General features: G+C 70.9%; 57 protein-coding genes, 2 tRNA genes and 1 riboswitch (2 of these 60 only partly in view). Of the genes, 35 read left to right on the plus strand and 24 right to left on the minus strand.

Translation table 11 applies throughout. The features are described 5' to 3' along the window. The 3 genes in view from AC3IX6_RS23870 to AC3IX6_RS23880 are tightly spaced (at most 16 nt apart) and all read left to right on the plus strand, a layout consistent with a single transcriptional unit that may run on beyond the window. Positions 1–401, plus strand: the 3' portion of a protein-coding gene (locus tag AC3IX6_RS23870; RefSeq protein WP_489364437.1) for a hypothetical protein. 25 nt of this gene lie to the left of the window's left edge; the window shows 401 of its 426 coding nt (coding positions 26–426); its start codon lies beyond the left edge, outside the window; the stop codon is at positions 399–401. Between the two features lie 16 nt (positions 402–417). After that, positions 418–2,703, plus strand: coding sequence for a hypothetical protein (locus AC3IX6_RS23875; RefSeq protein WP_489364439.1), 2,286 nt, complete (start codon positions 418–420; stop codon positions 2,701–2,703). A 1-nt stretch (position 2,704) separates the two neighbouring features. Next, positions 2,705–3,253, plus strand: a complete 549-nt coding sequence (locus AC3IX6_RS23880) for a hypothetical protein (protein ID WP_489364441.1) — start codon at positions 2,705–2,707, stop codon at positions 3,251–3,253. 151 nt (positions 3,254–3,404) lie between these two features. On the opposite strand, the gene AC3IX6_RS23885 is transcribed toward AC3IX6_RS23880, so the two are convergent. Beyond that, positions 3,405–3,479 (minus strand) — tRNA-Cys (locus AC3IX6_RS23885). 203 nt (positions 3,480–3,682) lie between these two features. Between AC3IX6_RS23885 and AC3IX6_RS23890 the strand changes: the two genes are divergently transcribed. The 6 genes from AC3IX6_RS23890 (at position 3,683) to AC3IX6_RS23915 (ending at position 9,938) form a co-directional block, all read left to right on the plus strand. Next, complete coding sequence (locus tag AC3IX6_RS23890; RefSeq protein ID WP_489364443.1) at positions 3,683–5,140, plus strand: MFS transporter; 1,458 nt, start codon at positions 3,683–3,685, stop codon at positions 5,138–5,140. Between the two features lie 269 nt (positions 5,141–5,409). Then, on the plus strand, positions 5,410–5,610 hold the full coding sequence (locus AC3IX6_RS23895) for a hypothetical protein (protein WP_489364445.1): 201 nt from the start codon (positions 5,410–5,412) through the stop codon (positions 5,608–5,610). 11 nt (positions 5,611–5,621) lie between these two features. Beyond that, positions 5,622–6,014 carry a type II toxin-antitoxin system death-on-curing family toxin gene (locus AC3IX6_RS23900; RefSeq protein ID WP_489371542.1) on the plus strand — a complete coding sequence of 131 codons (393 nt, stop codon included), beginning with the start codon at positions 5,622–5,624 and terminating at the stop codon, positions 6,012–6,014. Positions 6,015–6,151: 137 nt separating this feature from the next. After that, positions 6,152–7,990 carry a DEAD/DEAH box helicase gene (locus AC3IX6_RS23905; protein WP_489371543.1) on the plus strand — a complete coding sequence of 613 codons (1,839 nt, stop codon included), beginning with the start codon at positions 6,152–6,154 and terminating at the stop codon, positions 7,988–7,990. Positions 7,991–8,395: 405 nt separating this feature from the next. Further along, positions 8,396–9,037 carry an IclR family transcriptional regulator gene (locus tag AC3IX6_RS23910; RefSeq protein ID WP_054222485.1) on the plus strand — a complete coding sequence of 214 codons (642 nt, stop codon included), beginning with the start codon at positions 8,396–8,398 and terminating at the stop codon, positions 9,035–9,037. A 103-nt stretch (positions 9,038–9,140) separates the two neighbouring features. Then, a complete protein-coding gene (locus AC3IX6_RS23915) occupies positions 9,141–9,938 on the plus strand; it encodes a YlbL family protein (protein ID WP_489364447.1) in 798 nt (265 codons plus the stop codon). Here AC3IX6_RS23915 and AC3IX6_RS23920 read toward each other — a convergent pair. The 8 genes from AC3IX6_RS23920 to AC3IX6_RS23955 all read right to left on the minus strand — a co-directional run bounded on the left by AC3IX6_RS23920 (position 9,868) and on the right by AC3IX6_RS23955 (position 16,438). Then, positions 9,868–11,169: an MFS transporter gene (locus AC3IX6_RS23920; RefSeq protein WP_489364449.1), complete on the minus strand. Its 1,302-nt coding sequence runs from the start codon at positions 11,167–11,169 to the stop codon at positions 9,868–9,870. The two genes, AC3IX6_RS23915 and AC3IX6_RS23920, sit on opposite strands and share 71 nt — an antisense overlap. Then, positions 11,166–11,420 (minus strand): hypothetical protein, encoded by a 255-nt coding sequence (locus AC3IX6_RS23925; RefSeq protein ID WP_489364451.1) that lies wholly within the window; start codon positions 11,418–11,420, stop codon positions 11,166–11,168. Before AC3IX6_RS23925 ends, AC3IX6_RS23920 begins: the two co-directional genes overlap by 4 nt. 42 nt (positions 11,421–11,462) lie before the next feature. Next, positions 11,463–12,068, minus strand: a complete 606-nt coding sequence (locus AC3IX6_RS23930) for an ArsR/SmtB family transcription factor (protein ID WP_489364453.1) — start codon at positions 12,066–12,068, stop codon at positions 11,463–11,465. Positions 12,069–12,153: 85 nt separating this feature from the next. Continuing rightward, positions 12,154–13,140, minus strand: a complete 987-nt coding sequence (locus AC3IX6_RS23935) for a glycine betaine ABC transporter substrate-binding protein (protein ID WP_489364455.1) — start codon at positions 13,138–13,140, stop codon at positions 12,154–12,156. Continuing rightward, positions 13,141–14,007 (minus strand): ABC transporter permease, encoded by an 867-nt coding sequence (locus AC3IX6_RS23940; protein WP_489364457.1) that lies wholly within the window; start codon positions 14,005–14,007, stop codon positions 13,141–13,143. It abuts the gene before it with no gap. Continuing rightward, complete coding sequence (locus AC3IX6_RS23945) at positions 14,004–15,296, minus strand: betaine/proline/choline family ABC transporter ATP-binding protein (RefSeq protein ID WP_489364459.1); 1,293 nt, start codon at positions 15,294–15,296, stop codon at positions 14,004–14,006. Before AC3IX6_RS23945 ends, AC3IX6_RS23940 begins: the two co-directional genes overlap by 4 nt. Then, positions 15,289–15,936, minus strand: a complete 648-nt coding sequence (locus AC3IX6_RS23950) for an ABC transporter permease (RefSeq protein WP_274552927.1) — start codon at positions 15,934–15,936, stop codon at positions 15,289–15,291. Before AC3IX6_RS23950 ends, AC3IX6_RS23945 begins: the two co-directional genes overlap by 8 nt. Positions 15,937–15,967: 31 nt before the next feature. Beyond that, the gene (locus AC3IX6_RS23955; RefSeq protein WP_112448141.1) at positions 15,968–16,438 is read right to left on the minus strand and encodes an Lrp/AsnC family transcriptional regulator; all 471 of its coding nucleotides are present in this window, start codon (positions 16,436–16,438) and stop codon (positions 15,968–15,970) included. A 133-nt stretch (positions 16,439–16,571) separates the two neighbouring features. On the opposite strand from AC3IX6_RS23955, the gene hppD reads away from it, so the two are divergent. Next, positions 16,572–17,723, plus strand: a complete 1,152-nt coding sequence (hppD, locus tag AC3IX6_RS23960; protein WP_489364461.1) for a 4-hydroxyphenylpyruvate dioxygenase — start codon at positions 16,572–16,574, stop codon at positions 17,721–17,723. A gap of 229 nt (positions 17,724–17,952) precedes the next feature. Here the strand turns inward: hppD and AC3IX6_RS23965 are convergent, their stop codons facing one another. Next, complete coding sequence (locus AC3IX6_RS23965) at positions 17,953–19,446, minus strand: tetratricopeptide repeat protein (protein WP_489364463.1); 1,494 nt, start codon at positions 19,444–19,446, stop codon at positions 17,953–17,955. A gap of 96 nt (positions 19,447–19,542) precedes the next feature. Between AC3IX6_RS23965 and AC3IX6_RS23970 the strand changes: the two genes are divergently transcribed. Next, the gene (locus tag AC3IX6_RS23970) at positions 19,543–20,961 is read left to right on the plus strand and encodes an FAD-binding oxidoreductase (protein WP_489364465.1); all 1,419 of its coding nucleotides are present in this window, start codon (positions 19,543–19,545) and stop codon (positions 20,959–20,961) included. A 64-nt stretch (positions 20,962–21,025) separates the two neighbouring features. Here the strand turns inward: AC3IX6_RS23970 and AC3IX6_RS23975 are convergent, their stop codons facing one another. Further along, positions 21,026–21,505 carry an SsgA family sporulation/cell division regulator gene (locus tag AC3IX6_RS23975; RefSeq protein ID WP_489364467.1) on the minus strand — a complete coding sequence of 160 codons (480 nt, stop codon included), beginning with the start codon at positions 21,503–21,505 and terminating at the stop codon, positions 21,026–21,028. A 296-nt stretch (positions 21,506–21,801) separates the two neighbouring features. On the opposite strand from AC3IX6_RS23975, the gene AC3IX6_RS23980 reads away from it, so the two are divergent. After that, a complete protein-coding gene (locus tag AC3IX6_RS23980) occupies positions 21,802–23,382 on the plus strand; it encodes an RDD family protein (protein ID WP_489364469.1) in 1,581 nt (526 codons plus the stop codon). A 78-nt stretch (positions 23,383–23,460) separates the two neighbouring features. After that, complete coding sequence (locus tag AC3IX6_RS23985) at positions 23,461–24,234, plus strand: RDD family protein (RefSeq protein WP_489364470.1); 774 nt, start codon at positions 23,461–23,463, stop codon at positions 24,232–24,234. Between the two features lie 79 nt (positions 24,235–24,313). Here AC3IX6_RS23985 and AC3IX6_RS23990 read toward each other — a convergent pair whose 3' ends face one another. Further along, positions 24,314–24,616, minus strand: coding sequence for a hypothetical protein (locus AC3IX6_RS23990; RefSeq protein ID WP_489364472.1), 303 nt, complete (start codon positions 24,614–24,616; stop codon positions 24,314–24,316). 517 nt (positions 24,617–25,133) lie between these two features. On the opposite strand from AC3IX6_RS23990, the gene AC3IX6_RS23995 reads away from it, so the two are divergent. Together AC3IX6_RS23995 and AC3IX6_RS24000 are read left to right on the plus strand one after the other, a co-directional pair. Further along, on the plus strand, positions 25,134–27,539 hold the full coding sequence (locus tag AC3IX6_RS23995) for an immune inhibitor A domain-containing protein (protein ID WP_489364474.1): 2,406 nt from the start codon (positions 25,134–25,136) through the stop codon (positions 27,537–27,539). A 111-nt stretch (positions 27,540–27,650) separates the two neighbouring features. Continuing rightward, positions 27,651–28,019: a hypothetical protein gene (locus AC3IX6_RS24000; RefSeq protein WP_489364476.1), complete on the plus strand. Its 369-nt coding sequence runs from the start codon at positions 27,651–27,653 to the stop codon at positions 28,017–28,019. Positions 28,020–28,143: 124 nt separating this feature from the next. Here the strand turns inward: AC3IX6_RS24000 and AC3IX6_RS24005 are convergent, their stop codons facing one another. Together AC3IX6_RS24005 and AC3IX6_RS24010 are read right to left on the minus strand one after the other, a co-directional pair. Beyond that, positions 28,144–28,743: an isochorismatase family protein gene (locus AC3IX6_RS24005; RefSeq protein WP_489364478.1), complete on the minus strand. Its 600-nt coding sequence runs from the start codon at positions 28,741–28,743 to the stop codon at positions 28,144–28,146. A 262-nt stretch (positions 28,744–29,005) separates the two neighbouring features. Beyond that, positions 29,006–30,334, minus strand: a complete 1,329-nt coding sequence (locus tag AC3IX6_RS24010) for a nicotinate phosphoribosyltransferase (protein ID WP_489364480.1) — start codon at positions 30,332–30,334, stop codon at positions 29,006–29,008. A gap of 81 nt (positions 30,335–30,415) precedes the next feature. Here AC3IX6_RS24010 and clpS point away from each other — a divergent pair, with 81 nt between their 5' ends. The 7 genes from clpS to AC3IX6_RS24045 all read left to right on the plus strand — a co-directional run bounded on the left by clpS (position 30,416) and on the right by AC3IX6_RS24045 (position 35,178). Then, positions 30,416–30,730, plus strand: coding sequence for an ATP-dependent Clp protease adapter ClpS (clpS, locus tag AC3IX6_RS24015; protein ID WP_243337276.1), 315 nt, complete (start codon positions 30,416–30,418; stop codon positions 30,728–30,730). Continuing rightward, positions 30,730–31,344: a DUF2017 domain-containing protein gene (locus tag AC3IX6_RS24020; RefSeq protein ID WP_489364482.1), complete on the plus strand. Its 615-nt coding sequence runs from the start codon at positions 30,730–30,732 to the stop codon at positions 31,342–31,344. Before clpS ends, AC3IX6_RS24020 begins: the two co-directional genes overlap by 1 nt. A 368-nt stretch (positions 31,345–31,712) precedes the next feature. Further along, positions 31,713–33,134 (plus strand): amino acid permease, encoded by a 1,422-nt coding sequence (locus AC3IX6_RS24025; protein ID WP_489364484.1) that lies wholly within the window; start codon positions 31,713–31,715, stop codon positions 33,132–33,134. 85 nt (positions 33,135–33,219) lie between these two features. Next, positions 33,220–33,642 carry a M67 family metallopeptidase gene (locus tag AC3IX6_RS24030; protein ID WP_489364486.1) on the plus strand — a complete coding sequence of 141 codons (423 nt, stop codon included), beginning with the start codon at positions 33,220–33,222 and terminating at the stop codon, positions 33,640–33,642. A 99-nt stretch (positions 33,643–33,741) separates the two neighbouring features. After that, positions 33,742–33,849 carry a putative leader peptide gene (locus AC3IX6_RS24035; protein WP_323182362.1) on the plus strand — a complete coding sequence of 36 codons (108 nt, stop codon included), beginning with the start codon at positions 33,742–33,744 and terminating at the stop codon, positions 33,847–33,849. Between the two features lie 91 nt (positions 33,850–33,940). Continuing rightward, complete coding sequence (locus AC3IX6_RS24040) at positions 33,941–34,228, plus strand: MoaD/ThiS family protein (RefSeq protein WP_254383264.1); 288 nt, start codon at positions 33,941–33,943, stop codon at positions 34,226–34,228. Next, positions 34,228–35,178: a PLP-dependent cysteine synthase family protein gene (locus tag AC3IX6_RS24045; RefSeq protein ID WP_327306517.1), complete on the plus strand. Its 951-nt coding sequence runs from the start codon at positions 34,228–34,230 to the stop codon at positions 35,176–35,178. The genes AC3IX6_RS24040 and AC3IX6_RS24045 overlap by 1 nt, the downstream gene beginning before the upstream one ends. Positions 35,179–35,651: 473 nt before the next feature. Here AC3IX6_RS24045 and AC3IX6_RS24050 read toward each other — a convergent pair whose 3' ends face one another. Together AC3IX6_RS24050 and AC3IX6_RS24055 are read right to left on the minus strand one after the other, a co-directional pair. Next, positions 35,652–35,951: a DUF488 domain-containing protein gene (locus tag AC3IX6_RS24050; protein ID WP_489364489.1), complete on the minus strand. Its 300-nt coding sequence runs from the start codon at positions 35,949–35,951 to the stop codon at positions 35,652–35,654. Positions 35,952–35,995: 44 nt separating this feature from the next. After that, positions 35,996–36,424 carry a hypothetical protein gene (locus AC3IX6_RS24055; protein WP_489364490.1) on the minus strand — a complete coding sequence of 143 codons (429 nt, stop codon included), beginning with the start codon at positions 36,422–36,424 and terminating at the stop codon, positions 35,996–35,998. Between the two features lie 250 nt (positions 36,425–36,674). Here AC3IX6_RS24055 and AC3IX6_RS24060 point away from each other — a divergent pair, with 250 nt between their 5' ends. Then, entirely contained in the window at positions 36,675–37,427 is a 753-nt protein-coding gene (locus AC3IX6_RS24060; RefSeq protein WP_389434812.1) for an MBL fold metallo-hydrolase, read from the plus strand. 79 nt (positions 37,428–37,506) lie between these two features. On the opposite strand, the gene AC3IX6_RS24065 is transcribed toward AC3IX6_RS24060, so the two are convergent. Together AC3IX6_RS24065 and AC3IX6_RS24070 are read right to left on the minus strand one after the other, a co-directional pair. Then, complete coding sequence (locus tag AC3IX6_RS24065; protein WP_489364492.1) at positions 37,507–38,778, minus strand: PTS transporter subunit EIIC; 1,272 nt, start codon at positions 38,776–38,778, stop codon at positions 37,507–37,509. A gap of 352 nt (positions 38,779–39,130) precedes the next feature. Next, the gene (locus tag AC3IX6_RS24070; protein WP_489364494.1) at positions 39,131–40,432 is read right to left on the minus strand and encodes a PTS transporter subunit EIIC; all 1,302 of its coding nucleotides are present in this window, start codon (positions 40,430–40,432) and stop codon (positions 39,131–39,133) included. A gap of 165 nt (positions 40,433–40,597) precedes the next feature. Here AC3IX6_RS24070 and AC3IX6_RS24075 point away from each other — a divergent pair, with 165 nt between their 5' ends. From AC3IX6_RS24075 to rdgB, 4 genes are all read left to right on the plus strand, one after another. Beyond that, the gene (locus AC3IX6_RS24075) at positions 40,598–40,951 is read left to right on the plus strand and encodes a PTS sugar transporter subunit IIB (RefSeq protein WP_489364496.1); all 354 of its coding nucleotides are present in this window, start codon (positions 40,598–40,600) and stop codon (positions 40,949–40,951) included. A 144-nt stretch (positions 40,952–41,095) separates the two neighbouring features. Further along, on the plus strand, positions 41,096–41,827 hold the full coding sequence (gene rph / locus AC3IX6_RS24080) for a ribonuclease PH (protein WP_489364498.1): 732 nt from the start codon (positions 41,096–41,098) through the stop codon (positions 41,825–41,827). A gap of 99 nt (positions 41,828–41,926) precedes the next feature. Continuing rightward, positions 41,927–42,337: a hypothetical protein gene (locus AC3IX6_RS24085; RefSeq protein WP_489364500.1), complete on the plus strand. Its 411-nt coding sequence runs from the start codon at positions 41,927–41,929 to the stop codon at positions 42,335–42,337. Between the two features lie 52 nt (positions 42,338–42,389). Then, on the plus strand, positions 42,390–42,998 hold the full coding sequence (gene rdgB, locus AC3IX6_RS24090) for an RdgB/HAM1 family non-canonical purine NTP pyrophosphatase (protein ID WP_489371544.1): 609 nt from the start codon (positions 42,390–42,392) through the stop codon (positions 42,996–42,998). A 52-nt stretch (positions 42,999–43,050) separates the two neighbouring features. Here the strand turns inward: rdgB and AC3IX6_RS24095 are convergent. From AC3IX6_RS24095 to bcp, 4 genes are all read right to left on the minus strand, one after another. After that, a tRNA-Leu gene (locus tag AC3IX6_RS24095) sits at positions 43,051–43,137 on the minus strand. A gap of 49 nt (positions 43,138–43,186) precedes the next feature. Further along, positions 43,187–43,693, minus strand: coding sequence for an HNH endonuclease signature motif containing protein (locus tag AC3IX6_RS24100; RefSeq protein WP_489364502.1), 507 nt, complete (start codon positions 43,691–43,693; stop codon positions 43,187–43,189). Beyond that, positions 43,690–44,337 carry an HNH endonuclease signature motif containing protein gene (locus tag AC3IX6_RS24105; protein ID WP_489364504.1) on the minus strand — a complete coding sequence of 216 codons (648 nt, stop codon included), beginning with the start codon at positions 44,335–44,337 and terminating at the stop codon, positions 43,690–43,692. The genes AC3IX6_RS24100 and AC3IX6_RS24105 overlap by 4 nt, the downstream gene beginning before the upstream one ends. 146 nt (positions 44,338–44,483) lie before the next feature. Continuing rightward, positions 44,484–44,951, minus strand: coding sequence for a thioredoxin-dependent thiol peroxidase (gene bcp / locus AC3IX6_RS24110; protein ID WP_422522673.1), 468 nt, complete (start codon positions 44,949–44,951; stop codon positions 44,484–44,486). Between the two features lie 115 nt (positions 44,952–45,066). Here bcp and AC3IX6_RS24115 point away from each other — a divergent pair, with 115 nt between their 5' ends. From AC3IX6_RS24115 to AC3IX6_RS24125, 3 genes are all read left to right on the plus strand, one after another. Continuing rightward, the gene (locus AC3IX6_RS24115; protein ID WP_489364506.1) at positions 45,067–45,384 is read left to right on the plus strand and encodes a DUF3618 domain-containing protein; all 318 of its coding nucleotides are present in this window, start codon (positions 45,067–45,069) and stop codon (positions 45,382–45,384) included. 46 nt (positions 45,385–45,430) lie between these two features. Next, positions 45,431–45,775 carry a GroES family chaperonin gene (locus tag AC3IX6_RS24120; RefSeq protein ID WP_243337241.1) on the plus strand — a complete coding sequence of 115 codons (345 nt, stop codon included), beginning with the start codon at positions 45,431–45,433 and terminating at the stop codon, positions 45,773–45,775. Positions 45,776–45,832: 57 nt separating this feature from the next. Next, positions 45,833–45,926: riboswitch (guanidine-III (ykkC-III) riboswitch) on the plus strand. Between the two features lie 31 nt (positions 45,927–45,957). Further along, complete coding sequence (locus AC3IX6_RS24125) at positions 45,958–46,278, plus strand: DMT family transporter (protein ID WP_243337238.1); 321 nt, start codon at positions 45,958–45,960, stop codon at positions 46,276–46,278. A gap of 18 nt (positions 46,279–46,296) precedes the next feature. Here the strand turns inward: AC3IX6_RS24125 and AC3IX6_RS24130 are convergent, their stop codons facing one another. Continuing rightward, complete coding sequence (locus AC3IX6_RS24130) at positions 46,297–48,735, minus strand: transglycosylase domain-containing protein (RefSeq protein ID WP_489364509.1); 2,439 nt, start codon at positions 48,733–48,735, stop codon at positions 46,297–46,299. A 186-nt stretch (positions 48,736–48,921) separates the two neighbouring features. On the opposite strand from AC3IX6_RS24130, the gene AC3IX6_RS24135 reads away from it, so the two are divergent. From AC3IX6_RS24135 to AC3IX6_RS24155, 5 genes are all read left to right on the plus strand, one after another. After that, complete coding sequence (locus AC3IX6_RS24135; protein WP_489364511.1) at positions 48,922–49,749, plus strand: ABC transporter permease; 828 nt, start codon at positions 48,922–48,924, stop codon at positions 49,747–49,749. Further along, on the plus strand, positions 49,742–50,644 hold the full coding sequence (locus AC3IX6_RS24140) for an ABC transporter permease (protein ID WP_489364513.1): 903 nt from the start codon (positions 49,742–49,744) through the stop codon (positions 50,642–50,644). Before AC3IX6_RS24135 ends, AC3IX6_RS24140 begins: the two co-directional genes overlap by 8 nt. Positions 50,645–50,646: 2 nt before the next feature. After that, positions 50,647–51,630, plus strand: a complete 984-nt coding sequence (locus AC3IX6_RS24145) for an ABC transporter ATP-binding protein (RefSeq protein WP_489364515.1) — start codon at positions 50,647–50,649, stop codon at positions 51,628–51,630. A 126-nt stretch (positions 51,631–51,756) separates the two neighbouring features. Then, positions 51,757–52,479: a DUF1707 SHOCT-like domain-containing protein gene (locus AC3IX6_RS24150; protein ID WP_489364517.1), complete on the plus strand. Its 723-nt coding sequence runs from the start codon at positions 51,757–51,759 to the stop codon at positions 52,477–52,479. Positions 52,480–52,626: 147 nt separating this feature from the next. Then, positions 52,627–54,042, plus strand: coding sequence for a DUF445 domain-containing protein (locus tag AC3IX6_RS24155; RefSeq protein ID WP_489364519.1), 1,416 nt, complete (start codon positions 52,627–52,629; stop codon positions 54,040–54,042). Positions 54,043–54,103: 61 nt separating this feature from the next. Here AC3IX6_RS24155 and AC3IX6_RS24160 read toward each other — a convergent pair whose 3' ends face one another. Next, positions 54,104–54,790, minus strand: the 3' portion of a protein-coding gene (locus tag AC3IX6_RS24160; RefSeq protein WP_489364521.1) for a class I SAM-dependent methyltransferase. The gene runs 87 nt beyond the window's last position; only the last 687 of its 774 coding nucleotides appear in the window; its start codon lies beyond the right edge, outside the window — the gene reads right to left on this strand; its stop codon occupies positions 54,104–54,106.

Raw genomic sequence — 54,790 nt, forward strand, 5'->3', positions numbered from 1 at the left:
CGGCCCGGAGCAATGCCGCCGCCGGCGTCTCCACGCGGCTCAACAGCGTCCCGGCCTCGCCCGGACCGGGCGGCGGCGGTGCCGATCTGGAGCTCGACCAGGACCGCATCGGTGAGGTCGGCTCCGAGGCGTACAAGCTCCACACCCGGCTCTCCGCCGACGGCAAGCACGCCGCCGCCTCCACCGCCGAGGCGGCCGGCGCGCTCACGCGCGAGGGGTTCGCGAGCGGCGCGGCCCTGCTCAAGGTCAACACCCGCTGGGAGAGCCAGCTCAAGACCCTCGTCGCCGCCTGCGCGAACATCTCCAACGGCCTGAACTACTCGCTCTCCTCGCACGGCAAGGAAGAGCAGCAGCTGCACGCCGATTTCACGGCTTCCAAGATCGACGAGCTCCTCAAGTGACGAAGGTGTCGGACACGTGCTGACGTACGAGAACGTCATGAACGCGCCCCTGGGCCCCCTCCAGAGCGCGATCACCGACTGGGCCGCGATGGTCAAGAAGCTGGACGAGCTGGCGCAGTCGGCCCGTGACGGGATGAAGGCCACGTCGGACAGGGCCCGGTGGAGCGGCGTCACGGCGGGCGTCGCCCGGACCCTCGTCGACAAGACGGCCAAGGAGTTCGACGACGCGGCCCGCGAGGCCAAGGGCATCCACCTCCTGCTCACCGACGGCCACGCCACCCTCAAGGCGGTCCAGGAGCAGATCAAGAAGCTGGTCGCGGACGCCCCGGCCGCCGGTTTTCGCATAGACGAGAGCGGGCGGGTGTCCGCCATCCCGCTCGCCGATGCGCAGGATCGTTACGCCGCCCAGCACGATCCGGACTACCAGGCGTCCCTCCGCACGAACCAGGGCCTGTGGCAGGACCGGGTGAACCGGGCCGTCGAGGACGCGCAGGACGCGGACGACTCCCTCGTCCGCGCGCTCCAGGCCAATGTCACGGACGACAACAACTTCACGGCGCCGAAGTACGCCACCCTGGACGCCGAACAAGTGGACCGGGCGGCCGCGCTGATGAAGAAGGTCACGGGTGACGGCGGCACGGCCCGCAACCCCGGGGCGCTGCGCGAGCTGGAGGACCTGCTCGACGACAACCGCGAGGACCCCGAGTTCGCGACGGGCTTCTACCGGACGGTCGGCGCCGAGGGCACGCTGGAGATGTACGCCACCATGTCGCTGGACGCCACGAGCCTCGGCGTCGCGGGCAGGGACCGTGCGCTGATGGTCGCGAACATCCAGAGCGACATGGGCGCGATGCTCGGCCTGGCCACGCACAAGGACGTGCCGAACCACCTCGACGCCGCGTGGACGAACCAGCTGATGCGGGCCGGCCGCAAGGAGATGCAGGTCACCGGCGGCGTGACGACGATCTACGGCTATCAGGCGCTCGGTGCGCTGATCCGCGAGGGGACGTACGACAAGGAGTTCCTGACCTCGGTCGGCCGCGACATGGTCGCCGTGGACCGCAAGGATCCGAAGGCCTGGGAGTACCACACCCCGTACGGCCTCGACTCGGTCCTCAACCAGGGCGAGGGCGGCGGCCGGGGCTTCTACCCGCTGACGGGCCTGATGGAGGCGCTCGGCAACAACCCGGACGCGGCGACGGCCTTCTTCGACGAGCCGGTCCGCGAGGACTCCAACGGCGACGGCATCGTGACGAAGGACGACAAGCCGGTCACGGGCCAGCACGGCAAGGAACAGGGCATGGTCGACTACATGCTCGACAAGAAGCCGTACGAGGACGGCTTCGACATGGCGAAGACCGGTGACGTGCACCCGGCGCAGGAGGCCCTGGGCGGCGCCCTGGAAGCGGCGGTCTCGGGCCGCGCGGCGGGCGACGAGGACGCGAAGCCCGTACCGCACACCGGCCCGATGACGGATGTCATGGAGCGGGTCGTCTCGAAGATCAGCGACAACCCGGAGCTCGTGGCCAAGCCGACTGCCGACGATCCGACCCCGCTGGGTGGCCTGTCCGGCAACTTCGGACGCATGGCCGCCGAGTACATGCCCGACCTGCAGGCGACCGCCGCGAACGGTACGCAGGAGATCAAGTCCTTCGGCGAGCAGGCCGATTTCAAGAAGTCCGAGATGGCGCGATTCTTGGGGGTGGTGGCTCAGGATCCCGAAGCGTACGGCGTGATCACCACGGCTCAGCAAACCCACACCACGGCCTTGGTCAGCGACGTCATCGCGCACCGCGCCGACCATTCGGAACTGGATCTGGCGATCGCCAATTCCGTCAATCCCGGTGGTCAGATCGCGGGCATGCTGTCCGAGGCCAGGGCGCAGGGGACCTATGGAGCTGCCGCGCACGCGAACGAGGAATACGTGAAGGGCGTCGAGGACAGCGCGAAGTGGGTCAACCGGGGTATCACCATGGCCGGCGGCAAGTACCTGGAGCTGGTCCCGCTGGCCGGGGACGTCGTCGAATGGCTTCAGGAGGACATCACCGAGGCGGTCGTCGACAGCGCGAAGGAAGACGTGGCGGAGAAGACGGGCAAGACCGAGAAGGGCGTCATGGCCAACTACGCGGATGCGGAGGCGGCGGCAAGCCGGGCGGCGGAAAACGCCGTTGCCAATGCGGCCAGGGGGTCGGGCATGAGCGAGACGGACATCAAGGACCTTCAGTTGGGGGCGGGACGTGAGACCGGCACGGCCCACTCGACCGGCCGGAACCTCATGGCCTCCGGCAAGGCGGGTTCCTGAGATGACACGTCGGTCCGCCTCGTGCTTCGCCGGTGGCGCGATCGCCGCCCTGTTCCTGCTGTCCGCGTGCACGGAAGGGAGCGAACCGGGGGCAGCGCCCCTCCCCGACCGGGTCTGCTGGGGAGCGGGTGCCTTCGCGGGCAAGGACGTGGCCCGGACGGCGGGCAAGGGAACCAAGGTCCGGGACGACTCTCCTGCCGTGTTCGCCCTGCCCGAGAACGACAAGGGCACGTCCTGCCAGATCTATGTCGATGGGGATACCAGATTCAGCGCCCGCGCCTCTCGGCGGTCGGTGGATCAGGCCTTCCAGTGGTCCAGCTGGGAGAAGGAGAACCCCGACAGGATCGACATCGGCAGCGCCGGGATCGTCTGGAACAGTGGCGCGGCGATTTCCTTCACGTGCAAGAGCCCCGAGGGCCCCTACCAAGTGGAGCTCGTCCTGACCAGCGGGTCCGGGGTGGGAAAGCCGAAGGATCCGCGCACCTATTTCACGGAGATGATGGGCCCGTACCACCGGTTCGCCGTGCAGCAGTTGCACTGCTCCGCATGACCGACGGGCAACGCCGATCAGGCCTGCACCGGGGACTCCGGGCTGCCGGTCCGGGGGCGGGCTGCCCGAGCAGGTCACGGCACGGCCCGCGGGCCGAGCCGGGCACGACAGCGCGAAGGCCGCTCAGGAACGTCCTGAGCGGCCTTCGCCGTGGAAGCCGTGACCGGAATCGAACCGGCGTAACTCGCTTTGCAGGCGAGTCCCTCAACCACTCGGGCACACGGCTGGGTGGTGGTGATGTGTATGACCGTACGAGGGGGCGGGAGGGTGGGGAAGGGAATCCGGGGGCGTGCAATGTGACTGCCATGCCGCGTTCACAGAGGGCGGGTGGAGGGGGCGGGCGAGACCTTTGGCCTAGGGCTGGGGGAGGGGGCGGGATCGGTCGAAATGACAGGGTCGAAACGAAGGTATGGGCCTTACTCTGGGGCGATGAGCGTCCTCCCGCAGCGAGCTGCTGTACCCGCCGCACCGATACCCGACCACCCGAAGGGCGGGATCCTCGGGCCCGCGTACCGGACGCTCAGCATCGGGATCATCTCGGTCATCTTTCTCATCGCCTTCGAGGCCACCGCCGTCGGGACCGCCATGCCCGTGGCCGCGCGGGAGCTGGACGGGATCGCGCTCTACGCCTTCGCCTTCTCCGCCTACTTCACGACCAGCCTGTTCGGGATGGTGCTGTCCGGGCAGTGGGCCGACCGGCAGGGGCCGCTCAGGCCGCTGACCGTGGGGATCGGGTCCTTCGCCGCCGGGCTGGTGTGTTCCGGGACCGCCGGGGCGATGTGGATGTTCGTGCTCGGACGGGCCGTGCAGGGGTTCGGGGGCGGGCTGGTCATCGTCGCGCTCTACGTGGTCGTCAGCCGGGCCTACGAGGAGCGGCTGCGGCCCGCGATCATGGCGGCCTTCGCCGCGAGCTGGGTCGTGCCGTCGATCGTCGGGCCCTTGGCCGCGGGGACGGTTACCGAGCACCTCGGGTGGCGCTGGGTCTTCCTCGGGATACCCGCGCTGGTCTTCGTACCGCTGGCCGTGGCGCTGCCCGCGATACGGCGGAACGCCTCCGGGCCGGTGGACCCCGAGGCTCCGCCCGTGGCGTTCGACCGGCGGCGGATCCGGCTCGCCCTCGGGATCTCGGCCGGTGCGGGGCTGCTGCAGTACGCCGCGCAGGATCTGAAGTGGCTGTCGTTGCTGCCGGGGATCGCGGGGGCGGCCCTGCTGGTGCCCGCGGTGCTGGGGCTGCTGCCGCGCGGGACCTACCGGGCGCGGCGCGGGCTGCCGTCGGTGGTGCTGCTGCGCGGTGTGGCGGCGGGGTCGTTCATCGCGGCGGAGAGCTTCGTACCGCTGATGTTGGTCACCCAGCGGGGGCTGAGCCCGACGCTGGCCGGGTTCTCGCTCGCGCTGGGCGGGGTGACGTGGGCGGCCGGCTCGTGGGTGCAGTCGCAGGGGCGGGCGGCGCCGTACCGGGAACGGCTGATGGTGCTGGGCATGATCATGGTCGCCGCGGCGATCGCCGGGGTGCCGGCGGTGCTCGTGGAGTGGGTGCCGGTGTGGATCCTGGCGCTGGTGTGGGCGCTGGGGTGTCTGGGGATGGGGCTCGTCATCGGCTCCACGAGCGTGCTGCTGCTGAAGCTGTCGGCGCCTGAGGAGGCGGGGGCGAACTCGGCCTCGCTGCAGATCTCGGACGCGCTGGCGAACGTGGTGCTGCTGGCTGCCGGGGGCGCGGCGTTCGCCGCGCTGGGCGGGGGAGCGGTGGGTGCGGCGCACTCCGTGGCGCAGGGGGCCGGGGCTTCGCACCCCGGTGCCTTTGTGGTGGTGTTCCTGCCGATGGCCTGCGTGGCGCTGGTGGGGGCGTGGGTGGCCACCCGGCTGGATGCGGAGCCCAAGCGGGGCTGAGGCGATCGCCCTGGCCGGGCCGGTGGTCCGGGCGGCCCGGTGGTCCGGGCGGGCCCGTGGTCCGGGCGGGCCCGTGGTCCGGGCGGGCCCGTGGTCCGGGCGGGCCCGTGGTCCGGCGCGGCGCCGTTGCCGGGGGCGCTGCCCCCGGACCCCCGCTCCTCAAACGCCGGAGGGGCTGGATTCGGCCGGTGTCGGTCCTGTGTGTGCGGGCCGGTGGTGGGGCGGAAATGCGGTGCCGGGTCCCGGGGTGGGGTGGCTAGCATCCGGGGATGAGTGAGTTGATCATCGGGATGAGTGAGGGCGAGCGGGCAGAGTTGGCCGATCTGGCCGATGCCACCGGGCAGAGCGTCGAGGAGGCCGTGCTGGCCGCCGTGCGGGGCTGGGTGCGGGGGGAGCGGGAGCGGGCCGGACGTGAGGCGTTGCGGTTGGCCGGGCGGCATGCCGGGCTGCTGCGGAGGCTCGGGGAATGAGCGCCGGGGACATGACGCGGCACCTGACCCTCGCGGAGGTTCTCGACCTCGCGCGGCACGCCTGCCTCGCCCAGGACCAGCCCGTCGAGTTGCGCGCCCCCGGGCTGCTGGAGTCGGCCGTGCACCGGCCGCGGGCACGGATGTTCGGGACCTCGGCGTACGCGGACACCTACGAGCAGGCCGCCGCCCTGTTGCACGGGATCGCGACGAACCATCCCCTCGTCGACGGGAACAAGCGCACCGCCTGGCTCGCCGCGGTGACCTTCCTCGCCGTCAACGGAGTGGATCTCGGTGATGCCGATCAGGACGCTGCGTACGGCCTGGTCATCGACGTGGCCGCGGGGAACGAGGAGGGCGTCGGGCGGATCGCGGAGCGGCTGCGCGCGCTGAACCCGCGAATGTGACGCTCGCCGCACGCGCCGAGGTCACGGGCCTGTCCCTCCGCGAGGGGCGGGCCCGGGCCGGTAAGGTGGCCCGGTTGTCCTACGTACGACTGCCCGTACCGTCGGCCGTACCGATGCCCGGACCGCACGCCCGGAAGATGCCCGGAACGCGTCCGGAACGGAAACGCCGCCGAGAGACCGAACCGGAGACCGTGACTACTACCGCCTCCCACCACCTCTCACCCGCCTTCCCCGGCCGCGCGCCGTGGGGTACCGCCAGCGCCCTGCGAGCTTGGCAGCAGGGTGCGCTGGACCGGTACCTGGAGACCCAGCCGCGCGACTTCCTCGCCGTCGCCACCCCCGGCGCCGGCAAGACCACCTTCGCGCTGACGCTCGCGTCCTGGCTGCTGCACCACCACGTGGTGCAGCAGGTGACCGTCGTCGCGCCCACCGAGCACCTGAAGAAGCAGTGGGCGGAAGCCGCCGCGCGGATAGGGATCCGGCTGGATCCGGACTATTCGGCGGGGCCGCTCAGCAAGGACTACCACGGGGTCGCCGTCACCTACGCGGGTGTCGGCGTGCGCCCGATGCTGCACCGCAACCGGTGCGAGCAGCGCAAGACGCTCGTCATTCTCGACGAGATCCACCACGCCGGTGACTCGAAGTCCTGGGGCGAGGCCTGCCTGGAGGCCTTCGATCCGGCGACCCGGCGGCTCGCCCTCACCGGCACGCCCTTCCGGTCCGACACGAATCCCATTCCTTTCGTGGCGTACGAGGAAGGGAACGACGGAATTCGGCGGTCCTCCGCCGATTACACGTACGGCTACGGGAACGCGCTCGGCGACGGTGTCGTCCGGCCGGTCATCTTTCTTTCCTACAGCGGCAACATGCGCTGGCGCACGAAGGCGGGCGACGAGATCGCCGCGCGCCTCGGCGAGCCGATGACCAAGGACGCCATCTCGCAGGCCTGGCGTACGGCCCTCGACGCGCGCGGCGACTGGATGCCGAACGTGCTGCGCGCCGCCGACCAGCGGCTGACCGAGGTCAGGAAGGGCATCCCGGACGCGGGCGGGCTGGTCATCGCCGCCGACCAGGACTCCGCGCGCGCCTACGCCAAGCTGATCAAGGAGATCACCGGCAGCAAGGCCACCGTCGTGCTGTCCGACGACACCGGCGCCTCGAAGCGGATCGACGAGTTCGCCGCGAGCAACGACCGCTGGATGGTCGCCGTCCGCATGGTGTCCGAGGGCGTCGACGTACCCCGGCTCGCGGTCGGCGTGTACGCCACCACCATCTCGACCCCGCTGTTCTTCGCGCAGGCCGTCGGACGCTTCGTGCGCTCGCGCCGGCGCGGCGAGACGGCCTCGGTGTTCCTGCCGACCATCCCCTACCTGCTCGGCTTCGCCAACGAGATGGAAGTCGAGCGCGACCACGTCCTCGACAAGCCGAAGAAGCAGGGCGAGGAGGACCCGTACGCCGACTCCGAGAAGGAGATGGAGGAGGCGAACAAGCAGGAGGACGAGGACACCGGCGACGAGGAGCAGATGTCCTTCGAGGCACTGGAGTCCGACGCCGTCTTCGACCGGGTGCTGTACGACGGCGCCGAATTCGGCATGCAGGCGCATCCGGGGAGCGAGGAGGAGCAGGACTACCTCGGCATCCCCGGGCTGCTGGAGCCCGACCAGGTGCAGATGCTGCTCCAGAAGCGGCAGTCGCGGCAGATCGCGCACAGCAAGCGCAAGCCCGACGGCGAGGCGGACCTGCTGGAGCTGCCGGCCGACCGGCGCCCGGTGGTCTCCCACAAGGAACTGCTGGAGCTGCGGAAGTCGCTGAACACGATGGTGGGCGCGTACGTCCACCAGAGCGGCAAGCCCCACGGGGTGCTCCACACCGAACTGCGCCGCGTGTGCGGCGGACCGCCGAGCGCGGAAGCCACGGCGGGACAGCTGCGCGAGCGGATCAAGAAGGTCCAGGAGTGGGCCACCCGGATGCGGTGATTTCCTACGGAATGCGGCGCGGCGGGCGGGGGGAGATATGTACGGTTCCCGCCCGCCCGGGCCGTCGTAGCGGTGACGCCGCACCCGTGGTGGGAGGCCCCGCGGGGCCGTCCGGAGCAGCCCCGCGGACGGGGGCCGGAGCCGGGGGCCGAAGGTCACGAATTGGCGGCGATGCGCGTTTTCAACCGGCATAAAAGGGCAGTAGGCGCCCGGATTCTGGACGAGCCCTTCCGCTGAGCGAACCCGCTCGCTACTGTCCCCGCATCGAACGCCCCGTGGCAGCGCCGCCGCGGGAGCGCAGCCGGTGCCATGGCCGCTACCGGCGGCCTCTCCGTGCGTCGCCGAGGGACCGGCGGCGCTATCCCCAGAGAGTCACCGCCGCCCACCGAAAGAGGGAGAGGCGTCGTGACCGCGGAAACCTCCCAGACTCTCGACCGAGGACTCCGAGTTCTCAAACTGCTCGCCGACACCGACCACGGTCTGACCGTCACCGAGCTCTCCAACCGCCTCGGTGTGAACCGCACCGTGGTCTACCGCCTCCTGGCCACCCTCGAACAGCACGCCCTGGTCCGCCGCGACCTCGGCGGCCGCGCCCGCGTCGGGCTCGGCGTGCTGCGCCTGGGCCGCCAGGTGCACCCGCTCGTGCGCGAGGCGGCGCTGCCCGCGCTGCGCTCCCTCGCCGAGGACATAGGCGCCACCGCGCACCTGACCCTCGTGGACGGAACCGAAGCGCTCGCCGTGGCGGTCGTCGAGCCGACCTGGACCGACTACCACGTGGCCTACCGGCCCGGCTTCCGCCATCCGCTGGACCGCGGGGCAGCCGGCCGGGCCATCCTGGCCGCCCGTCAGGGCACGCTCATCGAGCCCGGGTACACGCTCACCCACGGGGAGCTCGAAGCGGGCGCCAGCGGCGCTGCCGCGCCCCTGGTGGGCATCACCGGGCTGGAGGGCAGCGTGGGCGTCGTCATGCTGGCCGACGCCGTGCCCGAGCGGGTCGGCCCGCGCGTGGTGGACGCCGCCCGAGAGGTGGCCGACGCCCTGCGCTGAGGCGCGGAGCCGCACGCGCGGCACATCCGGACACCGAGCCGCGCCCCCGACCGACGGGGGCGCGGCTCGACCCGTTCGGGGGCACCCGCGCTAGATTGGCCCGGTGCTCTCTCGCCTCACACGTCTGCCGCGTCCCGCCGCCCTCGCCGTCTGCGCCGTGCCCGTGCTCGCGCTGTTCGCCGTCGCGGCCTTCGCACCGCTGCCCTTCGTGATCGCGCAGCCGGGCCTCACGGCCGACGTGCTCGGCTCCCGCGACGGCAAGCAGGTCATCGCCATCACCGGCGCGCCCACCCGCGAGACCACGGGCCAGCTGCGGATGACGACCATCCAGGCCACCGGCCCCTCCACCTCCGTCACCCTGCCCGAGCTGGTCGGCGACTGGTTCGACACCTCCCGGGCGGTCATGCCCAGGGAGTCGGTGTACCCGTCGGGCGGAAGCGACAAGGAGATCGAGGAGCACAACCTGGAGGAGATGACCAAGTCGCAGTCGACGGCCTCCGAGGCCGCCCTCGGCTACCTCCACAAGGACCCGAAGGACGTGAAGGTCGAGCTGAACCTCGCCGACGTCGGCGGTCCGAGCGCCGGACTGCTCTTCTCGCTGGGCATCGTCGACAAACTCGACGGGAACGGCAGCGGCGGCGATCTCACCGGCGGCGCCGCCATCGCCGGTACGGGCACCATCACCGCGGACGGCGAGGTCGGTGCGGTCGGCGGGGTGGCCCTGAAGACTCAGGCCGCGCGGCGCGACGGGGCGAGCGTGTTCCTCGTACCGGCGGCGGAGTGCTCGGACGCGAAGTCCGAACTCCCCGAGGGGCTTCGGCTGGTGCCCGTCACTTCGCTGACGGATGCGGTGAACGCGCTGCGTGCTCTGCAGAAGGGCGAATCGGTTCCGTCCTGCTGATCCGGGACGCGGGCGGCGCCTCCATGCTCCGCCAGGACGGGAACACCAGCGGGGAGAGCGTGGCGAGGAAGTACGCCCCGCCGAACGCCAGCAGCGCCGTCGTCACCCCGAAGCCGTCGACCAGCAGCCCCGCGGCCAGTCCGCCCAGCGGCATGGTCAGCTCGCAGCCGGCCGTGGTCACGCCCGCGACCCGGCTGCGCAGCTCGTCGGGCACCTTCTCCAGCATCACGGTGGTCAGGATCGGGTTGAGCACGCCCGCGCCGAGCCCCGACAGCGCCATCGTCACCGCGAGCGGCAGCGGGGTGTCGGTGAAGGCGGCGACCACGTAGCGCGGTGCCCCGCCCAGCAGGAACGCCGCGGCGAACACGGCCCTACGGGGGAACCGCTCGCCCCAGGCTCCGTAGAGCAGGGCCCCCAGCAGGGCGAACCCGCCGAAGAGGGCGATCATCAGGCCGAGCGCGGTGGCTCCGCCGAGGGCTTCGCGGCCGTGCACGGGCAGCAGCACCGAGGACCAGCCCTGGTCGAGGCCATTGGTCATCATGACCATCACCATGATGCCCAGCAGCAGCCGGGCCCGGGTCAGGAACCGCCAGCCCTCGGCGAGTTCGGCCCGGTAGCCGGCCAGTGACACCTTCCCGGCGGCCCGCTGCGGCTCGGCGGCCGGTATCCCGCGCAGGAACGCGGTGACCAGCAGCGCGGAGGCGCCGAAGGTGGCCGCGTCGAGGAGCAGGACCGACTCGGCGCCGACCGTGGCGATCAGCAGGCCGGCCAGCGCGGCCCCGATCATGCGGGCTCCGCGCGAGACGGCGTCGTAGAGGCTGGCGGCGCGGGTGACGGTGGTGCCGGCGTGTTCGGCGAGATGGGGGAGCAGGACGTAGCGCGCGGTCAGTCCGGGGGTGTGCACGAGGCCGCCGACGGCCATCAGTGCGCACAGCATCCAGAACTCCAGCAGCCCGGCGTAGTGCAGCAGCGGGATCGCGGCCACGGACAGTCCGCAGATCAGGTCGGAGACGGCGGAGACCCGGCGGCGGCCGAGCCGGTCGATGACCGGGCCCCCGACGAGGGCGGCCACCGCGACGGGCAGGGTGGCGCAGAAGGCGACGATCCCGGCCCGGCCGGCGCTGCCCGTGGTCTGGAGCACGAACCAGGGGACCCCGATGAGGGTGAGGGAACTCCCGGCTATCGAGATGGTGTTGGCGATCAGGACGGCGATGAAGGGGCGACGGCTCACGCGATGCCGCCGTGCGGGCGCGAGATCCGGGTGTTGCGGGTGACGCGTGCGTGCAGGTGCGCGGGCTGGATCAGGCGGATGCCGAGCGCGATCAGGGTCTCGCCGAGCTGGTTGCGCAGGGCGGGGGCGCGCAGCTGGGGGGCGTAGGAGACCTGCGGTGCGGCCTCCCGCGCGCGGCGCCAGGCGGCGGCCTCGGCGGTGCGGGTGGTGTGGGTGTCGGCGTGGATTTCGGCATGGCTGAAGGCGTGCACGGCAGGACTCCTTCTGCGAGAGGGGTGTTGAGGTGGGGAGGGCTACTTGGTGTGGACCGGGAAGGCGTGCGTGTGGAAACGGACCGTCTCCGTGCCCTCCGAGGGCGGCAGGTCGCGGTAGCTGTTGATCAGGTCGTGGACCTTGAGGACCAGCTCGTGGGTCTGCTCGGCGGTCAGCTTCAGCGAGAAGTCGCTGAGCTCGGAACTCCGCCGCCACTCCATCCCCCAGGTGTGGGCTTCGCCCAGCCAGGTGGACAGTTCCTGTTCGTGGATCTTCACGATCTCCGCGAGGAAGACCTCCGCGGCGCTGCGCGTGACGGGGTCGGGGTCGTAGATCAGAGCCTCGTCGAACTGGGTGCCGTCCTGGCATGCCTGCCACCAGCGCTCGCGGCCCTTGCCGTGTTCGGGGGCGTCCTCGACGAACCCGTACGCGGCGAGCTGACGCAGGTGGTAGCTGGTGGCCCCGCTCGATTCCCCGAGCCGCTCCGCCAGTTGCGAGGCGGTGGCCGGGCCGCGCCGCAGATCGCCCAGCAGGCGGATGCGCAGCGGGTGGGCCAGGCCGCGCAGGGAATGGGGGTCGAGCTTGCGGACCTTCGGCTCGGCCGGCTTCTGGGGATCGGGGTTCTGGGGGTCGGGCTTCTCGGGCATGCCCCCACAGTAGAGTTGCAAAGAAGTCTCTGCAAGGGTTTCTTTGCAACTACTTCTTTGCATCTCCTCGCGGGTGGTCGCGAGGTCACCCCTCCTTGATGAACCCCTCCGCCACCAGCCAGTCCTTCGCCACCTCGTGGGGGTCCTGCCCGTCCACGTCCACCAGCGCGTTGAGCCGCTGCGCCGTCTCCGTCGTCAGCCGCTTCGACAGGGGGTCCAGGAGGCCGGCGATCGCCGGGTACTTCTCCAGGGTCTTCGCGTGCAGCTCCGGCGCCGCGTTGTAGTTGGGGAAGAAGTGCCGGTCGTCGGCCAGGGTGTCCAGGTCCATGGCCTTGATCCGGCCGTCCGTGGTGAAGGCCTCGCCCAGCAGGCAGGAATCGGACGTGGAGACCTGGGTGTAGATGATCCCGGCGTCCATCTTCATCACGTTGCCCGCCGGGATCTCCATCCCGTACGCCTTCTCCATCCCCGGCAGCCCGTCCTCGCGCGAGGCGAACTCGTTCTCCACGCAGACCGTCACCGCCTTGGGGTCGCGCTGCGACAGCGCCGCCACGTCCGACATGGTCTTCAGCCCGTACTTGGCGTTGTTCTTCTTGCTGATGGCCAGCGTGTAGGTGTTGTTGAGCGTGGACGGCGCCAGCCATGCCACGCCGTTCTTCACGTCCGCGTCCCGCACCGCCTCCCACTGCGCGTACGGGTCCGTGATCGGCTTGTCGTTGCCCAGGTAGGTGATCCACGCCGTGCCCGTGTACTCGTACATGGCGTCCGCGTCGCCCTGGATGATCGCCTCACGGGCGCTGATCGACCCGGGCAGGTTGGTGCGGTCCAGCACCTCCGCGCCGGCCGCCTTGAAGATCAGGCCGATCATCTGGCCGAGCACGATGTTCTCGCTGAAGTTCTTCGAGGTGACCGTGAGCGAGGCGCCCTTGAGGGGCTGCCCCTGGCCGACCGAGCCCGGCAGGACGTCGTCCACCATCGGGGAGCCGCTCTTGAGCCCGCAGCCCGCGAGCGGCAGCCCCAGCGCCAGCAGGGCCGCGCAGGCCGTGGCCGTCCGTGCGGAGAGCTTGCCCATCTACGCCTCCAGCCCGCGCGGGGTCAGGACCGTCTCGGCCAGCGAGGCCAGCCAGTCCACGAACAGCGCCAGCGCCACCGTCAGCACCGAGCCCAGCACCAGCACCGGCATCCGCTGGGTCTGGATCCCGGAGGTGATCAGGTCGCCGAGGCCCCCGCCGCCGCCGAAGGTGGCCAGGGTCGCGGTGCCGACGTTGAGGACGAGGGCCGTCCGCACGCCCGCCAGGATCAGCGGGACGGCCAGCGGCAGTTCCACCTTCATCAGGGTTCCCATGGCGGACATCCCGATCCCGCGCGAGGCCTCCACCAGCTGCGGGTCGATGCCGCGCAGCCCCGCGACGGTGTTGGACAGCACGGGCAGGACGGCGTAGGCGACCATGCCGATGATCGCCGTCGAGGGTCCGATGCCGAGCCAGATGACCAGCAGGGCCAGCAGTCCGATGGCCGGGGTGGCCTGGCCGATGTTGGCAATGGCGGTGACCAGCGGGGCCGCCCTGCGCAGGCCGCGGCGGGTGAGGGCGATGCCGAGCGGGATCGCGATGATCAGCACCCAGAAGGTGGAGATCGCGGTGAGCTGGATGTGCTGCCACAGCCGGAGCTGCACGTTGCCGTCGGCCAGGGAGTTCTCGGCGATCGTGTCGAGGGTGGCGTTGGTGATCCACAGGTACGTGGCCAGCAGCACCAGTGCCAGCACGATCGGCAGGGTCACCAGCCGGGCCCAGGTGAGCCGGCTCCCGGGGCGGGGCGGCGCGATGGAGGCCATCACCGTCTCCTCGGGCCCGGGCTCCTCCGGATCGCGGAAGACGTGCCCCTTGAGCTCGTGCTCGCCGGGCGGGCGTTCGGGGGAGACCGGGTTGCGCGGGCTCATGAGCCCTCCGCGTCGTCCCGGAGCCCCTCCAGGTCCCGCTCGACGCGGTGGTGGCGCAGCTCCTCCAGGTCGTGCGCGTGCTCGGCGGCCGTCAGCCGGTCGGCCTCCAGCATCTCGTGCACGGAGTTCATCAGGGTCTCCATGTCCACGACGCCGATGTACTCGCCGCGCCGCCCGGTGACGGCCACCCGGCCGCCGCTGTCGGTGAGTACGGCCTCCAGGGCGTCGTGCAGGGTCGCGTCCCGGGTCACCGTGTCGTGCACGAGCTGGCCGGCCCGGGCGAGGGAGCCCTTGGCGCGCATCAGGTCGCCGCGGCGCAGCCATTTGTACGGGCGGCCGCGCCGGTCCAGCATCAACAGCTCGTTGCCCTGGCCGGCGCGCAGGGTGTTGAAGATCTGCTGGAGCGGGTCGTCCACGGACACGGTCGGGAACTCGGCGATCTCCACGTCCCGCACCCGGGTGAGGTTGAGCCGCTTGAGGGCCGCTCCGGCGCCGACGAACCCGGAGACGAAATCGTCGGCGGGGTTGGTGAGGATGGCCTCGGGGGTGTCGAACTGGGCGATGTGCGAGCGTTCGCGCAGGACGGCGATCCGGTCGCCCAGCTTGATGGCCTCGTCGAAGTCGTGGGTGACGAAGACGATCGTCTTGTGCAGCTCGTGCTGGAGCCGGATCAGCTCGTCCTGGAGGTGGTCGCGGGTGATGGGGTCGACGGCGCCGAAGGGCTCGTCCATCAGCAGGACGGGCGGGTCGGCGGCGAGTGCCCGGGCCACGCCCACCCGCTGCTGCTGGCCGCCGGAGAGCTGGCGCGGGTAGCGGCCGTGGAACTCGCGCGGGTCCAGGCCGACCAGGTCGAGCATCTCCTCCACCCGGTCCTTCACGCGGGACTTGGACCAGCCGGTCATCTTCGGGACCAGGGCGATGTTCTCGGCGACCGTCATGTGCGGGAAGAGCCCGGAGGACTGGATCGCGTACCCGATCTTGCGGCGCAGTTTGACCGGGTCCATGTCGGTGACGTCCTCGTCGCCGATCCGGATCCGGCCGGAGGTGGGCTCGATCAGCCGGTTGATCATCTTGAGGGTGGTGGACTTCCCGCAGCCGGAGGGGCCGACGAAGACCACCAGCTCGCCCGCCTTGATCTCCATGGAGACGTCGTCGACGGAGGGGTTGGGGTTGCCGGGGTAGCGCTTGGTGAGGTTCTCCAGCTGGATGGTGGCGCCGGAGGCGGCTGCGGGCTGCGGGCTCGCCGCCGGCTGCGGGCTCGCCGCCGGGGCGGACGTCGGCTCAGACACGGATTCCCCTCGGGATGGTGAGACGGCCGAGCAGGACGTACGCGGCGTCGAAGAGCAGGGCGAGGATGACGACGCCGAGCGTCCCCGCCAGGACCTGGTTGATGGCGTTGGCACTGCCGAGCGAGGCGATCCCGCGGAAGATCTCGTTGCCCAGGCCCGGCCCGGAGGCGTAGGCGGCGATGGCGGCGATGCCCATCAGCATCTGCGTGGAGACCCGGATGCCGGTCAGGATCGGCGGCCAGGCGAGCGGCAGCTCCACCTTCAGCAGCTGCGCGCCGCGCGACATCCCGATGCCCTTGGCGGCATCGACCAGGGCGGGATCCACCCCGCGCAGTCCCACGATGGAGTTGCGGACGATGGGCAGCAGCCCGTACAGCGTCAGGGCGATCACGGTCGGCGCGACGCCGAGGCCGACGATCGGGATCAGCAGGCCGATCATGGCGAGGGAGGGGATGGTCAGCACCGTCGAGGTGGAGGTGACCGCGAGGTTCCCCGCCCAGCCGCTGCGGTAGGTCAGGACCCCGATGGCGACGCCGAGGGCGGTCGCGATCACCATGCACTGGAAGACGGCGCTGGCGTGCTGGAAGGCGTCGGTGAGGAGCTGCTGGTGGCGGTTGGACAGGTAGGCCCAGAAACTCACGCCACGTCACCCCATCCGTTGTCGCCGCACGTCAGTCGTCCTCGGCCGCCTGTTCGACCAGGGGGATGATCCGCAAGGGTACGGGATTCTCCATGACAATCGCCGTCGAAGCCCTCACAATCCCATCAAACGCGACAACCCGGTCGATCACCCGCTGGAGATCCGCGTTGGACCGGGCCACGAGCCGGCACAGCATGTCCCCGTGCCCGGTCGTCGTGTGCAGCTCCAGCACCTCCGGCACCCCGTCCAAGTGGGCCCGTACGTCCGCCCCTTGACCCTGTTTGATCTCCAGCGTGGCGAAGGCCGTCACCGGGTACCCCAGGGCCGCCGGATCCACCTGCGGACCGAACCCCCGGATGACTCCGTTCGACTGAAGCCGGTCCAGCCGGGCCTGCGCGGTACCCCGCGCCACGCCGAGCCGGCGCGAGACCTCCAGAACCCCGATCCGGGGCTCGCGGGCGAGCAGGACGATGAGCCGGCCGTCGAGTTCGTCGATTCCCATGGCAGCCTCCGGGGCGGTCGGTCGGTGGTCATAGTGCACAGATATCCCAGCCATGGTGGGCTGAGACTGGTCAGTCTGTACAGCAGAAATGGAAACTATTGCGCAGCTTGTGGAACGGCGGGACTCTGCGGTCATGACTGAGACCCAGCCGCTCGACGCCGCACCCAGCACCGCCGCCAAGGCCGATCCCTTCCCCGTGAAGGGCATGGACGCGGTCGTCTTCGCCGTAGGCAACGCCAAGCAGGCCGCGCACTACTACTCGACCGCCTTCGGCATGAAGCTCGTCGCCTACTCCGGACCGGAGAACGGCACGCGCGAGACGGCCAGCTACGTCCTGACCAACGGCGCCGCGCGGTTCGTCCTCACCTCGGTCATCAAGGCCTCCACCGACCGCGGCCGCTTCCTCGCCGAGCACGTCGCCGACCACGGCGACGGCGTCGTCGACCTGGCCATCGAGGTCCCGGACGTCAAGGCGGCCTACGCCTACGCCGTCGAGCACGGCGCGCGCGGCCTGGACGAGCCCTACGAGCTCACCGACGAGTACGGCACGGTGCGGCTGGCGGCGATCGCCACCTACGGCCAGACCCGGCACACCCTGGTCGAGCGCGGCGACTACACCGGCCCCTACCTGCCCGGCTTCGTCTCCGTCGACCCGATGGTCGAGCCCCCGGCCAAGCGCACCTTCCAGGCCATCGACCACTGCGTGGGCAACGTCGAGCTCGGCCGGATGAACGAGTGGGTGGCCTTCTACAACAAGGTCATGGGCTTCACGAACATGAAGGAGTTCGTCGGCGACGACATCGCGACCGAGTACTCGGCGCTGATGTCGAAGGTCGTCGCGGACGGCACCCTGAAGGTGAAGTTCCCGATCAACGAGCCGGCGATCGCGAAGAAGAAGTCGCAGATCGACGAGTACCTGGAGTTCTACGGCGGCGCCGGCGTGCAGCACATCGCGCTCGCGACGAACGACATCGTCCGCACCGTGCGGGCGATGCGGGCGGCCGGCGTGACCTTCCTCGACACCCCGGACTCGTACTACGACACGCTCGGCGAGTGGGCCGGCGAGACCCGGGTGCCGGTCGAGACCCTGCGCGAGCTGAAGATCCTCGTCGACCGCGACGAGGACGGCTACCTGCTGCAGATCTTCACCAAGCCGGTCCAGGACCGCCCGACGGTCTTCTTCGAGATGATCGAGCGGCACGGGTCGATGGGCTTCGGCAAGGGCAACTTCAAGGCCCTGTTCGAGGCGATCGAGCGGGAGCAGGAGAAGCGGGGCAATCTGTAGATTGCGGAGTCCGGGCTCCCGGCCCGGCGGAGCCGGGGTTCCTGGGGCGCCGCCCCAGACCCCGCGCCTCAAACGCCGGCGAGGCTGGATCGGGCCGGCGCCGGCCCACACGTGAACGCCGGCGGGGCTGGACGGCGCGCAGCGCCATTTCAGCCCCGCCGGCGTTTGAGGCGCGGGTCCGGGCGGCGCCCGGGAAGCCCCGCGCAGCGGCCCCGCCCGATCAGCGCCCCTACGGCTTCGGCTTCGGCTTGGCGGCGGGCTTGGCTGCCTTCGGGAGTTCCGGGGCCACCCAGGGGGTGGTGGGCTGCATGTTTTCCGGGCCGCCCGCCGGGGGCTTGCCGATCGTCGCCAGGGCCTGCTTGGCCAGCGGTGCCCGGACCGGCGAGAAGCGCGGGTTCGTCCGCAGGGCCTCCTCCAGGTGCCGCCGCGCCCCGGCCACGTCGCCCAGGCCCCGCTCGATCACCGCCCGGTGGTACGAGAACTCCGCGAGCCGCAGCCCCTGCTCCGTGGCCTTCTTCGCGTACTCCAGCGCCCCCGCGTCATCGCCCGTCCTGTGCAGCGCCCAGCCCAGCGCGTCCGCCACCGGCAGGCTCTTGTGCCGGGCCCACTCCGCCGTGAGGCGGCGTACGGCCGCCGCCGGGTCGCCGTGGTCCGCCTCGAACCGGCCCAGCAGCAGCTCCTCGTTCACCCCGCTCCGCGCGGCCTGCGCCGCGAGCCCGTCGTACACCGCCTTCGCCTCCTCGCCCCGGCCCAGCGACTCCAGCAGCTCGCCCAGCTCCAGCGACAGCGCCGGCACCGCGGCCCGGCCCAGCGCCAGCCGGTAGTCCCGTACGGCCTCCCCGCCCCGGCCCAGCGCCGCCAGCACCCGCGCCCGCCCGCCCAGCGCTGCCGCCTGGCCCGGATCGGTGCGCAGCGCGGCCTCGTACTGCTTCAGCGCCTCCGCGTCGTCACCGCGCTCCCACGCCAGCTCCCCGAGCCGGAACAGCACGTACGCCTTCTCCGCCGGGGCCTTCGCCGCGCCCCCCGCGTGCTCCATGGACATGGCCGCGTCCTCGCGCCAGCCCCGGTCCCGGTACACCTGCGAGGCCTTCATGAAGGCGACCAGCCCCGGCCGCATGTCGACCAGGCGCTCCATCGCCTTCTCCGCCGCCTTGTAGTCCCCGAGCCCGCCGTACGCGTCCACGAGCACCGGGTACGCCGTCCACCGCTTCGGCGCCTGCGCCCGTACGAGCTCGCCCCACTTCTTCCCGGTCCCGAAGTCCCGCCGGGCGTTGGCCAGCGTGCCCATGCCCGTCATCGCGTCGAGGTTGCCCTTCTCGGCCGGGTGCAGCTCCAGCGAGCGCTTCAGCGCGCCCTCCGCCTTCGGGTACCAGGCGGGATCGGCCGTCCGCCGCGCCTGCTCCAGGTACGCGGAGCCCAGCACCGCCCACGAGGCCTCGTCCTTCGGGTGCTCCGCGACCCACGCCTCCCGGTCGGCGACCAGCGCCGACAGGTCCACCGCCGCCACCGGCGCGCCCATGCCGACCGCCGCGCGGGCCCGCTCGCTGGGCCCCGGCGGGCGCGCGTCGTCGCCCGTGCGGGCCGGCCGGATCAGCAGGGCCCCGGCGATCAGGACCACCAGGGCCGCCGCCGCCACGAGCGTCTTGCGGCCGGTGAAGGTCACGGGCGGGGCAGTCTGCTGCTGCCTCTCCTGAGAGACGGATGCGTCGCGCATAGGGTCCATGAGGTCACTGTGCGTCAATATGAAGAGCTCGCCGAGGTGTCCGAAGGGCGTCGCGGGCGTGTTCACACCGATGGCCCCGGGTGCCACGCTGGCCCCATGGCTGACGACATTGACGAACTTGGCGAAGTTGACGGAGTTGAGGGCGGGGCGCGCGAACTCCACGAGCTGCTCCTCGAAGGCCTCCCGCCCGAGGCCCTGCTGACGGACCCCCAGGTGACCGCCGCCTACGCCACCGACATGGCCAGCTTCTGCGCCGCCGGCACCCCGGCCGCGGTGGTCCTTCCCCGAACCGTCGAACAGGTCCAGCACGTCCTGCGCACCGCCCACGCCCTGCGCGTGCCCGTGGTCCCCCAGGGCGCCCGTACGGGTCTGTCGGGCGCGGCCAACGCCTCCGACGGCTGCATCGTGCTGTCCCTCGTCGCGATGGACCGGATCCTGGAGATCGACACCGTCGACCGGATCGCCGTCGTCGAACCGGGCGTCGTCAACGCCGTCCTCTCGCGCGCCGTCGCCGAACGCGGCCTGCACTACCCGCCGGACCCCTCCAGCTGGGAGCAGTGCACCATCGGCGGGAACATCGGCACCGCCGCCGGCGGTCTGTGCTGCGTCAAGTACGGGGTCACCGCCGAGTACGTCCTCGGCCTCGACGTGGTCCTCGCCGACGGCCGGCTCCTGCGGACCGGCCGGCGCACCGCCAAGGGCGTCGCGGGGTACGACCTCACCCGCCTGTTCGTCGGCTCCGAAGGCAGCCTCGGCGTCGTCGTCCGGGCCGTCCTCGCCCTGCGCCCGGCCCCGCCCCGCCAGCTCGCGCTGGCCGCCGAGTTCCCCACCGCCGCGGCCGCCTGCGCAGCCGTCTGCGCCGTCATGGAGGCAGGCCTGACGCCCTCGCTGCTGGAGCTGATGGACCGTACGACCGTCCGCGCCGTCAACGCGCTCGGCAAGATGGGCCTGCCCGAGACCACCGAGGCCCTGCTGCTCGCCGCCTTCGACACCCCGCACGCGCCCGAGGACCTGGCCGCCGTGGGGGCGCTGTGCACCGCCGCCGGGGCGAGCGCCGTCGTACCCGCCGAGGACCGGGCGGAGTCCGAACTGCTCCTCCAGGCCCGCCGGATGGCGCTGCCCGCCCTGGAGGCCCTGCGGCCCGCGACGATGATCGACGACGTGTGCGTACCGCGCACCCGGCTCGCCGAGATGCTGGACGGGACCGCGGCCATCGCCCGTGCGCACGACCTGCTCATCGGGGTCTGCGCGCACGCCGGCGACGGGAACACCCACCCCATCGTCTGCTTCGACCCCGCCGACGAGGACGAGGCCCGGCGGGCCCGCGCGTCCTTCGAGGAGATCATGGCGCTGGGGCTCGAACTGGGCGGAACCATCACGGGGGAGCACGGGGTGGGCGTCCTGAAGAAGGACTGGCTCGCCCGCGAACTCGGCCCGGTGGGCCTGGAGATGCAGCGCGCCGTCAAGCACGCCTTCGACCCGGAGGGACTGCTCAACCCGGGCAAGCTCTTCTGAGCCGGGGGAAGTTCCCGTACGGGGCGCCGTACGTGGCGCCGTACGGGGCCTGGTGCCCGGGCCGTCACAGGTCGCCGTCCGCCGACTCGTCCGACGGCCACGGGTCGCGCATCCACAGCTCGTCGGCCGGCGTCGGGGCGAGCAGCTCGGCCAGGGCCGCGTCCAGGCCGAGCCGGTCGGCCTCGGTGCCGGGCGGCACGATCCGCAGGGTCCGCTCCAGCCAGGCCGACACCGACACGGCGGGAGCCTCCAGCAGGGCGTCGCCGTCGGGGGAGCTGAGCGCCATGCACAGGACGGCCTGCTGGCCGACCTTCGTGGGCCAGATCCGCACGTCGCCGTGGCCGCACGGGCGGAACACCCCCTCGACCAGCAGCTCGCGGGCGAAGGTCCAGTTGACCGGAGTGCTGGAGCCGGTGTGGAAGGTGATGTGCACGGCGTACGGGTCGTCCGTCAGGTACAGCAGGCGGGCGGGGACGGGGACGCTGCGCTCGGGGGACAGGACCAGCTTCAGTTCCAGCTCGCGTTCGACGACGGGGTGGTGCATGGCGGCCTCACTTCGGTACGGGGTACGTGTTCGGGTGGTGCGCGGGGCCTTCCGTGGGCCCGCACCCGGAGAGAGCGCCGAAGTGCCCGGGTATGACGCGACTTCGCGAGGCACATCGAGGAATGGCCGAAATCAATCGGCTGACCGAAATCTTCCGTACGGGGCTGAGCTCGTCAGGGTTCGCCAGGGTTCGCCCGAACGCTTGGATTCTCCCGTTACCGGACCTGTCGGGGGGCGGTTCTTGGCTATGGTCCACCCCTGCAAGAAGCCTCAAGCCACGATCGGAGTTGGGGACATTGACGGCCTCCCCTGGTGACGGCGAGCACGCGGCCCGCGAGGGCTACTACCCCGATCCGTCCATCCCCGGGTACGTCAGGTTCTGGAACGGCCTGAACTGGGTTCCCGGTACGAGCCGCCCCGCGGCCCCTGCCGACGAGACGGGTCCCGTGTTCCTCGACCAGACGGGGGTGAGCGAGGCGCTGCGCGAGCCGGACCGATCCGAACACAGACCGCAGCCCCGCCCCGCACCGGCCCCCACCCCTGCACCGGCCCCCGCACCGGCACCGGTACCGGCCCCCGCGTCCTGGCCGGAGCCCGCCGGATCGGCGGCGGCGCCGGCCGCGCGGTCCGAGGTGGAGTCCTGGTCGGAGTCCGTCGCGCGGTCGGATTTCGAGCCCTGGCCGGCGGCCGGTTCGGAGACCGGGCCGGAGTCCGGGCCCGGGCCCGGGTCCGAGCCCGCGTCCGGGTCCGGGTCCGGGCAAGGGGCCGAGTCCGTGGAGTGGCAGGCCGATCCGCTCCACCAGTCCGGGTTCGGCGGGCCGCGCGACCACCGGGTGTCCTGGGGCCACGAGGAGGAGGCCTCCGCCGCCCGCCCCGCCGGGATCTCCCTGGCCCGCCCGCCCGTCCCGGCCCCCACACCGCACCAGGCGCAGGGACCGGCAGGAGCACCGGCTCAGGCTCACCGCTCGGCGCAGGCCCAGGCGCAGGTCCCCGCGCACCGCTCGGCCCAGGCCCAGGCCCAGGCGCCGGCTCACCGCTCGGCGCAGGCCCCGGCCCGGCACCCGGCCCCGGCCTCCGTGTCGGCCGCCCTGCCCGCGCAGGGGTCCGGCTCCGCCGCCCCGGGCGGCCTCGGCATCCTGTCGGCGCCCTCCCCGCTCGCGGCCCGTGCCGCCGCCGCAGCCCCCGCGCCCGTGTGGCCCGCCGCCCCGGGTTCGCCCGGCTCGGACCCGGAGCCGGTGGAGCGGGCGCGGCGCGCCGAGCGCCCGGCCCCGGCCGTCCCGGCGGAGCCCGCCCGGCGCGTGGCCCCCGTAGAGCCGGCCGAGCGTGCGGAGCGGGCCGGGGTCGCCGTGTCCCCGGCTCCGCGTCCCGAGCGGACCGGACGCGCGGTGTTCGAGCGGATGGCGGAGCGCGCCGTGCGCCCCGCCGGGCTCGTGCGGCGCGCGACGGCCCGGCTGCTGGACTTCCTCGTGTACGCCGCCGTCGCGACCGGGGTGGCGCTGCCCCTCGTGCCCGGGGCGACCGCGCACCTCCAGGCCAAGGTGGACGCCGCCCGGGCGGGCGGCCGGACCACCACCGTGTGGCTGCTCGACGGGACCATCGCGGGCTCGCTCGGGCTCGTCCTGGGCGCCGTCCTCCTCTTCGGCGTCTTCTACGAAGCCCTGCCCACCGCCCGTTGGGGCCGCACCCCGGGCAAGAAGCTGCTCGGCGTACGGGTCCTGGCCACCGCCACGCTGCGCCCGCCCCGCTTCGGCGCGGCACTGCGCCGCTGGCTCGTGTACGCCCTCCTGGGCCTCCCGGGGGCCCTGTGGGCCCTCGCGGACCGCCCGCGCCGCCGGACCCTCCACGACCGCGCCGCACGCACGTACGTGGCCCGCTAGGGCCTGCCGGCAAACTCCCGTCCCCCGAATGGACGCGCTCCCGTTGCGGGCCGCTCCGGGCCGGGTTCGACTCGGGCCATGAGCACCGACCAGCCGCCGCCGGGCCAGCCGCCCGAGGACGACCCGTTCCTCAAGAAGCCCCAGGAACCGACGCCTCCGCCGTCGGGTGGTTCGCCGTACGGCTCACCGCCCGCAGGCGCCGGCGGAGGCTTCCCGCCGCCCCCGCCCGGAGGCGGCGGGGGCTATCCTCCGCAGCCCCCGCCCGGGGGAGGCGGCTTTCCGCCCCCGCCGCCCCCGTACAACGGAGGCGCGGGCGGGGGCGACCCGTACGGCGGTGGTGGCGGCTACGGCATGCCCGACCCGCTCGCCGGGATGCCGCCGCTCGCCGACTTCGGCAAGCGGCTCGCCGCCCGCGTCATCGACCTGCTGATCATCGCCGTGCCGCTGTTCGTCATCCAGCTCCTCGCCGGTGACCGCAACCGCTACACGGTCGAGACGAACAAGGGCGAGGACGTCACCGAGGTCATCACCAAGTCCTACAGCGGCAGCGGTCTGGTCATGACGCTGATCTCGATCGTCGCCTACGTGGGCTACGACTGGTGGTTCGTCAAGAAGAACGGCCAGACCCTCGGCAAGAAGTGGATGGGCCTGCGCGTCGCGATGCTCAACGACGGCAGCGTCCCGCAGTCCAACGCCGCGCTCTCCCGCGCCGCCGTGCTCTGGCTGCCGACGCTGATCTGCTGCTTCTGCCTGTGGCCGATCGCGCTCGTCATCTCGATGCTCGTCGACAAGCCGTACAAGCAGGGTCTGCACGACAAGGTGGCCAAGACCGTGGTGGTCCAAGCCGCATAGAAGGCCACCGAGCTGCGCGGTCCGGTGCGCGGGCGGTCTCCCCACGGGGGAGGCCGCCCGCGCCGCGGTGTGCGCGGGGTCAGTGGTGCACGGGGTGTTCCACCGGGGCCGGTGCGGGAGCGCCGGCCGGCATGTCCTGCGGCACGGTGTCCGGACCCCCCGGGTACGCAGAGGCGGTCCTCGTACGGGTCGCCGCGTGCCGCCCGCGCCGGCGGGGCAGCGGGACGGTGAGTGCGACGAGGAGCCCGAGGGCGAGGGCGGCGGCGGAGATGACCGCGACGCCGAGTCCCGTACTCGTCTGCGAGAGCAGCAGCATGGCGATCGTCGACACGATGACGGTGGCGGACCCGTAGGCGAGCTGTGCGGCAGTCGGACGCGGCATGGCGATATCCGTCCTCGAAGCGGGAGGGGGAGTCGGCTCGACCAGGTCTGGCGACGAGTGACTCTACGACGGTGGATGCCCGAGCGGAACTGTCGGTAAGCGCGACCTCACCCGCGGGAGGGGAAGCAGCGGAGCACGGGGGGCGCACGGGGGGCACCGGTGGGGTTCGGGGGGCGGGGAGGGGCGGGTGCGGCCGATGAGGTTCGATGGCGGTCGGATGCGGGGCGGATGCGGGTTGGGTGCCGGGCGGATGCCGGGCGGATGTCGGTCCGGTGCGGGTCCGGTGCGGGTCCACTGAGGGGCTGGAAGTCCCGTTCGTCCGCTATGACCGCGGAACGTCCGTATAGCGGAACTCGGTGACCGCATAGTGCAGTTGTAAGGAACAAGTCAAGGTCTGTCTTTTCTTGCGACTCTCCGGTCAAATGTCGTCACTTGAGACGCGCGCCGCACGGAACCCCCCACTCCTACGGAGAAGTTCCGCACCACCTTCGCGGCCGCGGGAGGGGAACGACATCAAGTGACCAGCAACTCGGCCAGAAGACGAGCGCTGCGCGCCGCCGCAATCGGCGTGACCCTGGCAGCGACGGCGGCCACCGGCGCCGCCTTCACGATGGCCACGGCAGACCCGGGTGCGAAGGTGTCTGCCGCGGACCGCCAGGACCCGACCGCTCCCTCCAAGGAGCAGGTCAAGCACAACCTCCAGGGCCCGTTCAGCGAGCAGCAGGCGCAGGCCCGCAAGGCCGCCCTGGAGCAGGTGCTGAGCGGCAAGAAGGACGTCGAGCAGCGGGGCGCTTCCAAGGTCGTCAAGCTCGACGACAAGAAGTACGTCGAGCTCGGCCGCGAGAAGACCGACAAGATCTTCACGATCCTCGTCGACTTCGGCGACCAGGTGGACAACACCACCACGTTCGACCCGGACGGCCCCGGCCCCAAGCCGGCCGTGCCGAAGTACGGCGGCACCCCGGGCCCGCTGCACAACCAGATCGCCCAGCCCGACCGTGCGGTCAACAACAGCACGGCCTGGCGCAAGGACTTCAACCGCGCGTACTTCCAGGACCTGTACTTCGGTACCGGTGCCGGCAAGAACTCGCTGAAGACCTACTACGAGAAGACCTCCTCGGGCCGTTACTCGGTCGAGGGCGAGGTCGCCGACTGGGTCAAGGTCCCGTACAACGAGGCCCGCTACGGCTCGAACTACTGCGGCCAGACCAACTGCGCCAACGTCTGGGACACGGTCAAGGACGGCGTGACCGCCTGGGCCGAGGGCCAGAAGAAGGCCGGCAAGACCGACGCCCAGATCAAGGCGCAGATGGCCCAGTACGACCTCTGGGACCGCTACGACTTCGACGGCGACGGCAACTTCAACGAGCCCGACGGCTACATCGACCACTTCCAGATCGTCCACGCGGGCGAGGACGAGTCGGCCGGCGGCGGCGTGCAGGGCACCAACGCCCTGTGGGCCCACCGCTGGTACGCCTACGGGACCGAGGCCGGCAAGAACGGCCCCGCGAACAACAAGGCCGGCGGCACCCAGATCGGCAACACCGGCATCTGGGTCGGCGACTACACGATGCAGCCCGAGAACGGCGGCCTCGGCGTCTTCGCGCACGAGTACGGCCACGACCTGGGCCTGCCGGACCTCTACGACACCTCCGGTGGCGGCGAGAACTCGGTCGGCTTCTGGTCCCTGATGTCGGCGGGCTCCTGGCTCGGCAACGGCAAGGACTCCATAGGCGACCTCCCGGGCGACATGACCGCCTGGGACAAGTTCCAGCTGGGCTGGCTGAACTACGACAAGGCCAAGGCCGCGACGAAGTCCACCCACAAGCTGGGCGTCTCGGAGTACAACACCAAGGACAAGCAGGCGCTGCTCGTCGACCTTCCGAAGAAGAAGGTCACCACCGACATCGTCGCCCCCGCCGAGGGTGCTTCGCAGTGGTGGAGCAACATGGGTGACGACCTCAAGAACACCCTCACCCGCTCGGTCGACCTGACGGGCAAGTCCTCCGCGGCCCTGTCCCTCAAGGGCTGGTGGGACATCGAGGCGGAGTACGACTTCCTGTACACCGAGGTCTCCACCGACGGTGGCGCCAGCTGGACCGCGCTCGCCGGCACCGCCGACGGCGTGGCCATCCCGGTCGACGCTTCCAACAGCCCGTCGCTCACCGGCGTCTCGGGTGCCTGGAAGAACCTGAACTACTCGCTGAACGCCTACGCGGGCAAGAAGGTCGACCTCCGCTTCCGCTACCAGACGGACGGCGGCGCGGGCGGCAAGGGCTTCACGGGCGACGCGCTCACCATCACGGCGGACGGCGCCACGCTGTTCACCGACGGTGCCGAGGCCGGCGACAACGGCTGGGCCGGCAAGGGCTTCTCCCGCATCGGCGCCGGCTTCACCAAGGAGTACGCCCAGTACTACCTGGCCGAGAACCGCCGCTACGTCTCGTACGACAAGACCCTCAAGGTCGGTCCGTACAACTTCGGCTTCGCCAACACGAAGCCGAACTGGGTCGAGCACTACGCCTACCAGGACGGCCTCCTGATCTGGCAGTGGGACACCTCCCAGAAGGACAACAACACCAGCCAGCACCCCGGCTCCGGTCTGATCCTTCCGATCGACGCCAACGCCAAGCCGATGAAGTGGTCGGACGGCACCCTGCTGCGCAACAAGATCCAGCCGTACGACGCCGCCTTCAGCGCGTACAAGACGGACGCGATCACCCTGCACAAGAACGGCCAGGAGCTCTTCCTGAAGCCCAAGCCCGCGCAGCTCGTCTTCGACGACCACAAGGGCAAGTACTTCTACGACGAGAACCCGACCGGCTCGGTGAAGGTCACTGACACCAACACCAAGATCAAGATCGTGAAGGAGACCTACGACGGTCTCGTCATGACGGTCGAGGTCGGCCCGTCCGTTCAGTAATTCAGTAAAACCGCAGGTCAAAACATGATCGGCCGTCGCCCTCTAGCGGGCGGCGGCCGATCGCGTTTAGATGCGTGGGCTGAGTTTCTTATTGACGGGGGAGATGAAGACATGCCCGGTGGAGGTTTCGTCCGATTGCCAGGCGGCAGCGTGGTCGTCGCGCTCACGCTGCCCAGACCGCCCGCGGAAGGTGCCGTCAAGGGCGTGGTCAAGGGTGTCGTCATGGGCGGGGCAGGTGGCTTCGCGGGCGGCATCGAAGGTGGAAACGTCCGGGTGCTGGTGCACGCGGTGAACCGGGCCCGCGCCCTGACCAGGCTGCGGAACCTCGGACTGCGCGCCGTCTACCTGCGCGGCAACGCCGAGCCGCCCACCCCGGACGAGATCACCGCCGTCCTGCACCACCCCGACGGCCTGCTGTGGCGCTCCGCGCCCGACCGGGCGGCGGAGCTGTGGCACCCGATCAGGGCCCTGCTGGGGTGACCGGGCGGGGCTGAGCCCGCGCCGGGGGGCGCCCCTGCCGGCGCCCTGCCGGGGCCAGTGGCGCCCTGCCGGGGCCCTCCCGGGCCGCCGTAGCGCCCCGGGCGGGCCCCGCCGGTGTCGGGCGTCAGCCGGCCACCACGGGGGTCCCGCTCAGCTCCACCCCGGCTTCCCGGAGCTCGGCCAGCGCACGGGTCGTGGTGTGCGGGGCCACCCCGGCCGTCAGATCGAGCAGCACGTGGGTGCGGAACCCCGCGCGGGCCGCGTCCAGGGCGGTGGCCTTGACGCAGTGGTCGGTGGCGATGCCGACCACGTCGACCTCGGTGACCTGCCGGTCGCGCAGCCACTGCGTGAGCCCGAGGCCGTTCTCGTCCGCGCCCTCGAAACCGCTGTACGCGGCCTCGTACGCCCCCTTGTCGAAGACGGCGGCGACGGCCCCCGAGGCGACGGCGGGCGCGAAGTTCGGGTGGAAGCCCACGCCCTCGGTCCCGGCGACGCAGTGCACCGGCCAGGAGGTCTCGTAGTCCGGCTGGGCCGGCGGGTGCGCGAAGTGGGACCCGGGGTCGACGTGGTGGTCGCGGGTGGCGACGACGTGCCGGTACCCGGCGGTGGCCTGGCCGATGAGCTCGGTGATGGCGGCGGCGATGTCGGCTCCGCCGGTGACCGCGAGGCTGCCGCCCTCGCAGAAGTCGTTCTGTACGTCGACGACGATCAGTGCGCGGTGCATGTCCGGTGCCCTTCGGCTTGGTGTGTGGTGGGCGGGGACCCTGCGGGGGCTCTTCCCCCACCCCGCCCCTTCCCGAAACTGGGGGCTGCGCCCCCAGCCCCCCTTTCGCGGGGCTCCGCCCCGCACCCCCGCGCCTCAAACGCCGGCGGGGCTGGATTTTCCAGCCCGTCCGGCGTTTGAGGACCGGGTCTGGGCGGAGCCCGGGGAACGGTGGAAGGGCGGGTAGGGGACAAGCCCCGCAGGGCCCGCCCCCCCCGAGGAGCTACGCGTACTCGGTCGGGATCACGGCTTCGCCCCGCGAGAGCTGCGTCGCGGAGAGCGGCAGATCCGCCAGGACGTCGCGGTGGCGGTCGCGGGCCGTCTCCAGGGACTCGCGGGCCACGACTTCGCCGCCCTTGACCAGCTCCACCAGGAGCTGCTTGTCCGCCAGCGCCGCCGGCACCGGCCCGGTCCCGAGGACCTCCGCCTCGGCGACCCCCTCGGAGTCGACCCGCCGGGCCGCCCACTTGCGCCCCCCGACGGAGGTCTTGCCGCCCGAGGACTTCTTCGCCACCGACACCAGCGGCGCCTTCGGATCGGCCGAGGCCGCCCGCGCCACCAGCTTGTAGACCATCGAGCACGTCGGGTGCCCGCTGCCCGTCACCAGCTGGGTGCCGACCCCGTACGCGTCCACCGGGGCGGCCGCCAGCGAGGCGATCGCGTACTCATCCAGGTCCGAGGTCACCACGATCTTCGTCGCGGTCGCCCCCAGCTCGTCGAGCTGCTGCCGCACCCGGTGCGCGACCAGCAGCAGGTCCCCGGAGTCGATCCGGACGGCGCCCAGGTCCGTCCCGGCGACCTCCACGGCCGTCCGGACCGCTTCCGCCACGTCGTAGGTGTCCACCAGCAGCGTGGTGCCGCTGCCCAGCGAGGCCACCTGGGCGGTGAAGGCGTCCCGCTCGCTGTCGTGCAGCAGGGTGAAGGCGTGGGCGCTGGTGCCGACCGTCGGGATCCCGTACCGGAATCCGGCCGCCAGGTCCGAGGTCGAGGTGAAACCGCCGACGTACGCGGCACGCGCCGAGGCGACGGCCGCCAGTTCGTGCGTGCGCCGGGCGCCCATCTCGATCAGCGGCCGGCCGCCGGCGGCCGAGGACATCCGCGAGGCGGCCGCGGCGATCGCGGAGTCGTGGTTGAGGATCGACAGGATCACGGTCTCCAGCAGCACGCACTCGGCGAAGCTGCCCTCGACGCGCAGGACCGGGGAGCCGGGGAAGTAGACCTCGCCCTCCGGGTAGCCCCAGATGTCGCCGGAGAAGCGGTACGAGGCGAGCCAGTCGAGGGTGCGGGCGTCGACGACGCCGCGCTCGCGCAGGAACTCCAGTACGGCGCCGTCGAAGCGGAAGTTCTCCACCGCGTCGAGCACCCGGCCGGTCCCCGCGATCACCCCGTAGCGGCGCCCCTCGGGGAGCCGCCGGGTGAACACCTCGAAGACCGAGCGGCGGTCGGCCGTGCCGTTGGCCAGCGCGGCCTGCAACATCGTGAGCTCGTAATGGTCCGTGAAGAGCGCTGTCGACGGCACGTCCACCGGCAGGCCCAGGTCCGCAGGGTTCATGCGACGGATGCTAGCGCACATCTCGTCAAAGTGACGAGATGTAGGGGCCCGTTTGTGCGACGGGCCCCCGTCAGTGGCAGCATGGGACAAGTGAGTGTTGCTCCCATTGAGATCGAACGCACCGAATCGGCCGAAGAGACCTTCGCGGTCCCCGAACCCGACGTCCCGTGGGTGACCCTGGTGCACAACGACCCGGTCAACCTCATGAGCTACGTGACGTACGTGTTCCAGGCGTACTTCGGCTACTCCAAGGACAAGGCGAACAAGCTGATGATGGACGTCCACCACAAGGGTCGGGCGGTCGTCTCCAGCGGCAGCCGTGAGGAGATGGAACGGGACGTGCAGGCCATGCACGGCTACGGCCTCTGGGCGACCATGTCCCAGGACCGCAACTGATGGGCGGCGTGTTCGAGCCCCTGAAGGCCGGCGGGGCCGCCATCGCGCTCGACGAGATCGAGATCTCGATCCTGCGCTCCCTGGCCGTGCAGCTGCTGGAGCTCATCGGCCCCGGCGAGCCGGAGCCCGAGCCGGACGCCGACCCGCTGGCCGCGCTCTTCGCCGCCTCCGACGGCCCGACCGAGCCCCCGTCCGACCCGGCCCTGGCCCGGCTCTTCCCCGACGCCTACGGCGGCCCGGAGACCCCCGCGAACGCCGACACGGAGGAGCTGCGGGCCCACTCGGCCGAATTCCGCCGCTTCACCGAGAACGACCTGCGCACCCGCAAGCGGGAGGACGCGCTGGCCGTCGTACGCAGCCTGGACGGGCTGAGCCCGGGCGGCGACGGGGCGGCCGTCCTGGAGGTCGGCGGGGAGCTGCGGCTGCGCTGGCTCGGCGCCCTGAACGACCTGCGGCTCACCATCGCGGCCCGCCTCGACATCACGGAGGACGACGAGAGCGCGGTGCTGTTCCGGCTGCCGGACGACGATCCGCGCAAGCCGATGGTGATGGCGTACCTCTGGCTCGGCGGCCTCCAGGAGACCCTCGTGGAGACGCTCGCCGACACCCTCTGAGGGGCTCCGCGGGCGTGCTCCGGCGAACCCTCTGACCCACCATCCTCTGAGGGGCCTCAAGCGCGTCGGCCGTTCGCTCAGCGGACGCTCAAATCCGGATAACGATCAGGTCACCACCATGTGGTGACCTGATCTGTTTCAGGATCTTTGTCCCGATTTTTTTGCGCCCTGCGTCACATTTTCTGCCCTCATGCACCCGTAAGCACGTGATAAATCTTCACGACGCCGACGGGGCGCCACCCATGCCCCGCGGCCTGCTTGAACCGGCTGACCGCCGGCGTGCAACTCCATCCGTATCCGGGGGGATCGAGGACCCGATCCGCTGCCAGCCATGGCGCGGGTCGGCGTGGAGAAAGGCGCACCAAGACATGACCTCCGTACAGGTCGACGAGCAGCAGCACGACACAACCGAGGGCGACGGCTACCACCGCGCGCTCGGCGCCCGCCAGATCCAGATGATCGCGATCGGCGGCGCCATCGGCACCGGCCTCTTCCTGGGCGCCGGCAAGGCCATCTCCAAGGCCGGACCCAGCCTGATCCTGGCCTACGCCATCGCGGGCCTGGTCATCTTCTTCATCATGCGGGCCCTGGGCGAACTGCTCATGTACCGCCCGGTGTCCGGCTCCTTCTCGGACTACGCCCGGGAGTTCCTCGGCCCCTTCTGGGGGTACGTGACCGGCTGGACCTACTGGCTCTTCTGGGTGGTCACCGGCATCACCGAAGTCACCGCCGCGGCGCAGTACATGTCGTACTGGACCCATGACAGCTTCCCGCAATGGGCGTACGCGCTGATCTTCACGGTCATCCTCTACGGCGCCAACCTGATCTCCGTGAAGCTCTTCGGCGAGCTGGAGTTCTGGTTCTCCATGGTCAAGGTCACCGCCATCGTCGGCATGATCCTGATCTGCGCCGGCATCCTCACCATCGGCTTCTCCGACGCCGCGGACACCGCCACCGTCTCCAACCTGTGGAACGACGGGGGCTTCTTCCCCAAGGGCATCGGCGGCACGCTGATGACCCTGCAGATCGTGATGTTCGCCTTCCTCGCCGTCGAGCTGGTCGGCGTCACCGCCGGCGAGTCCAAGGACCCCGAGAAGACCCTGCCCAAGGCCATCAACACCGTGCCGTGGCGCATCGCCGTCTTCTACGTCGGCGCGCTGATCATGATCCTGTCGGTCGTCCCGTGGCACGAGTTCCAGCCCGGCGTCAGCCCCTTCGTCGCAGCCTTCGAGAAGATGGGCCTCGGCGTCGGCGCCGCGATCGTCAACTTCGTCGTCCTGACCGCGGCCCTGTCCTCCTGCAACTCGGGCATGTACTCCACCGGCCGCATGCTGCGCGACCTCGCCCTCAACGGCCAGGGCCCGAAGTTCTTCACCAAGCTCACCAAGAGCGGCACCCCGCTGATCGGCACCACCTTCTCCGCCGCGCTGATGCTGGTGGGCGTCTGGATCAACTACGTCGCCCCGGGCAAGGCCTTCGACTACGTCGTCTCCTTCGCCACCATCTCCGGCATGTGGGCCTGGATCATGATCCTGGTCTGCCAGATCCGCTACCGCGCCGCCTCCGACCGCGGCGACCTGCCCGCGTCCCCGTTCCGCGCCCCCGGCGCCCCGTACACGAGCTACTTCGCCCTGGCCTTCATCGGCATGGTCATCGTGATGATGGGCGTCGACAAGGACGCCCGGGTCTCGCTCTACTGCGCCCCGCTGTGGGGTCTGCTGCTGGGCGTCTCCTACCTGGTGATGAAGTCCCGCGACCCGCGCGGCACCGCCTTCACCAAGGCTTCCTGAGGCGCCGTAAGGCCCCTGTCCACCATTCGGGCCCTCCCGTACCACTCCTCGGTACGGGAGGGCCCGTCTGCTTATCCTGTCGCTCATGCTGACCATCACCCAGGACCTGTACGACCGGATCGTCGCGCACGCCCGTCAGGACCACCCCGACGAGGCCTGCGGCGTGGTGGCCGGCCCGGCGGGCACGGACCGCCCGGAGCGCTTCGTACCGATGCTGAACGCGGCCCGGTCGCCCACGTTCTACGAGTTCGACTCGAAGGACCTGCTGAAGCTCTACCGCGACCTGGACGACCGGGACGAAGAGCCCGTCATCGTCTACCACTCGCACACCGCGACCGAGGCCTACCCCTCGCGCACGGACGTGACGTACGCGAACGAGCCCGGCGCCCACTACGTGCTGGTCTCCACGGCGGACAAGGACGGCCTCGGGGAGTTCCAGTTCCGGTCGTACCGGATCGTCGAAGGCGTGATCACGGAGGAAGAAGTGCAGGTCGTAGCCGCCTACTGAGGCACTGGCACAGGGCTACTTCTCAGTATGTGAGCGATATCCGTCCACGATGCGGGATCACACTCCAAACCAGGGGTCGGGAATCGTTAACATGACCGCATGGTTTCCCACGACGTGAGCATCGAGACGCCCGGCAGGCTGCTGCTTGTGGCGCGGCTGCACGTCGACCTGTGCCGCCTCGCCAGCGCCATCTGTACTGCCGCCTGAGCCCCGACGGCCCCCTCGCGGGCCACGGCGGCTCACGCCTGCTCCGCTTCGCTTCGCCCGCTTCCCTTCACCATCCTGACTGGAGCCTGCCATGGCCATCGAGGTCCGCATCCCCACCATCCTCCGCACCTACACCAACGGCGAGAAGGCCGTCACGGGCGCGGGTGCGACGCTCTCCGAGCTGTTCTCCGACCTGGAGACCCGCCACAAGGGCATCCAGGAGCGCATCATCGATGAGGCCAAGGGCGGCGAGCTGCGCCGCTTCGTCAACGTCTACCTCAACGACGAGGACGTCCGCTTCCTCGACGGCATCTCCACCGCCCTCAAGGACGGCGACAACGTCACCATCCTCCCGGCCGTAGCCGGCGGATCGAAGTAATGCGCTACGACTCCCCGCTGGCCGCGGTCGGCAACACGCCGCTGGTACGCCTGCCCCGGCTCTCGCCCTCGGACGACGTCCGCATCTGGGCGAAGCTCGAGGACCGCAACCCGACCGGCTCGATCAAGGACCGCCCCGCGCTCCACATGGTCGAGCAGGCCGAGAAGGACGGCCGGCTGTACCCCGGCTGCACGATCCTGGAGCCCACCTCGGGCAACACGGGCATCTCCCTCGCCATGGCCGCGAAGCTCAAGGGCTACAAGATCGTGTGCGTCATGCCGGAGAACACCTCCCAGGAGCGGCGCGACCTGCTGGCCATGTGGGGAGCCGAGATCATCCCGTCGCCGGCGGCGGGCGGCTCGAACACGGCCGTCCGCGTCGCCAAGGAACTGGCCGAGCAGAACCCCTCCTGGGTGATGCTCTACCAGTACGGCAACCCCGACAACGCGGGCGCCCACTACGCCACGACCGGCCCCGAGATCCTCGCGGACCTCCCCTCGATCACCCACTTCGTGGCGGGCCTGGGCACCACGGGAACCCTCATGGGCGTGGGCCGCTACCTGCGCGAACACGTCCCGGGCGTCAAGATCGTCGCGGCGGAACCGCGCTACGACGACCTCGTCTACGGGCTGCGCAACCTCGACGAGGGCTTCGTCCCCGAGCTGTACGACGCCTCGGTCCTGACGACCCGCTTCTCGGTCGGCTCGGCGGACGCGGTCACCCGCACCCGGGAGCTCCTCCAGCAGGAGGGCATCTTCGCGGGCGTCTCCACGGGCGCGGCCCTGCACGCGGCGATCGGCGTCGGCCGCAAGGCGGTGGCGGCGGGCGAGTCGGCCGACATCGTCTTCGTCGTGGCCGACGGCGGCTGGAAGTACCTGTCGACGGGCGTCTACACGGCGGCCACCACGGAAGAAGCCATCGAAGTCCTCCAGGGCCAACTCTGGGCGTAGCCGGCCCTCCTTCTTGACGCGTCGCTCTCCTCCTGGACGCGTCGCTCGCACCGCTGCGCGGGCTTCGCGCCGCTGCGCCGGACTCCGTCCGGCGGTGGCCGGTCGGGGCTGCCGCCACCGCCGTCCGGAGCGGGGTCCGGTGGGCGGGTGCGGGTGGAGGCCCTGCGGGGGCTGTCCCCTACCCGCCCTTCCACCGTTCCCCGGGCGCTGCCCGGAGCCCGAAAGACCCTGGGGCTCCGCCCCGGACCCCGCTCCTCAAACGCCGGTGAGGCTGGATGTACCCAGCCCCTCCGGCGTTTGAGGAGCGGGGGTACGGGGGCCGGCCCCCGGAACGGGTCCGGGCGGAGCCCGGGGAACGGTGGAAGGGCGGGTAGGGGACCTCGCCCCGCAGGGCCGAACCAGCCGCACCCGCCCACCGGGCCCGCGCCGGGGCGGCAGGGGCGAGCACCCCGACCGGCCACCGCCGGACGGAGTCAGGAAGGCGGGTCCGCCAACAGCGCGGCCAGCACCCCCGCGTGACTGCCCCCCGGATCCTTGACGGCAGTCAGCAGCGTGACCGGCCCCGCCGCAGCAACAGCCCGCAGCCGCGAAAGCTCAACCCCCGCCTCCTCCGAGCGAAGCTCCACCGCGTACCGCTCCCGGAACTCCGCCACGGACCCACCCGCGTGGAACCACTTCCGCAGCTCCCCCGACGGGGCAACCGCCTGCGCCCACTCGTCGACCCCCGCCGCCTCCTTCGAGAGCCCGCGCGGCCACAGCCGGTCCACGAGCACCCTGACCCCGTCCAGCTCCGGTTCCGGGGGATCGTAGACCCGCTTCAGCCGGACGACCCGGGTCCCCCGAGCCCCCCGAGCCCCTTCACCTCGTCCCACACCGCCGGATCCACCGTCCCCAGCAGCCGCGCCCTCGCGAACTCCCATACCGACACCTCCACCACCCGGTCCGCCTCCAGGAACCCGCCCCGCGCCCCCACCACCCCCGGCGGCAGCGGGATCACCCCGGCGCGCCGGTCGTCGTACTTCCCGGTGATCCGCGCGATCCGCGCCCGGTGGCCCCGTACGCCCAGCACCAGGACGGGCCGCCCGTCCTCCAGGGACCACAGCTCACCGGCCTCCGGCCGCGGCAGCGGTCCCGGCCCGTGCGGCGGATCCGCGGCACGGACCGCCCGTCGCGCCCGCCGGGGGAGGAGCACCAGCAGGATCACGACCAGCACCGCGGCGACGGCCGGCCACCAGGACGTGTCCATACTCCGACCGTAGCCCCGCCCGGCGCCCCCGGCACGGCAGCGGCACACCCACCACACCCCGGCCGCACCGCACCCGAAGGGCACCCGCACGGCAACGCGGGGCCGCCCCGTCGCTCCCCCGGGTGACAGCTCAGGTGATTCGCCCCACAACGGCCTGCCGCGGAGGAGCGACCGGACGTTTCGCGCCTTACGCTCGACCCACGCACGGCCCGCATTCCGTCCACGGACCGTCCACGGAGGTTCACGCTCCATGAAGCTCACCGTCGTCGGCTGTTCGGGCTCGTTCCCGTCCGCGGAATCGGCCTGTTCGAGCTACCTCGTCGAGGCCGACGGCTTCCGGCTGCTCCTCGACATGGGCAACGGCTCCCTCGGCGAGCTCCAGCGGCACATCGGGCTCTACGATCTCGACGCGATCTTCCTCAGCCACCTGCACGCCGATCACTGCATCGACATGTGCGCGTACTTCGTCGCCCGCTTCTACCGCCACGAGGGCGGCCGCTGCGGCACCATCCCCGTCTACGGCCCCGAGGGCACCGAGAAGCGGCTGTCCACCGCCTACGAGGACGTCCCCGACGAGCGTTCCATGAGCGAGGTCTTCGACTTCCGGACCCTGAAGTCCGGCACCTTCGAGATCGGCCCGTTCCAGGTCCGCACCGAGAAGGTCTGCCACCCCGTCGAGTCCTACGGGATCCGCGTCGAGCACGGCGGCCGCTCGCTGACGTACTCCGGTGACACCGGCGTCTGCCCCGAGCTGGGCCTGCTCGCCGAGGACACCGACCTCTTCCTGTGCGAGGCCTCCTTCACGCACGGCAAGGAGGACATCCCGGACCTCCACCTCAACGGCCGCGAGGCCGGCGAGTTCGCCCGCGCCGGCCGCGCCGGCCGGCTCGTCCTGACCCACATCCCGCCGTGGACGGACGCCGAACGCAACCTGGCCGACGCCCGCGCGGTCTACGACGGCCCGGTCGAGCTGGCGTACACGGGCGCGGTGTACGAGGTCTGACCGGTACGCACCCGGGCACGCGAAAGCCCCCGCCCTCCCTTCCGGGAGAGCGGGGGCTTTCGCGTACGGACCTACGTGCTTACTTGGCCTCGGCCTTGAGCAGCTCGGCGAGCTCCTCGTCGGACTCGCGGCCCGGCGTCGGCAGGTTCCACTTGGTGATGGCGAAGCGGAAGACGAAGTAGTAGACGACCGCGAAGCAGAGGCCGATGCCGACCAGGCCCCACGGGTTGTTCGCGATGCCGAGGTTCAGGACGAAGTCGACCGCACCGGCGGAGAAGCCGAAGCCGTCACGCATGCCCAGGGCCCAGGTCAGCGCCATGGAGACACCGGTCAGGACCGCGTGGATCGCGTAGAGGACCGGGGCGATGAACATGAAGGTGAACTCGATGGGCTCGGTCACACCGGTCACGAAGGCGGTGAGCGCGAGGGAGAGCATCATGCCGCCGACGACCTTGCGGCGCTCGGGGCGCGCACAGTGGACGATCGCGAGGCAGGCCGCCGGGAGGGCGAACATCATGATCGGGAAGAAGCCGGTCATGAACTGTCCGGCGGTCGGGTCACCGGCGAGGAAGCGGCCGATGTCACCGTGGACGGCACCGGTCGGGGTGTCGAAGGAGCCGGCCTGGAACCACGGGAAGGAGTTCAGGAGGTGGTGCATGCCGATCGGGATCAGCGCACGGTTGGCGACACCGAAGAGGCCCGCGCCGACGGCGCCGGAGCCGGTCAGCCACTCACCGAAGTTGTGCAGACCCGAGCCGAGGACCGGCCAGATGAGACCGAAGACGATGCCGGTGACCAGACCCGCGAGGGCGGAGAGGATCGGGACGAGGCGGCGGCCGCCGAAGAAGCCCGCCCAGTCCGGCAGCTTGGTCCGGTAGAACTTCTGGTAGAGCAGGGCGGTGATGATGCCCATCACGACACCGCCGAGCACACCGGCGTTGACCGGGGCGTCCACCATGACGATCTTGCCGGCGACGACTTCCGCCTTCTGCGGCAGGTTGCCGTCCGTGAAGGTGGCGAGCACCTTCTGGAAGACCAGGTAACCGGTGACGGCCGCGAGGGCGGTCGAACCGTCCGACTTCTTGGCGAAGCCGATCGCGATGCCGACGGCGAACAGCAGCGCCATGTTGTCGAGGATCGCGCCACCACCGGCGGCCATGTAGCCGGCGATCTTGAGGATGAACGTCGGGAAGACGTCCTTGTCGCCGAGCATGTCGTCCGCGCCCAGGCGGAGCAGGAGCGCGCCGGCAGGCAGCACCGCAACGGGGAGCATGAGGCTCCGGCCGATGCGCTGCATGACGGCCATCACGCCAGCGCCCTTCTTCTTTTCCGCAGCGGTGGCTGTGGACATGGTCTTCCTCCAGTGGACAAGGCTCTGCCAGGGCGTGGGAACACGGGGGATTGGCAGCGTCTCGGAACGGGGGACCCCGGGGCCGAAAGGCCTACGTGGTCTACACCACTCAGTGGTGTAGACCAGTTGTAGCACGGTGAGGTCGGCGTAAGGAACCCGTCATTTCCGTGGGGGAGGACACAGTCGGGCATACATGACAAAGGCCTTCGGACCCTGTGGGTCCGAAGGCCTCGTGTGCCGTCGGGTGGTTCGAGCGGGGCTTGTGGCGGCCCCGCGGGCGGTGCGTTCGGCGTGGTGTCCGGGGGCGTTCGCCCACCCCCGGACGGGGCTCACGCCCCCCGCGTCGGCGTCGTCACGCCTTGGTGTTCTCCGCCTGCATCACTTCGATCTCCTCGTCGGACTCCCGGCCGGGCGTCTTGATGTCCCACTTGCTGATCGCGAAGCGGAAGATGCCGTAGTAGACGACCGCGAAGCAGAGGCCGATCGGAATGATCATCCAGGGCTTCGTCGCCAGGCTCCAGTTGATGAGGTAGTCGATCAGGCCGGCCGAGAAGCTGAATCCGTCCTTGACCCCGAACGCCCAGGTCACCGCCATCGACACACCCGTCAGCACCGCGTGGACCGCGTACAGCGCCGGCGCCAGGAAGAGGAACGAGTACTCCAGCGGCTCCGTGATGCCGGTGACGAACGAGGTCAGGCCGACCGACAGCATCAGGCCGCCGACCTCCTTGCGCCGGGCCGGCTTCGCGCAGTGCGTGATCGCCAGTGCCGCCGCCGGGAGGGCGAACATCATGATCGGGAAGAAGCCGGTGGTGAACTGTCCCGCGCTCGGGTCGCCCGCGAGGAACATCGGGATGTCACCGTGGACCGTCTGCCCGTCCGGCTTGGTGTAGCTGCCGAACTGGAACCACACCGGCACGTTCAGGAACTGGTGCAGGCCGATCACCAGCAGCGCGCGGTTCGCGATGCCGAAGATGCCCGCGCCCACCGAGCCCAGACCCACCAGCCAGTCCGAGAAGCTCTCCAGCGCGTTGCCGATCGGCGGCCAGATCCACAGGCAGAGCACGGCGAAGGCGATCGCCACGAAGGTCATGATGATCGGGACCAGGCGGCGGCCGTTGAAGAAGCCCAGCCAGTCCACCAGCTTGACCCGGTGGTAGCGCTGCCAGAACCAGGCGGCCAGCAGGCCCATGATGATGCCGCCGAACACCCCCGGGTTCTGGAAGGTGTACTCGGCGAGGGTCTCGTCGGGTCCCAGGCAGCCGCCCCCGATGTCCTTGGTCCCTTCCGGACAGGACTTGGGGAAGGCGCGCAGCACGCTCCGGTAGACGAGGAAGCCGACCACCGCCGCGAGCGCGGTCGAGCCGTCCGCCTTCTTGGCCATGCCGATCGCGACGCCGATGCAGAAGAGCAGCGGCAGGCCGAGGTCGGCGTTGAGCAGGGCGCCGCCCGCCGAGGCCATCACCTTGGCGACGTTCGTCCAGCCCAGGCCGTCCTTGCCGAACACGTCGTCCTGCCCGAGCCGGTTCAGGATGCCGGCCGCCGGCAGCACGGCGATCGGCAGTTGCAGGCTCCGGCCCATCTTCTGCAGCCCTTGGAACAAGCCGTTCCACCACTTCGGCTGTGGCACTGCTGCGGCGCTGCTCGCGCTCATCCGCGTCCTCCCTGACCGGCCCGTTTTTGGCAGTCGCGACACTTGCGGCACACTGGTGTAGACCACTTGTGTTGCGGTCGCATTTCACCCGCCCCGAGGGCAGGTTGGTGCTGATCATCATCATTCGGTAGATACCGGGCATGTGCCCGTGTAGCTGGGCCAATCGTGGGTTACCGTGACGAAGCGGATCGACCTGGTTGGTCGGTCAGTCGGGCGGCAGGTGCACACGCGCCGGGCGCCGGATGTCAGTCGGACTCGTTCTTCGTAGAACTCAGGGAGAAACACATGGCCACCAAGGCTGAGAAGATCGTCGCCGGGCTCGGCGGCATCGAGAACATCGAAGAGGTCGAGGGCTGCATCACCCGCCTGCGCACCGAGGTCATCGACCCGAGCAAGGTCGACGAGGCCGCGCTCAAGGCCGCCGGCGCCCACGGCGTCGTCAAGATGGGCACCGCGATCCAGGTCGTCATCGGCACCGACGCCGACCCGATCGCCGCCGACATCGAAGACATGATGTGAGCTGAGCCCACCGGCTCGCACGCGCGCCCGCACACGTGCCCCCGCGCGCACCCGTACGTACGACAGGACCCCGACCGGACGCACCCGGACGGGGTCTTCTCGCTGCGACACGGGCCCGGGCCCGTACCGGCTAGGCTCGGTGCCATGTCTCGCATCGACGGCCGTACGCCCGAACAGCTCCGCCCGGTCACCATCGAACGCGGATGGAGCAAGCACGCAGAGGGCTCCGTCCTCGTCTCCTTCGGAGACACCAAGGTCTTCTGCACCGCCTCCTTCACCGAAGGCGTCCCGCGCTGGCGCAAGGGCAGCGGCGAAGGCTGGGTCACCTCCGAGTACTCGATGCTCCCCCGCGCCACGAACACCCGCGGCGACCGCGAATCCGTACGCGGCAAGATCGGCGGCCGCACCCACGAGATCTCCCGCCTGATCGGCCGCTCGCTGCGCGCCGTCATCGACTACAAGGCCCTCGGCGAGAACACCATCGTCCTGGACTGCGACGTCCTCCAGGCCGACGGGGGCACCCGCACCGCGGCCATCACCGGCGCCTACGTGGCCCTGGCCGACGCCATCTCCTGGGGCCAGGGCAAGAAGCTCATCAAGGCCGGCCGCAAGCCCCTGACCGGCACCGTCGCCGCCGTCAGCGTCGGCATCGTGGACGGCGTCCCGCTCCTCGACCTCTGCTACGAGGAGGACGTGCGCGCCGAGACCGACATGAACGTGGTCTGCACCGGCGACGGACGCTTCGTCGAGGTCCAGGGCACGGCCGAGGGCGAGCCCTTCGACCGCAAGGAACTCAACGCCCTCCTCGACCTGGCCGCCGGCGGCTGCGCCGACCTGGAGGCCCTGCAGCTCGGCGCCCTGGAGCTCACGCTCTAGCGCTCTCGGCAACCGCGCGGCCCGTCCGCGCGTCTCTCGGTGTACGGGTGCACGGCGTCGAAGCCGTGCGCCCGTCCACGTACCCGAACGTCCGCATCCGTGCACATCCTCCTGGGGGCCGAAGTGAAGCCGAAGTACCGCCTGGCAGCCGTCGCCCTGACGGCAGCGCTCGCCATACCCGCGATCACCTCCTGCGACGCGATCTCGACCGCGATGGACTGCGCGAGCACGGCGGTCGCCATCACCGACGGTGCGAACGACCTCCAGCAGGCGGTCTCGCAGGCCGGCAACAGCCCGCAGGACGCCCAGAACGCGCTCAACGCGATCGAGGCCAACCTCAAGAAGGTCGGCGACCAGACGGACAACGCCGACCTGAGCAAGGCCATTTCCTCGATGAACACGGCCGTCCAGAACGTCCGCACCTCCATCGAGAGCGGCACCACGACCCCCGACGTCACCCCGGTCGCGGACGCGGCCAAGGAGATCTCGAAGGTCTGCACCCCGGGCTGATCCCGTGGCCCGGAGGCCGGAGGGCGGCCCGGATAATGGCCGCATGACCTCCATGCAGCCCAGCCGCCTGATCCTCGCCACGCGCAACGCGGGCAAGGTCACCGAGCTCCGCGCCATCCTGTCCGCCGCCGGCCTGCCGCACGAGCTGGTCGGCGCGGACGCGTACCCGGAGATCCCCGACGTCAAGGAAACCGGCGTCACCTTCGCCGAGAACGCCCTCCTCAAGGCCCACGCCCTGGCCCGGGCCACCGGCCTGCCGGCCGTCGCCGACGACTCGGGCCTCTGCGTGGACGTCCTGAACGGAGCCCCGGGCATCTTCTCGGCCCGCTGGGCCGGCGCCCACGGCGACGACAAGGCGAACCTGGCGCTCCTGCTGTCCCAACTCGGCGACATCGCCGACGAACACCGCGGCGCCCACTTCTTCTGCGCGGCCGCCCTCGCCCTCCCGGACGGCACGGAACGCGTCGTCGAAGGCCGCCTCCTGGGCACCCTGCGCCACACCCCGGCCGGCACGGGCGGCTTCGGCTACGACCCGATCCTCCAGCCCCTGGGCGAGACCCGCACCTGCGCGGAACTCACGCCGTCCGAAAAAAACGCCATCTCCCACCGAGGCCAGGCCTTCCGAGCCCTGGTTCCGGTGGTGCGGGAGCTGTTGGGCTGACGCCACTCATGCGAACGGCCTGTGAATCAATCCTTCGATTCACAGGCCGTAATGGTGCGGCGGAAGGGATTCGAACCCTCAAGCCGTTTCACGGGCCACAGATCCTAAGTCTGCTGCGTCGCCGTTGCGCCACCGCCGCTAGCCGCTTGCCATGATAGCGGCAGGCGGCTGCGACCGGTCGGACAAGATCAATGAAGGGGCTTGCTGCGGCCTCCCCGACACCAGGTGGTCGTAATTGCATGGCAGTTGGGGCATAGCAGTCGCAGGTTCTCGCGGCGGTCGTCGCTCCAATCGCCATTGATGTGGTCGATCTCCAGCGTCATGGGGAGGCCTAGCCACTCCGGAGTCGTCCCGCAGCCGGCGCACACGTCCGGAACGCCGATCTCGCGCAATGCGCGGCGCAGAGTCTTGGTCGTGGTCCGGCGCTCACCCTCGTGTCGAACGAGTACATCGTCGGCGGGCCGTGCGGTGGTTCCTCTCTTGCCGCGCTGATGTGCCTGCCCCGTGAAGTGGGCGGTCGGGAGGGAGGCTTCCTCGATCCATCGCTTGAGCGCGGCATGCTGACTGCCTGACAGGGGCCTGCCCAGACGGCGCAAGGTCTCCGCTAGAGAGTGTGATTGCGCGACGGCTTCACGCAGGGCATTCTCGTCCGGCTTCCCGCGCCGCACGTACGCCGCACGATCACTGCTGCTCATCGCCGCCCCTTGCCGCGCCCGCGGTACGTGTCCGTCGTTGAGTGGCAGTTGGGGCACAGGAGCCGCAGGTTGGTTGCTTGGTTGTTGCGCCACTCTCCGTCAATGTGGTCGACCTCCAGGGGTAGCGGCGCACCTTGCCAGACCGCCTCTAGCCCGCATAGAGCGCAGCGCTCCTCCCGTCCGGTCTCCAGGAGTGCGCGCCTGAGCCTGGTGGGGTCGACCCGAGTGGCGATCGGAGACCGGTCGTCGCGCAGGATTTCCTCGGCGGAACGACGGCGACGGATATCTCGCGTGCCTACCGTGCTCGGCGGGGGTGCGAAGTGAGAGGTGTCTATCCCGAACCTCTTGACCTTGCGGCTGATGTGAGTGTGGTGGCCGCCGACAACGTCGAGACCGAGTCGGCGCAGCACCTCGCACATCGTCGTCGAGGATGCGACAACTTCGCTCAGGATCTCCCTCGTCCACTTCACCCCCTCGCGCTCGAAGTGTGAGACGTCCACACCCAACTTCCGCATGCGGTCGAGCAGGTACCTCCGCGACCCACCCTTCGGGTCCACCCCGAGCTTCCCCAGAGCCTCGGACAGCGTCCGCGACTCCTCCGCCGCCTCTGTGAGGCGTTCCTTCGTGTACTGACTGATGGGCATCGGCCCCTCCATTTCTCGGCCGCACGTGCGGCCCTCGCATGGAGTAACGGACCGATAGTCGGACGGTTGCGGCTGATTTCGTCCGATAAACGGAACAGCCCGCACCGTTTGTCGGGTGCGGGCCGTTCCGGAAGGAGGGGCGGGGATCAGATGCCCAGGTCCTTGATGATTTTGGCTACGTGGCCCGTGGCCTTGACGTTGTAGAGGGCGCGTTCGACCTTGCCCTCCTCGTCGACGATCACCGTGGAGCGGATGACCCCGGTGACGGTCTTGCCGTACAGCTTCTTCTCGCCGAACGCCCCGTACGCCGTCAGGACCTCCTTCGAGGGGTCGCTGACCAGGGTGACCTTCAGGTGCTCCTGCTCGCGGAACTTCGCCAGCTTCTCCGGCTTGTCCGGGGAGACGCCGATGACGTCGTAGCCGGCCGTGGCCAGGACGGCCAGGTTGTCCGTGAAGTCGCAGGCCTGCTTGGTGCAGCCCGGGGTCAGGGCGGTCGGGTAGAAGTACACGATCACCTTGCGGCCCTTGTGGTCGGCGAGCGAGATCTCGTTGCCGTCCGCGTCGGGCAGGGTGAAGGCGGGGGCGATGTCGCCCGGCTCAAGTCGCTCGCTCATTCTCAACAGTCTCCTCAAGAGGGGATCGGTACGGTGTCGAGACTAAGCTGCTGACAGACTGTTCATGGTGGGCTACGCCCGCCAAGGGACCGACCACGACGACGGAGGCAGCGCGGTGCCGGAAGCCAGGACCCCCGCACAGATCGAGGCGGACATCGTCCGTCGCCGCGAGCAGCTCGCTGAGGCGCTCGACGAGATCGGGGTGCGGATGCACCCCAAGACGATCGTCGGGGACGCCAAGGCGAAGGTGGTCGGCAACATCGACCACGTCGTCGGTCGCGCCGTGGCGACGGTGAACCGCCTCGTCACCGACGCCGGTGATGCGCTGCGCCACGACGATGGCGCCCCGCGCGTCGAGCGGATCGTGCCGGTCGCACTGCTCGCGGTCGGCGTCGTGGGCCTGCTGGTGATGTCGGCGCGGCGCAAGCGCTGATGACCCTGCGGGGTGCGGGGCGGGTGTGGGCGGGTAGGTTCGCTCCGTGAGCGAGAACACCACCACCCACGACAAGCTGCCCATCCGCATGCTGCACGACCGCGTGCTCGTGAAATCCGATTCGCCGGAGGGTGAGCGCCGCTCTGGCGGCGGCATCCTGATCCCGGCGACGGCCGCCGTGGGCAAGCGGCTGGCCTGGGCCGAAGTGGTCGCGGTCGGGCAGAACGTACGGACGGTCGAGCCGGGGGACCGGGTCCTGTACGACCCCGAGGAGCGGGCCGAGGTCGAGGTCCGCGGGGCGACGTACCTGCTGATGCGGGAGCGGGACCTGCACGCCGTGGCCGCCGAGCGGCTGGAGGGGTCGGAAGACTCCACGGGGCTGTATCTGTAGCCCGCGCGCAGAGCTGGAAAAGGGCCGGTGACCATCGTCACCGGCCCTTTTCGTTCGGTTTTGCTACGGTGGTGGGGAACCCCCGACGAGACGCGCCGTACCGGGTTGCCAGTGGCCAGTGGCCAGTGGCTGCAGGACAAGACGACGCACCCCGTTCCGCTCTCGTCCCGGAGGTGCCTGTCATGGCCTGGGTTCTGCTCATCGTCGCCGGTCTGATCGAAGTCGCTTGGTCGATCGGCATGAAGTTCACCGAGGGATTCACCCGGTTCTGGCCGAGCGTGTTCACGGGCGCCGGCATCGTGGCGAGCATGGTGCTGCTGTCGATCGCGGTCAAGACCCTGCCGATCGGTACGGCGTACGGCGTGTGGGTCGGCATCGGCGCGGCCGGTGCGGCGGTGGTCGGGATGGTCGCCATGGGTGAGCCCGTCACCGCCGCCCGGATCTTCTTCATCTGTCTGCTGCTGGCCGCCGTCGTGGGGCTGAAGGCGACCTCCGGTCACTGACTGACGACCGGGTCCTGGTTACTCCAGTAGGTCCGCCGGTGGGCGCAGGCCCTCGGTGGTGCCGCCCTGTGTGCCCGTCGTGGTGCCGGTCGTGGTGCCGCCGTCGGTCTGGCCCCCGGTGTTCTGGCCGCCGTCCGGCTGGCCGCCCGTGGTCTGACCGCCGGTGTTCTGGCCCCCGGTGGTCTGCCCCCCGTCGGTCTGGCCCCCGTTCGTCTGTCCGCCGTTCGTCTGTCCCCCGTTGGTCTGTCCGCCCGTCGACGGGGTCCGCGTCGGGCGGCCCGGCCGGTTCGAGGGGCGGTCGCCCGGGGTTTCCTCCGGGGACCGGCTCGGGTCCGGGTCCACGGGCAGGGGCTGCGGGGGCCGGTTCGCGCCGGGCATGAGCTCCAGGTCGAAGTCGACGGGGTCGGTGTCCGCCAGGGCCGTCTTCGTGTACTGGGCCCAGATCCGGGCCGGGTAGCCGCCGCCCCCGATGCGGGCCTCGCCCAGGGCCCCGTAAAGGGATTCCAGGGCGCCGGTGTCCGGGTCCTGGCCCATCATCGAGACGACCGTGACCAGGTTCGGGGTGTACGCCGCGAACCAGGCCGAGCGGTCCAGTTCGCCGGTCCCCGTCTTGCCCGCGGCCGGGTGGCCGGCGGCCAGGGCGGCCGTGCCGGTGCCGTTGTCCACGACGCTGACCAGCATGGACGTGGTGGTGTCGGCGGCTTCGCGGCTGACGGCCTGGGCCGGGTCGCGCGGCGGGAGCGGGACGGTGTCCCCGGCCTTGGTGATCTTTTCGACGAAGGTGTGCGGGGTGTGGCGTCCGTGGGCGGCGAGGGTCGCGTAGGCCTGGGTCATGTCCAGGACGCTGGCCTGCATGGTGCCCAGTGCCATGGCCGGTCCCGGGTCGAAGTTCGGGGTGTTCTCGGGGATGCCGAGGGCGATGGCGGTCTGCTTGACCTTGTCGGTGCCGACGTCGACGACCATCTGGGCGAAGACGGTGTTGACGGAGAGGTCGGTGGCGGTGTTGACGGTGATGTTGCCGTAGCTGACCTGCCCCTCGTTCTCCGGTGCGTAGGGGATGCGGGTGCCGACGACGCGCCGCTTGTTGTCGCCGTTGTAGATCGTGTACGGGGTGATCGTGCGGCCGTCCTGGGTGCGGGAGTCGTTCTGCACGGCGGAGGCGAAGACGAACGGCTTGAAGGTGGAGGCCACTTGGTAGTCGTGCCGGGTGGCGTTGTTGACGTACTGCTTGGTGTAGTCGATGCCGCCGTACAGGGCGACGACCTTGCCGGTGGCCGGGTCGATGGAGACGGCTCCGGTGCGTACGACGCGGTCCGCCTTGCGCTTGTCGGGTTCGAGCTTGCTGACCATCTTGTCGTTGACGGAGTCGACCATGGCGGTCTGGCGGGCCTTGTCGATGGTCGTGGTGATGCGGTAGCCGCCCTCGGCGAGGGTCTTGTCGTCGAGGATCTTGTTCTCGGTGATGTAGTCCTTGATGGCCTCGACGAGGTAGCCGCGCTGTCCGGAGAGGCCGGCGGCCGGGCGGACCTTGCCGGGCTCGGGGAACTGGGTGGCCGCGCGTTCGGCGGGCGTCATCCAGCCCTTCTTGACCATGCCGTCGAGCACGTAGTTCCAGCGGGCGAGGGCGCGGCCGCGGCCCTGGGGGTGGGCGACCACGTCGAAGGCGCTGGGGGAGTTGAGGAGGGTGGCGAGGTAAGCGCCCTCGGCGGGGTCAAGTTTGCCGACGTCCTTGCCGTAGTAGGCCTGGGCGGCGGCCTGGATGCCGTAGGCGTTGCGGCCGAAGTAGCTGGTGTTCAGGTACCCCTCGAGGATGTAGTTCTTCGACTTCTCACGACCGAGTTTGATCGCGATGAAGAACTCCTTCACCTTCCGCTTGATCGTCTGTTCCTGGCCCAGGTAGTAGTTCTTGACGTACTGCTGGGTGATGGTCGATCCGGACTGGGTGCCCTTGCCGGTCGCGGTGTTCCAGGCGGCGCGCAGCATCGCCGCGGGGTCCACGGCCCGTTCGGAGTGGAAGTCGCGGTCCTCGGCGGCCAGTACGGCCTCCTGGACGGTCAGGGGGATCTGGGAGAGCGGCACGTTGACGCGGTTGACCTCGCCGTCGCGGGCGAGCTGGGTGCCGTCGGTGTAGAGGTAGACGTTGGACTGCGCCGTGGCGGCCGCGTTGGCGGGCGGGATGTGGACCAGCAGGTAGCCGGCCACGAGGGCGCCGCAGACGAGCAGGGCGAAGAGCAGGAACGCGCCCAGGACCATGCGCCAGGTCGGGAGGAGTCGGCGCCAGCCGGTGCGCTTGCGCTTGGCCTTCTTCGCCGCCTTCGCCCGCCGTCTCTCCGCCTTCTTCGCGCCCTTCGCGTCTGATCCGGAAGGCGGGGGCGCGTCGGCGCCCGGAGCCTGCTGCCCGTCGGGGGTGTCGGGATCGCGAGGCGTCCAGCCGGGCGGTGGTGACGGGTCGCTCATCTCCGGGACTCCTCGGCGCCGTACGAAATATCCACATCTGTACCTCATGCTGTCTACCCGATGGCCGCCGGTTCCGCTCCGGACGGGCGTAATTCGTTCGCGTGGATCGCCCCTCCGCACTAAGCTCGCGCGCTTTGGCCGACGTAGGAACGACGCAGCAACGACCTGGGAAACGGAGGGGATGAGGTGCGCCAGCCGGTAGCGGGACGAGCCGGGCTCTACGGGGCGGTCGCGGCCGGGGGCTTTCGCAGGTACGCCACCTACGGGACGGCCACCGCGGCCGGGGTGTTCACCAACACCGTGTTCGGTTTCATCCTGGCCTACACCTACATCGCGCTCTGGGACGAGCGGCCCGGACTCGGCGGCTACGACCAGTCCGAGGCCCTCACGTTCATGTGGGTCAGCCAGGCGCTGCTCGCCGCCGGGGCGCTGATCGGCGGCGGCTTCCAGGAGGAGTTCCAAGAACGCGTCCGTACGGGTGACATCGCCGTCGACCTGTACCGTCCGGCCGATCTCCAGGCGTGGTGGCTCGCGGGTGATCTGGGCCGGGCGGGGTTTCAACTCCTGGGCCGCGGCGTAGTACCGCTGGTCATCGGCGGGCTCGCCTTCCACTTGGCGCTGCCCACCGCTCCGCTGCGCTGGCTGCTGTTCCTGGTCTCCGTGGTGCTCGGGCTGGTGGTGAGCTTCGCGCTGCGCTACCTGCTGGGGCTGGCGGCCTTCTGGCTGATGGACGGGGCCGGGATCAACATGATGGCCACGGTCGTCTCCATCTTCTTCTCCGGGATGCTGCTGCCGCTGACCGTGTTCCCGGGCGGCTTCGGGGAGTTCGTCCGCGTCCTGCCCTGGGCGGCGATGCTCCAGGTGCCGGTGGACGTCCTGCTCGGCGGGGGCGCGGGAGCCGCGCGTACGGCGGGGGCGCTCGGCTTCCAGGCCGCGTGGGCCGTGGTGTTGCTCGGGCTGGGCCGGCTGGTGCAGGCGGCCGCGACCCGCAAGGTGGTGGTCCAGGGTGGCTGAGCGGCTGGTGGAGGGCGGCGTCGGGAGGCCCGCGCCGCCCGACGTGGCGGCGGCCGGGCCCGGGCTCCTCGTCCCGCGGCGCAGCCGCGTCCTGGAGGGGCTGCGCGGCTACGGGCTGATCGCCGCGATGTGGATCCGGTCGACGATGACGTACCGCACGTCCTTCTTCCTCTCCACCTTCGGCAACGCGGCCATCACGCTCCTGGACTTCGTCGCGATCATGATCATGTTCTCGCACGTGGACGAGCTGGGCGGCTTCACGCTCCCCGAGATCGCCCTGCTGTACGGGTCCTGCTCGGCCTCCCTGGGCCTGGCCGACCTGCTGCTCGGCAACACCGACCGGATCGGCTCGCGGATCCGCGACGGCTCCCTCGACACCATGCTGGTCCGCCCGGTCCCGGTGCTCGCCCAGGTGGCGGCCGACCGCTTCGCGCTGCGCCGGCTGGGGCGGATCGCGCAGGGGATCGCGGTGCTGGGGTGGGCCGTCTCGGAGCTGGACCAGCTGCACTGGACGGTCGGGAAGGTGCTGATGGTGCCCGTGATGATCACCGCCGGGGCGGCGATCTTCGGCGCGGTGATGGTGGCCGGCGCGGCCTTCCAGTTCCTCGCCGGGGACGCCGCGGAGGTGCAGAACAGCTTCACCTACGGCGGCTGCACCATGCTCCAGTACCCGCCGACCGTCTTCGCGAAGGACCTGCTGCGCGGGGTCACCTTCATCGTGCCGCTCGCCTTCGTCAACTGGCTGCCCGCCCTGTACGTGCTGGGCCGGCCCGATCCGCTGGGGCTGCCGGGGTGGGTGGCGTACGCGAGCCCGCTGGTGGCCTTCGTGGTGTTCCTCCCCGCGTCGCTGGCCTGGCGCGCGGGGGTCCGTTCGTACCGCAGTACGGGGAGCTAGCCGTGCCGGATCCGGAAGCGCTGATTTCGCTGCACGAGGTCGAGAAGGTCTTCGACGTACGGCGCCGGGTGGGCCTGGTGCGCCGGGAGAAACGCCAGGTCAGGGCCGTGGACGGGATCAGCTTCGAGGTGGCTCGGGGCGAGATGGTCGGCTACATCGGGCCCAACGGCGCCGGCAAGTCGACCACCATCAAGATGCTGACCGGCATCCTCACCCCGAGCGGCGGCCGGCTGCGGGTCGCCGGCATCGACCCGGCGCGGGAGCGGATGCGCCTCGCGCACCGGATCGGCGTGGTGTTCGGGCAGCGCACGACGCTGTGGTGGGACCTTCCGCTGAAGGACTCCTACGCGCTGATGCGACGGATGTACCGGATCCCGCCGGCGCGGTTCGCGGAGAACATGGAGCGCTGCGTGGACCGGCTCGACCTCGCCGAGCTGCTCGACGTACCCGTACGGCAGCTGTCGCTGGGGCAGCGGATGCGCGGGGACATCGCGGCGGCGCTGCTGCACGACCCCGACGTGCTGTACCTGGACGAGCCGACGATCGGGCTGGACGTGGTGAGCAAGGCGAGCGTACGGGGCTTCCTGCGGCAGCTGAACGAGGAGCTCGGCACCACGGTGCTGCTGACCACGCACGACCTCCAGGACATCGAGCAGCTGTGCGAGCGGGTGATGGTGATCGACCACGGGCGGCTGGTGTACGACGGCTCGCTGGGCGGGCTGCACACGGCGGGCGGCGCGGACGGTGCGGCGGCGAGCGAGCGGACGCTGGTGGTGGACCTGGAGCGGGAGCTCCCGCCGATCGAGGTGGCGGGGGCGCGGGTGGTGAAGGTGGAGGGTGCGCGGCAGTGGCTGGCGTTCCCGGCGCGCGCTTCGGCGGCTCCGCTGGTGGCGGCGGTGGCGGCGGAGTATCCGCTGCTGGACCTGTCGGTGCGGGAGCCGGACATCGAGGACGTGATCGCGCGGATGTACGCGGGGCGGGGGTAGGGAGCCGGGCAGGGGGCGGGGAGCAGGGGCAGGGGGCGGGGGCGGGGGTTAAATCAGGGACAACCCTGAGCCGGAGCGGGGTTCGGGCCGTACCGCTCTCCGGGGTGACTGCATAGGCTGGTCCGCATGAGTGATGAGCGGCCCGAGAAGCCGTTGCCCGAGAAGTCGCCGTTGCCGGAGCTGAGGGCTTCGGACGCCGACCGGGAGCGGGTGGTGGACCGGCTGCGGGACGCCGTCGCCGAGGGCCGGCTCGACATGGACGAGTTCGAGGAGCGGCTGGACGCGGCCTACCGGTCCCGTACGTACGCCGAGCTCGAACCGCTGACGCGGGACCTGCCCGCGCTCGGCGCGACGGCTCCGATCTCGGCCGCCCCGGTGGCTCCGGTCGGGCTGACCAAGGCGGTACCGGCGGGGTCGGGAGCCGCCTGGCCGGCCCGGATCGTGGGCGGCGGAGGGGCGGCGGGCGGCCCGGCCATGGCCGTGGCGGTCATGTCGGGCTTCCAGCGCAAGGGCAACTGGACCGTGCCCGCCCGCTTCCACGCGGTGGCGTTCTGGGGCGGCGGTGAGATCGACCTGCGCGAGGCGAACTTCGCGGAGCGGGAGGTCGTCATCAACTGCGTCGCCATCATGGGCGGCATCCAGATCATCGTGCCGCCGGGCGTCGAGCTCGACGTACGCGGCATCGGCGTGATGGGCGGCTTCGACCAGACCGACAGCCCCGGCCCGGTGGAGCCGGGGGCTCCGCGGGTGGTCGTGACGGGCCTCGCCTTCTGGGGCGGGGTCGAGGTGAAGGTGAAACCGCCGAAGCAGCGGGCGGTCTCGAAGCAGAAGCCGCGCAAGGAGCTGTAGCGCGACGCGGTCCAGCAGCGGTACGGCCGCGGCGGCCGCGGTCGGGGCCGCGGTCCACAGCGGTACGGCCGAGGGGGCCGCGGTCCACAGCCGGAGGACGAGTACGGCGCGCCGGGAACTCCCCGGGCGCCCCGGGCGTCGGATGCTATGAAGTCGGATGCTTTGCGGACGAAACCGTCGCCCGGGGGAAGGCAGGAGCACGTGGAGCAGGGCAGCACGACGGCTACGGCGGAGGCTGCGTCCTCGTCGGCTTCATCGTCCTCGTCGACGACGCCACCGACCGGGGCCACGGCACGGGGCGGCTTCGTGTTCAGCGAGGCGGACGAGGAGCGCCGGCGCGGCGTCCGCCGGATGAAGCGGACCGCCACCGGCCTGCTGGTCCTGGTCGCGCTGATCTACGTGGCGGCGAAGTGGGCGGAGCACGCGGGCGCGGGCGGCTGGGCCGGGTACGTCGCGGCCGGGGCCGAGGCGGGCATGGTGGGCGCGCTCGCGGACTGGTTCGCCGTCACGGCCCTGTTCCGGCGGCCGCTCGGCCTGCCCATCCCGCACACCGCGATCATCCCGACGAAGAAGGACCAGCTCGGCGTCTCGCTCGGGGAGTTCGTCGGGGAGAACTTCCTCTCCGCCGACGTGGTGCGTACGAGGCTGCACGCGCTGGGCATCGGCGGCCGGCTCGGCGCCTGGCTGGCCGAGCCCGCGCACGCCGACCGGGTCACGGCCGAGCTGGCCACGGCCCTGCGCGGGGCGCTGACGGTCCTGCGGGACTCCGATGTGCAGGCCGTCGTGGGCGAGGCGATCACGCGGCGGGCCGAGACGGCGGAGATCGCGCCGGGGATCGGCAAGACGCTGGAGAAGGTCGTCGCGGACGGCGGCCACCGCCGGGTCGTGGACCTGGTGTGCGCGCGGGCGTACGACTGGCTGGTCACCCATGCCGAATCGGTGGAGGCGGCGGTGCAGGGCGGCGCGCCGGGCTGGACCCCGAGGTTCGTGGACCGCAAGATCGGCGACCGCGTCTACAAGGAACTGCTGCGCTTCGTCCAGGAGATGCGGGACATGCCGGAGCACCCGGCGCGCGGGGCGGTGGACCGTTTCCTCGCGGACTTCGCGGCGGACCTCCAGTCGGACACGGAGACGCGGGCGCGGGTGGAGCGCCTGAAGTCGGAGATCTTGCAGCGGGAGGAGATCCAGGACGTGATCGCCTCCACCTGGACGGCGGTCCGTTCGATGATCATCTCGGCGGCGGAGGACGAGCGGAGCGCGCTGCGCCTGCGGGTCCGTTCCTCGCTGATGTCCCTGGGCGCCCGGCTGGCCACGGACGGCCGCCTCCAGAACAAGGTGGAGGGCTGGATCGAGGGCGCGGTCGTGTACGTGGTCACCACGTACCGGACGGAGATCACCTCCCTCATCACGGACACGGTGGCGGGCTGGGACGCGGAGCACACCTCGCGCAAGATCGAGGCCCACATCGGCCGCGACCTCCAGTTCATCCGCATCAACGGCACGGTGGTCGGCGCCCTGGCGGGCCTCCTGATCTACACCGTGTCGCGCGCCTTCGGGGCGTAGCGGGGCGCGGCCGGCCGGGGGCTGCTGCGTGCGTGTTGCCTTCGCTGCTGCTCGGGTGGTGTTACGGCTCGTGGAGGTGGAGCCGCCGCGCGAGATGGACGGTGATGTCGGCGGCGATCTCGACCCGCGGCGGCAGGACCTGCGTGATCCGGCGGAACACCCGTTCCCTCACCAGGGGCGGCAGGACGAGATAGGCCGAGACGGTGGACAAGTGGCCGACGTAGTCGCCGGCGCTCATCGTCAGGCGGCGGTCGATCACCGCCTGTTGAACATCGGTGAACAGGGCGGACTGCCGGAGCTCCGTACCCGGCCACTGCATGTCGTAGCCAGGTGGCGTCCCGTCCGGGGAGGGAACCTCGTCGCTCTCCAGGATCGGAGCCCGTGCCGTGCGTACGGCTCCCTCCACGGCCGGGTCGGCCAGTTGGACCGGTCCGCCGCACGAGGCGAAGACGCCCCCGGGCTCCAGTAGGGAGGCCACCCGTGCCCACCGGCCCTCCGGGCTGGTCCAGTGCAGCGCGGCCGCCGCGTAGACCAGCCCGTACCGTCGGCCCGGGCGCAGGTCCTCGAAGGCGGCTCGCACCGTCCTGACGCTTGCGGGCACCTGCTTGCGCAGCTCGGCGAGCATGGCTCCATCAGGCTCGGTCGCGGTGACCGTGATCCCCTGCCGGGCGAACAGGCGGGTTGCTTTGCCCGTCCCGGCACCGATTTCGAGGGCGGTCGCAACCGGACGGCCCGCGTACTCCCTCAC

This window comes from Streptomyces sp. GL_141, assembly GCF_057834385.1.

Coding starts and splice junctions, on each gene's coding strand:
- AC3IX6_RS23880 (WP_489364441.1), top strand. CDS start 2,705: ATGACACGTCGGTCCGCCTCGTGCTTCGCCGGTGGCGCGATCGCCGCC.
- AC3IX6_RS23890 (WP_489364443.1), top strand. CDS start 3,683: ATGAGCGTCCTCCCGCAGCGAGCTGCTGTACCCGCCGCACCGATACCC.
- AC3IX6_RS23895 (WP_489364445.1), top strand. CDS start 5,410: ATGAGTGAGTTGATCATCGGGATGAGTGAGGGCGAGCGGGCAGAGTTG.
- AC3IX6_RS23900 (WP_489371542.1), top strand. CDS start 5,622: ATGACGCGGCACCTGACCCTCGCGGAGGTTCTCGACCTCGCGCGGCAC.
- AC3IX6_RS23905 (WP_489371543.1), top strand. CDS start 6,152: ATGCCCGGAACGCGTCCGGAACGGAAACGCCGCCGAGAGACCGAACCG.
- AC3IX6_RS23930 (WP_489364453.1), bottom strand. CDS start 12,068: ATGCCCGAGAAGCCCGACCCCCAGAACCCCGATCCCCAGAAGCCGGCC.
- AC3IX6_RS23935 (WP_489364455.1), bottom strand. CDS start 13,140: ATGGGCAAGCTCTCCGCACGGACGGCCACGGCCTGCGCGGCCCTGCTG.
- AC3IX6_RS23940 (WP_489364457.1), bottom strand. CDS start 14,007: ATGAGCCCGCGCAACCCGGTCTCCCCCGAACGCCCGCCCGGCGAGCAC.
- AC3IX6_RS23955 (WP_112448141.1), bottom strand. CDS start 16,438: ATGGGAATCGACGAACTCGACGGCCGGCTCATCGTCCTGCTCGCCCGC.
- hppD (WP_489364461.1), top strand. CDS start 16,572: ATGACTGAGACCCAGCCGCTCGACGCCGCACCCAGCACCGCCGCCAAG.
- AC3IX6_RS23965 (WP_489364463.1), bottom strand. CDS start 19,446: ATGGACCCTATGCGCGACGCATCCGTCTCTCAGGAGAGGCAGCAGCAG.
- AC3IX6_RS23970 (WP_489364465.1), top strand. CDS start 19,543: ATGGCTGACGACATTGACGAACTTGGCGAAGTTGACGGAGTTGAGGGC.
- AC3IX6_RS23975 (WP_489364467.1), bottom strand. CDS start 21,505: ATGCACCACCCCGTCGTCGAACGCGAGCTGGAACTGAAGCTGGTCCTG.
- AC3IX6_RS23985 (WP_489364470.1), top strand. CDS start 23,461: ATGAGCACCGACCAGCCGCCGCCGGGCCAGCCGCCCGAGGACGACCCG.
- AC3IX6_RS23990 (WP_489364472.1), bottom strand. CDS start 24,616: ATGCCGCGTCCGACTGCCGCACAGCTCGCCTACGGGTCCGCCACCGTC.
- AC3IX6_RS24000 (WP_489364476.1), top strand. CDS start 27,651: ATGCCCGGTGGAGGTTTCGTCCGATTGCCAGGCGGCAGCGTGGTCGTC.
- AC3IX6_RS24005 (WP_489364478.1), bottom strand. CDS start 28,743: ATGCACCGCGCACTGATCGTCGTCGACGTACAGAACGACTTCTGCGAG.
- AC3IX6_RS24010 (WP_489364480.1), bottom strand. CDS start 30,334: ATGAACCCTGCGGACCTGGGCCTGCCGGTGGACGTGCCGTCGACAGCG.
- clpS (WP_243337276.1), top strand. CDS start 30,416: ATGGGACAAGTGAGTGTTGCTCCCATTGAGATCGAACGCACCGAATCG.
- AC3IX6_RS24020 (WP_489364482.1), top strand. CDS start 30,730: ATGGGCGGCGTGTTCGAGCCCCTGAAGGCCGGCGGGGCCGCCATCGCG.
- AC3IX6_RS24025 (WP_489364484.1), top strand. CDS start 31,713: ATGACCTCCGTACAGGTCGACGAGCAGCAGCACGACACAACCGAGGGC.
- AC3IX6_RS24030 (WP_489364486.1), top strand. CDS start 33,220: ATGCTGACCATCACCCAGGACCTGTACGACCGGATCGTCGCGCACGCC.
- AC3IX6_RS24035 (WP_323182362.1), top strand. CDS start 33,742: ATGGTTTCCCACGACGTGAGCATCGAGACGCCCGGCAGGCTGCTGCTT.
- AC3IX6_RS24040 (WP_254383264.1), top strand. CDS start 33,941: ATGGCCATCGAGGTCCGCATCCCCACCATCCTCCGCACCTACACCAAC.
- AC3IX6_RS24045 (WP_327306517.1), top strand. CDS start 34,228: ATGCGCTACGACTCCCCGCTGGCCGCGGTCGGCAACACGCCGCTGGTA.
- AC3IX6_RS24055 (WP_489364490.1), bottom strand. CDS start 36,424: ATGGACACGTCCTGGTGGCCGGCCGTCGCCGCGGTGCTGGTCGTGATC.
- AC3IX6_RS24060 (WP_389434812.1), top strand. CDS start 36,675: ATGAAGCTCACCGTCGTCGGCTGTTCGGGCTCGTTCCCGTCCGCGGAA.
- AC3IX6_RS24065 (WP_489364492.1), bottom strand. CDS start 38,778: ATGTCCACAGCCACCGCTGCGGAAAAGAAGAAGGGCGCTGGCGTGATG.
- AC3IX6_RS24070 (WP_489364494.1), bottom strand. CDS start 40,432: ATGAGCGCGAGCAGCGCCGCAGCAGTGCCACAGCCGAAGTGGTGGAAC.
- rph (WP_489364498.1), top strand. CDS start 41,096: ATGTCTCGCATCGACGGCCGTACGCCCGAACAGCTCCGCCCGGTCACC.
- rdgB (WP_489371544.1), top strand. CDS start 42,390: ATGCAGCCCAGCCGCCTGATCCTCGCCACGCGCAACGCGGGCAAGGTC.
- AC3IX6_RS24100 (WP_489364502.1), bottom strand. CDS start 43,693: ATGAGCAGCAGTGATCGTGCGGCGTACGTGCGGCGCGGGAAGCCGGAC.
- AC3IX6_RS24105 (WP_489364504.1), bottom strand. CDS start 44,337: ATGCCCATCAGTCAGTACACGAAGGAACGCCTCACAGAGGCGGCGGAG.
- bcp (WP_422522673.1), bottom strand. CDS start 44,951: ATGAGCGAGCGACTTGAGCCGGGCGACATCGCCCCCGCCTTCACCCTG.
- AC3IX6_RS24125 (WP_243337238.1), top strand. CDS start 45,958: ATGGCCTGGGTTCTGCTCATCGTCGCCGGTCTGATCGAAGTCGCTTGG.
- AC3IX6_RS24130 (WP_489364509.1), bottom strand. CDS start 48,735: ATGAGCGACCCGTCACCACCGCCCGGCTGGACGCCTCGCGATCCCGAC.
- AC3IX6_RS24150 (WP_489364517.1), top strand. CDS start 51,757: ATGAGTGATGAGCGGCCCGAGAAGCCGTTGCCCGAGAAGTCGCCGTTG.
- AC3IX6_RS24155 (WP_489364519.1), top strand. CDS start 52,627: ATGAAGTCGGATGCTTTGCGGACGAAACCGTCGCCCGGGGGAAGGCAG.